This window comes from Bacteroides sp. CAG:189 (assembly GCF_000432295.1).
GTDB classification, from domain to species: domain Bacteria; phylum Bacteroidota; class Bacteroidia; order Bacteroidales; family Bacteroidaceae; genus Bacteroides; species Bacteroides salyersiae.
Genome location: NZ_HF990978.1, coordinates 1 through 56,009, shown reverse-complemented (window position 1 = coordinate 56,009; position 56,009 = coordinate 1). Strand labels below are relative to the sequence as shown.

Here is a 56,009-nt window from a genome sequence, read left to right as displayed (position 1 = left end):
TTTAGAGTGGTCATTTTAGTTTTGACACACCCTCACCAATCCACTACTTACAGCTTCTCCTTTATCGCCTCAATCAGTTCCTGATATTCTGTATCCGTCAGATATACTTTCCCCGGATTCATCTGGAATGTACCTCCATAGTCAGGGCCATCCACATATTTAGGAGCCAAATGAAAGTGCAGGTGGGAAAGCTTATCGGAGTAAGCGCCATAGTTTATTTTTTCCGGATGGAAAGCTTTATCCATCGCACGGGTAACACGGGCCACATCGGCCATAAATGCATTACGGTCTTCATCACTCAGTTCGTTCAAGTCATTCACATGATCTTTGTATGCTACAAGACAACGACCACGGTAGGTCTGTTCTTTAAAAAGAAACACACGTGATACACTAAGCTGTGCAATCTCGATCATCAGATTGTTCAGCGTTTCATTGTTCTGGCAATACAAGCATTCTTTAGGATCGCTTTTCATGATATAAATTCTTTTTTAGATTGATATGCCGGCAAAGATAAGCATCTTACCCACATATAATGTCGATTTTTTAATTCTTTTGACCGACTAATTGGTATACATCCTCCTTTTCACCGACTACCCATAGCACATCCCCCTCTTCAAACGGCGCATTAACATCCGGCGTCATCAACATCTCTTCCCCACGTTCCACACCGGCTATCAGGCAATGATATTTATCACGTATGCCTGATTCACGCAACGTTTTACCTAAAAAAGCGGAATCGGAATCGATCATAAACTGCTTTAAAGTCATCTCGCTCTTTTCAAAAACATCACTGTCTACGTAAGCCCCTTTTGACATCTCCTCGCTGAATAGGTTAAGTTGCTCATCGGTACCGATTACCTGTATTTTGTCCATCGGAAACAAACGGGTACTGCCTCCGGGTATATTGATCCGCCGTCGTCCCCTAAGGATAGAGACTACATGTATTCCATACTTCTTACCAAGATTTAATTCAAGCAACGTCTTGCCCGCCCAGAGAGATTCCCCCGGAAGTTCGAAATCGGCCAGATGCAAATCACGGGAAAGCAAACGTCCCGCATATTCCGGTTTCTTCTCACCCATATATTCAGCCCGCATATCACGAGAGCGAAGATTCTGAAAAAATTTCCGTTCAATCAATATGGATTGTTTCTTTAAACGACGCGAAAGTACCATCAATATTACAATCAAGATAGCAACACCAATCAATAAGCCGATAGAAGATTTAAATAACCGGGCAATCACAAACATCACAAATAACACGGCAATCAGCATACGAAGCACAATCGTTGAAACCAATGGTGCACGGTTGGCACGATGGGCATTCCATAATGTAATAAACTCCGACGAATGATTCTTTTTGACCATGATGGCACGGAGAAAAGGCGATATACAAAGAATGGTAAATACAGCTCCTAACAACGAGGCCCAGAAATGCGGCAGATTCTCACGGAAAACCGGAACGACAAACCGGAATGAAATAGCCACAATAGAGATGCTTACAATGGAATAAACCACCACGATACGAGCCATGGCGAAAAGAAGTTTCCGCCACAGGTTTTCATGGTTTACCGTCTGCGGACCGGAAGAATAACGGGCAAGAAAACTCTTCCAGGATTCGGGTAAATGACGATCAGCAAAATCAGATGCCGGCTCTGCCAGACGAATCATATACGGAGTAAGAAAGGTCGTGATAACCGAAACCGCCACTACGATAGGATAAAGAAAATCACTCGTCACATGAAGTGATACCCCCAAAGACGCAATAATAAAAGCAAATTCACCTATTTGTGTCAAACTGAACCCGCATTGCATCGCTGTCTTTAACGGTTGCCCTGCCAATATCACTCCAAATGTACCAAACAATGCCTGTCCAGCAATGACAGCAAGCGTTATCACCAGAATAGGTAATGCATATTCTCCAATCATCGCAGGATCCACCATCATACCTACGGAAACAAAAAAGATAGCACCAAACAAATCCTTGACCGGCTTGACCAATCGGTCGATAGATTCGGCTTCTATCGTTTCAGCAAGAATAGAACCCATGATAAAAGCACCGAAAGCTGCCGAAAATCCGGTATTGGCAGCTATCACCACCATCCCGAAACAAAGCGCAAGAGATACAATCAGTAATGTTTCTTCACTCATCAACTTGCGGCAACGCTTCAAAAATTCGGGAATGAGATAAATACCGACCACGAACCAAAGAATCAAAAAGAACAGCAGTTTTCCGATGCTTTCGAGCATCTCGGTTCCTTCAAAGTTATTACTCACCGCCATTGTAGAAAGCATCACCATAAGCACGATAGCAAGGATGTCTTCCAATATAAGAATACTCAACACCAATCCGGTAAATTGCTTTTTACGCAGTCCGAGATCATCAAATGCCTTATATATAATAGTCGTAGAAGACATGGCTATCATACCTCCCAGAAAAATGCAGTCCATCCGTTGCCATCCGAAACTCATCCCCACACCCATTCCCAAAAGAATCATACAAAATATGATGGTACAGGCGGCGATGACTGCCGTACCTCCGACTTTCACTATTTTCTTGAAACTAAACTCGAGTCCTAATGCGAACAAAAGAAAGATCACACCTATATCGGCCCAAGTTTTAATATTGGCAGAATCCATTACCGAGGGTGTATAAGGCATATGCGGACTGGCCAGAAATCCGGCAACAACATATCCCAACACCAAAGGCTGTTTTAATTTTTTAAATAACAGTGTCATTACGCCGGCACAAAGCAGAATCAACGCCAAGTCGGCTATCAATGTAGGTAAGTTTGACATCTCCGTTAATGTTTTATTGCATGCAAAATTACACGAAAATCAAAAGAGAAACCGGCTTAAGGACAAAAAAAATTATGCCTCAGGCTAAACTTTGTTAACCTGAGGCATACACTTAGTCTGAGTGATTCATAATCAGTAGTCAAGTAGTCAAGTAGTTCAGTAGTTAAGTAGTCAAGTAGAAATGTTTTGTCTAATATATTTCCCTTAACTACCTACTATCTACTACTTACTACTTGACTACTTAACTACTGAACTACTTGACTACTGAACTACTGAATTAACAGTTTTGATGATCGTTTTACTTCCTGAACGGAGGTCTTACCACCACCGCTTTCAATTTACGTCCCCGCATATCGATAAAAATTTCTGTTCCCAACTTGCTGTATTCCGGTTTTACATATCCCATACCGATACCGATTTTCCTCATAGGAGACATGGTTCCCGAAGTTACAATCCCTATCTTACCACCATCCTCATCTACCAATTCATATCCATGACGAGGAATGCCACGATCGATCATCTCAAAGCCAACCAATTTACGTACGGTTCCTTCGGCCTTTTGTTTCTCAAGCATCGCACGGTTAGTAAAATTCTTCCCATCCACAAATTTCGTAATCCACCCCAACCCCGCTTCAATAGGAGATGTGGTATCATCCAAATCATTGCCGTACAAGCAAAATCCCATTTCAAGCCGAAGCGTATCACGGGCACCCAGCCCGACAGGCTTGATCCCGAATTCCTCGCCAGCTTCAAAAACTGCGTTCCATATCTTATCAGCAGCGTCCGGATAGAAATACAACTCAAAACCTCCTGCACCTGTATAACCGGTATTTGAAATAATCACGTTTTTCTCCCCGGCAAACTCACCGACTTTGAACGTATAATAGGGAATATCCGAAAGATCGATATCCGTCAGTTTCTGCAAAGCAAGAATTGCTTTCGGCCCCTGAACTGCCAACTGCGCAGTACGATCCGAAGAATTTTCAAGTTCGGCTCCTTCGGTATTATGTGCAACGCACCAATTCCAATCTTTCTCAATATTAGAAGCATTGACCACTAACAGGTATTTCTGCGGATCATACTGATACACTAACAAATCATCCACAATCCCGCCTTCTTCGTTCGGGAAGCAGGTATATTGCACCTTACCGGGTGCAAGTGCAGCTACGTTGTTAGAAGTAATCTTCTGCAGAAAGGGCAACGCACCGGGACCTTTCACCCAGAACTCTCCCATATGGGATACATCGAATACACCTACGGCATTGCACACCGTGAGATGTTCGTCAATAATGCCGGAATACTCGATAGGCATATTATAGCCGGCAAATTCGTGCATCTTGGCACCCAATGCAATATGTTTGTCGGTAAACGGAGTGGTTTTCATGATTTATGATTTATGAATTATGATTTATGGTTGATGAATCAAGCTTTTTGAGCAACAAGTTCCGCTATCTTCACGATCACCTTCATCGCCTTTTCCATATTCTGAACAGGCACGAATTCATAGCGACCGTGGAAATTCAATCCGCCGGCAAAGATATTGGGACAAGGCAAGCCCTTGAATGATAGCTGAGCCCCATCCGTACCACCACGAATAGGTTTCACATTCGGTTTCACTCCCACCGCTTCCATCGCTGCAAAAGCAGTATCGATAATATGCATCACAGGTTCTATCTTTTCACGCATATTATAATATTGGTCACGAAGTTCGAGCACCGCAATGTCTTCTCCGAATTCCGCATTTATTTTTCTCACCAGATGAGCCATTTCACGTTTGCGGCTTTCAAACCTCGAACGATCATGATCGCGGATTATATAAGAAAGAGTTGTCTGTTCCACATCTCCCTGAATGCCGATCAGATGATAGAACCCTTCATACCCTTCGGTATGCTCGGGCGTTTCATGACGTGGCAACATACTGATAAACTGATTGGCTATACGAATGGAGTTTATCATTTTATGTCTGGCATAGCCCGGATGCACGTTACGCCCTTTGAATATGATTTTGGCCGCCGCCGCATTGAAATTCTCAAATTCCAGCTCCCCTACTTCACCGCCGTCCATCGTATAGGCCCATTCACAACCGAATTTCTCCACATCGAATTTATGTGCACCTTCACCGATTTCCTCATCAGGATTGAAACCGATACGAATTTTACCATGTTTAATTTCCGGGTGCTCTTTGAGATAAGCCATTGCAGAAACAATTTCTGCGATACCGGCCTTATCATCGGCTCCCAACAACGTTTTTCCATTGGTAACTATCAAATCTTCCCCTTTGTGGTCAAGCAATTCCGGAAATTGTGCCGGACTCAGTACTACCCGCTCTTCAGCATCAAGCACGATCTCCGAACCGTTATAATTTTCCACGATGCGCGGTGTCACATCCTTGCCACTCATATCAGGACTCGTATCCATATGGGCAATAAAACCGATAGTGGGAATTTCCTTATCCGTATTTGCCGGAAGAGTGGCGAAAAGATAACCGTGTTCGTCCAATGTAATCTCTTCCAGACCTAAAGACTCCAGTTCCGATTTCAAATACTTGGCAAAAACCATTTGTCCCGGAGTACTGGGAGTAATCCGCGTTTCTTCACTTGATTGAGTATCAAAGCTTACATACCTCAAAAAACGTTCTACTAAAGCCATATTATTTACAATTTAAAAATTCACTATTTACAATTGACAATACATTTGCCGTAAAGGTAGAAAAAGAGCCGTGAATTGACAAGCAAATCCCGGCTCTTTTTCTATAAAATGCATTTCCACCCTATCAATGGTTTCTTTTTGATAGTACAGAATATTTTTTATGATCATGTACATTCGTCATATTCCAACTGTCTGCTGAAATTTTCAGAAGATACCCAACCTTCTTAGTTCAGAGAAGACCATCTATATCTCACTCTATCCCTCGATTTTTAATAAATAATGTATTTTAATAAAAGTATCTTTATCTTATATGCTTTTTTTACCGAAATTATGTTATTTTTGCTCGCAATTAAACAACACCATGAACAAAAACAACCTGAAGCATAAATACATATCAGTTTCCATTATTTTGTTATTTGCCTTTATATGCGGACTAAATTACAAACAATGGCATGTCACTAATAACATGACAACGAAACATCTCTCTCTTATCTATTCTACTGCTAAAGATGAAATTGGACATGGTAATATCGAAGAATGTTTGCAAAAAGAGTTCAAAAACCAAGGGATTAAGGTAATATTCGATAAATTCTATCTTGGTTGCTCTCATTCTAACCGAACAGAAGAAACCGGATGTATTGAAAAATACCTCGAATTGCTTAAAAATAAATCCATAGACCTTATTTTGCCCATAGGAGATCAGGCGACCGATGCTTTATTATCTACCCATCACCGACTATTATCCTCTATTCCCGTGGTAGCTTGCAATGTGCATTTCCCCAATGAAAAATTGATAGCGGAATATGATTTGCAGAAAGTGTATATATTACGTGATACTCCCGACTTAAAGCGCAATATGGATTTCATTAAAACACTACACCCTCATACCGGCTTAGAGATCTTTTATAATATAGATATGACTGCTATGGGACGTGAGTCTTTTGATATGCTCACCCACGTAGTTGAACGAAAAAACGTAAAGTTTTTAGGATATCAGAAAGAATTTACACAAGAGTCCGATTACGAGAAGCTATGGAAAATGATCGCGTACTTCAATTTAATACCCGGCATCACAAATGACAGTTTAGCAATGAACAAGCTGACTGTCAGCCTTTGTCCGTTCCGTTATATAAAAGGAGCCTCTTTGCTGATCATGCTCGAACGCTCGAGACGCATACAGGAAGACCAAGTCTTTTTACTGGATAAATTCGATAGGATGGCTATTCCGATGGTGAATGCCTTGAACATTCCTTCTTTCAGTTGTATTCGTGAAGGATTTAATGAAAAAGCCAAAATTGTAGGCGGATATATGGCCACGAAAGAGATCTCGGCAAAAGCGGCTGTCGACTTAAGTGTCCGTCTTCTGAATAAAGAGAAAACAGGCATGCCTAAAATAAGGGATCTGAACAAAGAATATGTGCTGGATTGGACTTATTTTTCCGAATATGCAGGGCATATGCACAATGTCCCCCAAAATGTCCGCATCATTAATTATCCGTTTTATGCCCATTACCAAAAGGAGCTTTATTTATTGGGGACATTGTTTGTCCTAACTTTCATTTTGATTTCCATTATTTTACTGCGCATGCACCGGCGTTCACTAATAGAACACAAAAATCTTCAAATGCTGGAAGAGGTTCAAAAGCGACTGAGTCTCTCTATGGATGGAGGACAAATCACGCTTTGGAATATTCAGGACGACATTATTGAGTTCGACGGCAATTACGGTTACCCAATGGGACTTGAACAACGAAAATTCACCAAGGATGATTTCCGGACATATATACATCCGGATGATATTCCGTTGCTGAGTTCGTTTTATGAGACGTTGCACCAATCTCCCAATATGCAAATACAACGTATTCGTTTCTGTTTCGATAAGGAGAAAGAAGACTACCAATGGTTTGAACTCCGATGCAGCAGCCTGAAAGATGCACAAGGAAAAATTATGATGGCGGGTATCATGCAGAATATCCAGAAACAGACAGAACACGAAGAACAACTCATATTGGCAAAGCAGATAGCAGAAAAAGCAGAACTAAAGCAATCGTTTCTCAATAATATGAGCCATGAGATCCGTACTCCACTAAATGCCATCGTGGGTTTCACGAATTTACTGGTAGGCGAAGAAGCCGACAAATTAGATCCGGAAGAAAAAGCAACCATGCTCGAGCTGGTGAATCATAATAACGATTTACTATTGAAGTTAGTCAATGACGTATTGGAAATGTCTCGCATGGATTCCGGTATCACCTTTTTCGAAATGGAAGAATGTAACTTGACAGAGGTAATAAAAGAGATCTATATGACCCACCAAGGACTGATACAGACCTCTTTAAATTTTTATCTTGAACTCGATGAAAGTGTTTCGTTACCTGTCAACACGGATCGTCTCCGCTTCACCCAAGTTATCTCCAATCTCTTGAATAATGCCAATAAGTTCACCAGCAAAGGGGAAATAACATTAGGATGTAAATTAGATAAGACCCATCATGAGGTACGCGTTTATGTAAAAGATACCGGCAAAGGTATCGATGAAAAAGAACTCCTCATGATTTTCGACCGCTTCTATAAAATTAATGAGTTCGAGCAGGGCAGCGGTTTAGGACTTTCCATCTGTAAAGTGATTATCGAACGGTTGGGAGGACGCATAGAAGTACAGTCGGAAGTAGATAAAGGCAGTTGTTTCACGGTAATTCTATCTTTGGCAAATGCGATATAGTCTGCATAATGGAGATTTTAAAAGAAAAAAAACAAACAATGAAAAGCAAAATGAAATCCTGGCAGGAATGGTTGTTATTTAGCAGCGTAATGATTTTGGTCTTTATGCTTGGAATAGGCATCTCATCCTTACTGGAGTCCAGAAAAGAAATAGCAACCATCACTTACACTCAGAAAGTAAAGATAACCGGCGTAGAAGCACGTAGCCCTCTTTTCAGCAAAAGCTATCCCCGCGAATACCAGACGTGGGCAGATACGGTAACGACTCATTCCCTGAGCGATTTCCGAAGAGATTTTTCCGTAGATATTTTAGCACAACGTCCCGAGATGGTGGTATTATGGGCCGGTTACACCTTTTCAAAAGATTATTCCACTCCGCGCGGACATATGTATGCACTGAATGATGCCATCCATTCTCTCCGTACCGGTGCGCCCATGAAAGCGGCTGACGGTCCGCAACCCTCTTCGTGCTGGGCATGCAAAAGCCCGGATGTCCCCCGATTGATGCAAACGATCGGTGTAGATTCTTTCTACCGTCAAAAATGGGCGGCATTGGGTAGTGAGATAGTAAACCCTGTGGGGTGTGCAGATTGTCATGAACCGGAAAACATGAATCTGCATATCAGCCGTCCGGCACTTATTGAAGCGTTCAGTCGTCAAGGCAAGGATGTAAACAAAGCTTCTCCACAGGAAATGCGCTCATTGGTATGCGCCCAATGCCATGCGGAATATTATTTCCAAGGAGATGAAAAACGGCTGACCTTTCCTTGGGATAAAGGTCTCACGGTAGAAAATATAGAAAAATATTACGATGAAGCTGATTTTACCGACTACATTCATAAGTTGAGCCGTGCCCTTATATTGAAAGCCCAGCACCCCGATTATGAAATATTCCGCATGGGTATCCATGCTCAGCGTGGGGTATCATGCGCCGATTGCCATATGCCATATGACGAAGAAGGGGGTATAAAGTATAGTGACCATCATATCCAAAATCCACTGGCAGTGGTGGAACGTACTTGCCAAACTTGCCACCGCGACAATAAGGAAACACTTCGTCATAACGTATATGAACGACAGCAGAAAGCTGATGAACTGCGCAATCTATTGGAAAAGGAATTGACTACAGCGCATATCGAAGCCAAGTTTGCCTGGGACAAAGGAGCTACCGAAAACGAAATGCAAGAAGCATTGACATATATTCGCCAGGCACAATGGAGATGGGATTTCGGGGTTTCTTCTCATGGCGCTTCTTTCCATGCTCCACAAGAGACCATGCGGATCTTAGGGCATGGGCTGGACAAAGCATACAAGGCACGCATGGCTATCGCCAAAGTTCTGATACGGCATGGATATTCCGATGATGTGCCGTTACCGGATATTTCCACCAAACAAAAAGCCCAGCAATATATCGGTTTGGACATTTCTACCGAAAAGGCAGCCAAAGAAAAATTCTTGAAAGAGGTGATCCCGATGTGGATACAGGAGGCGAAAGAGAATAAACGCATTGCAGGTATATAACCCGCTTTTACAATTCGATCTTATATCTTATATTAAGAAGTGCATGCTTCTACAACCCTCTGTAGAAAACATGCACTTTTCAATCTATATTTTAATTTCCAAATTCCTAAAAATGGCTGCTACCATCAAAACAATGGGTACAAACCTGACATTTGGGTAAACCGATAGCCTCTATCAAAGTTTCCAGTGTATTGAACTTCAATGAAGAAAGCCCGAAACGCTCGGCAATGACACTCACCATCTTCTCGTATTCCGGCGAACCGGTAGTGGCATATTTCTCAAGATTCTTGTTCTCGTCTCCTTCAAGTTCTTTAATAATGCGCCGGGTAATTAACTCAAGTGCATTTTTAGAAGCAGTAAAACCGACAAAAGGACAAGCATAAATCAACGGAGGGCAAGCAATGCGCATGTGTACTTCTTTCGCTCCATAATCGTAAAGTACTTTCACATTATCACGCAATTGAGTTCCACGTACAATGGAGTCGTCACAAAACAACAGACGTTTACCATTGAGCATGGCACGATTCGGTATCAGCTTCATCTTTGCCACAAGCGAACGCATCTCCTGATTACTCGGAGTAAAGCTACGCGGCCAGGTAGGTGTATATTTGGAAATAGCCCGATGATACGGCACTCCTTTCCCCTCTGCATATCCCAATGCCATACCGACACCCGAATCGGGAATACCACATGCACAATCCACCTCGAACTCATCTTTCTGTCCCATCTTCAAACCACTGGTGAAACGGACTTCTTCCACATTACGTCCTTCATAACAAGAGGTAGGAAAACCATAGTATACCCACAGGAAAGAACAGATCTGCATTCCTTCGTCCGGCTTACGCAACTGTGTGATTCCATCGGCACGCAAATGCACTATTTCACCCGGTCCCAAATACCTTTCTATCTCATAATCCAGATTCGGAAAACTACTTGACTCACTGGTAGCAGCATACGCTCCCTCTTTTTTGCCTATCACCACCGGCGTACGCCCCCACCGGTCGCGTGCAGCAATGATACCGTCTTCTGTAAGCAGAAGCATGGAGCAAGAACCTTTGATATGCTTATACACATTCTCGATACCTTCTACAAAGGTTTTTCCTTGAATGATAAGTAAAGCGATCAGCTCTGTTTGATTGGTACTGCTGGAACTCAGTTCAGCGAAATGCATATTTTTGGAGAGTAGTTCGTCTTCTAATTCTTGAAGGTTGACGATTTTTGCGACTGTAACGATGGCGAAGCGCCCGAGATGAGAATTGATAACGATAGGTTGTGCGTCTGTGTCGCTGATGATACCGATCCCGGCATTGCCTTTGAATTTATCCAGATCGGATTCAAACTTGGTACGGAAATATGAACTTTCCAGATTGTGAATGGAACGGATAAACCCTTGCTCTTTACTATAGGTCGCAAGACCGCCCCGTTTTGTCCCCAAATGTGAATTATAATCTGTGCCGTAGAACAAATCGGTCACACAAGCCCTTTGTGAGACTGTTCCGAAAAAACCTCCCATATAAGATTCTTTTTAATTAGTGTTAGTTTTGAAAAAGATTGTGCAAAAGTACAAAAAAGAATCTGACCGGAAAAGAAATTATGAATAATGTGCCTATTGAATAATTTGCCAATATTAATAATTTGCCAATGTGTCAATGTGCCAATATGCCAATTAAAAGAATGTACTCATTAATAATGTGTCAATGTGCCAATGCATTAATGCCAATGTGCCAATCAACCGGCAAAATGAGAGCGCAGCTAATTGGCACATTGGCATATTGACACATTGGCAAATTATTTAAATTTCTTCATTTTCTTATCTGCCGGAGTAGCTTCGATAATGCTCATTGCAAAACCACCGCTACGGGCAAGTTTAGTAGAAATCTTTGTTTTGTTGGTTACCAATCCTTTTTTTATCTGGTAGGAAGTAGGATTGGATTCATAATCGGCATCTTTTCCATCGGCATAAAGAGTGGCTACATATTGTTTCCCCGGATCCAAAAAGTCTAACGTGAAAGTTGCTGTACGGGCATTTTCATCGGTAATGCCCCCCACAAACCAATTATTAGTGCCTTTCGCCTTACGGGCTACGGTAATGTAATCTCCCGGTTCGGCTTCCAGATATTTGCTATCGTCCCAGTCCACTGCCACGTCTTTGATAAACTGGAAGGCATCCATGTGACGTTCATAGCTTTCGGGAAGATCGGCTGCCATCTGGAGCGGACTGTACAACGTCAGATAAAGAGCCAACTGTTTAGCCAGCGTAGTATGTACAAAGCTATGCTCTCCCGTCAGAAAAGAGAGTTGCGTATCGAAGATACCCGGAGTGTAGTCCATCGGGCCGCCAATCTGTCGGGTAAAAGGAAGCAGTGTGGTATGGAAAGGTTTGCTGCCGCCAAATGCTTCGTATTCGGTACCACGGGCAGATTCATTACCGATAAGATTCGGATAAGTACGGCACAGTCCGGTAGGCCGAACGGCTTCATGGGCATTTACACAAATCTTATAATCGGCGGCTTTGGTCACTGCATAGAGATAGTGATTGTTCATCCACTGTCCGTAATGATGTTCACCACGTGGGATGATATTACCCACATAACCACTCTTCACTGCATTATATCCATTGTCCACCATGAACTGATAAGCCTTGTCCATATGGCGTTCGTAATTACGTACGGAAGCAGAAGTTTCGTGGTGCATCATCAACTTCACACCTTTGCTGGCAGCATAGGCATTCAGCATCTTCACATCAAAATCGGGATACGGAGTCACAAAATCGAATACATAATCTTTTGATTGGCCGAACCAGTCTTCCCAACCTTCGTTCCAGCCTTCTACCAATACCTGGTCGAATCCGTGCTCGGCTGCAAAGTCAATATAGCGTTTCACATTTTCGTTGTTGGCACCGTGCTTGCCGTTAGGTTTCGTTTTTGAATAATCCGTTTCGCCTAATTTTACGGAAGGTACATCATCCGTGTAAGCCCAACTGCTTTTTCCGGTAATCATTTCCCACCATACACCTACGTATTTCACCGGTTTAATCCAAGAAACATCTTCATATGCACAGGGTTCATTCAGATTAAGGGTCAATTTGGAAGCAAGGATGTCGCGGGCATCATCACTTACAATCACCGTACGCCACGGAGATTTGCAAGGAGCCTGCATATATCCTTTATCTCCCACAGCATCAGGAGTCAGCCATGATTCGAATACGAGATTCTTGTCGTCCAGATTCAAGTGCATACAAGAGTAATCTACCAAAGCGGCTTCATGCAGGTTGATGTAAAGACCATCGGCCGTTTTCATCTGCAAAGAGGTCTGTACGCCTGTCGGTGAAAAGGAGGTCTGTGAAGCATTGCCGGTAATAGCGCCTTTCATCAATCCGCGAATCTCCGAAAGCTTGGATTCTGTATAGTCATATTCTTGCGTGTCATAGTCACCGGGAATCCAGAAAGCTGTATGATCACCCGTCATGGCAAACTGCGAATGTTCTTCCTTGATCACGAAATAATTCAGATTCTTCTGCAATGGAAATTCGTAACGGAATCCCAAACCATCATCGTACAAACGGAAACGGATAACGATGTTGCGTTCCTGCGCTTTCTGATCCAGCGTCACAGCTAACTCATTGTAGTGATTGCGAATGGATTTCACCTCTCCCCAAACCGGTTCCCAAGTTTCATCGAAAGTGCCGGTTTTCACGTCGGCCAGTGTAAATCCGCTCATCAGTCCGGGATCATTCTTTAACTCCAATCCAAGCTTGGACGGTTTGATTACCTCCTTATTCTTATAAGAAAGTTCGTACACCGGTTCGCCTTGCGCGTTTACCGTAAAACTAAGTTTCAAAAGCCCGTTAGGAGAAGTAATACTTTCGGCCATAGTTGCTGTACTTATTAATAATAAGGAAAGCAGCAAGAAAGCCATTTTAGTGGTTAGTGTTTTCATGTGATTCATGATATGAATTTAATAAATTAATAATCGTATGGCAAAGATAAGCAGGAAACATTCAGGTTCGTTCCGCATATAAACGGAATATAAAAGAAATATCTGAAAACGTTTGCATAAACTTCTTACTATTAATAAGATAATAGAGAATAAAAAAGAGTGAAATATAAATCGAATAACAGGAAAATTTAATGATAACAGGAAAATAGCGGCGAATTTACATTAAATAAACAAGCATATAAATGTTTATATTTCGGATACAAGAAACAGGAAGGAAAGAAATAAAAGCACAATTTACACATCAAAAATAAGAGACATTTCCATCATCAGACAATCATTTGAATATCAATACATTAAACAAACCATTATTTCCCACTACGAGAATCGACCCGTTCCCCGTAGAGAAACACATCGAGTCTCGTAGAGGAACGAACCTTTTCTCGGTGAGGAACCGACCGGATATTTATATAATATGACAAACACTTTAAGGACAGAAATAAAAGCATGTATACACTGTAACAAAATAAGAAATAAGGAAAGAGACATACACTTTACTTCAATTCTGTTTTAATAAAGGAATTCGACTAACATAATTTTCAGACATCCAAAGGAATGATTGAAGTCGTTTGATTGACAAGCCACAAAAACCTCTTTTTTTTGCGAAATACAATCATTCCAGCACACCGATTTTCATAATTTCCTCTTCGAAGTTTTCCCGGTTGATAGCCTTGTTTTTTACTTTGTTCCGATAGGTATAAATCGTATTGATGGAATAATGAAGAAAGTTAGCAATTTTAGAACTGTCGTCAATGCCCAAACGAATAATTGCAAAAATTCTCAGTTCGGTATTCAACAGTTCACCCGGCTTCATTATAAAACGTTCTTCCGGTTGCAACAATCGATTGAACTCTGTTACAAAATCAGGATACAGGTGCAGGAAAGCATTGTCGAAGTTGGCATAAAATTCCTTTTGTTCCATTCCGGCAAACTGTGAAGATTTTGTTAGTTTAAGCAATTCCTCTGTTTGTCCGGCAGTGATTTTACGATTTACCGTACGACGAAAATTATCCAGTTTTTCAATATAAAGGGAGCAAAGATTAAGGAAATGTCCGATATATTCTTCCTTTATGTGATTGGCCTGCCGCAAATGACGCCGGGCAACAGAAAGTTTCTTCACCTGCTTGTATATCAGAACGACCGATATAATCAGGAAAACGGAAAGCAGGCTGACTATGATCAGAAAAAGAACCAATTGCCGACGCTGGCGCTCTATCTGCAACTTATAGGCAGCATCTATCACAGGAAGCATACCCGAAATCTCGATGGTACGTAAACGCGCGTTACAGAAAATGGCATCTTCGAGCGAACGCTTGATATAATGATAAGCACGGGTTATATCCCCTTGCCCGTAAAGAACAAAAGCCAGACTGGGCAAGGCGGCATTCTCCTTAACCGATGCCTTTATATCCGAAATGGTGGAGAGTATCAGATACTTCTCATACTCTTCCGGACGACCCTCGTCCCGATACAACTGTGCCAACGAAAAAGCCGCACGGGCAAAAACATTCGATTCCTCCGGCTGACTATGTACCAATTCCTGAAATATTTTTTTAGCCTGCATGTACTGACGGGTAGCGACAAAGCGTTCGGCTTCATAAAGACGGTACTCGGGTAAAGCAGGCGAAAGAACGGTCAATAGCGAATCCCTGTATTTATTTTGGAGTGCTGCATACTTTGCAACATAGGCGCTATCGTGAGAATAACTGGCCAGAAAAGAATTCAACTGCCGCCCGCAATTATAAAAAGCCGGTAACAAGCTATCAGGAAGCGTGGTACGATTGATGCCGTGCAACCTGTCCCAAGCCTCTTTATACATTCCGGAAACAGACAAGACAGATACCTGGCAAAGCCGGATCTCATCCGCCCAAGAGACATTATGCAAAGAATCGGCTATCAACAAACTACGGTCGAAATACGCCATGGCCGAATCCGATACAAAAAGTTCATACTCCGTCCCTAACCTCTTATTGAGACGGAATTTTTGTTGCAAAGTCAACGACGGCCGGGCCAGTAGCCGTTTCAAACTATCGATACGGCCTTCTTTCTGTTTCATATATATCTGTTGCTGGCCCAACACCTTGTCCAACCGGACGAGAATGGTATCCGTTCCCTTACCGGCACACACGGAAAGAACGCCCCAAAAGAGTGATATCATTACAACAACCAATCGTCTCATAGCCTGTTTTTTCGCATAAGCGTTCAAAAGTACAAAATTTATCCCAAAATATCCCCTCCTTTGCCATATGAAATGCAGGAAACCCTTCAACATCCTACAAATAAATTTGTTTTCGCTTTCGGTTTGTTGTACTTTTGCCTGAACTTGTATGCATAAAAAATGAAAGAAGCAATTTACATATTCATTGGAGGCGGTGCCGGAAGCGTACTCCGCTATCTGGCGCAAATAGGACTCAACGAACGGATGTCCGGCATCGGATTCCCGTTTTCATGGGGGACGTTTGCCGTAAACATCATCGGGAGTTTCTTCATCGGCCTGTTCTATTCCGTATCCGAACGCTGGAACCTGCCTATGGAAATGAGACTCTTTCTCACAACAGGCCTATGCGGGGGCTTTACCACATTTTCCACTTTCTCCAATGACGGGCTAAGCCTGCTGAAAGGAGAGTTTTACGGCACCTTCCTGCTCTATTTTTTCCTAAGTGTTGTTTTGGGATTAATAGCCGTACTGGCCGGTGGATTCACCGGGAAATTATTAGGATAACTTAAAAAAAGAGATAGAGAGAATGAGAACGACTAAAACTGCCAAAGCGTCCATTATACGCATCGCACCTCCCATTGTGGAAGAACCATCCGAAAGTCTCGAACCATTGAAAGAACTCTTCGAAAAAGAAGAAACCGCATACCGGCTTTCCTTCACCAAAAGTATGGAAACGGGAATCTACGCTTCCTACCGGAGTATCAAAGAGTGTGCTTTCAGTAACATCACTTTTATTGATTCCGCTTTCAAATCGGCCCAAATATCCGATGTTGTTTTCCGGCAATGCGATTTCTCCAACATCTCTTTCGCCGGAAGTTCCTTCTACCGGGTAGAGTTCATCGACTGCAAATTGATGGGAACCAATTTCGGAGAGTCTACATTCAATCATGTACGGATGATAAATTGCAACAGCCGGTACATCAACCTCGCCATGAGCAAAACGAACCAGATGCAATTTAGCCGGTGCGACTTACAGAACGGCAGCCTTAACGACTGCCGCTTACAAGCGACCGCATTCGAACACTGTTCGCTGATACAAGCAGACTTCTCGCATACGCGTCTGCGGAACATAGACTTGCGTACTTCGCGTATCAATGGCCTGCAAATCAATATTTCCGACCTGCAAGGCGCAATCGTCAGTTCCATACAGGCAATGGAGTTACTTCCATTGTTGGGAGTAGTCATCAATGACGACTTCCAACAGTAAATAATTTCCCCAAACATTAGTGAACAAACAGGCGTACCTGTTGCCCAATTTCAAAATTTATCAGTTTATAACTTTCATTATAACACCGGGAAACGAACCAATTCCCTCCTTTCATTGTTATTTAAATACTAACTAATAGGGAACAAAACAGGGCAGAATTACCTATTCATAGTGATTCCCCACTTCCCGGATAGTGAGTACATTTGCAAGTATCTAAAATATAAGAGAAACAATGAAAATAGAAAAAATTATCGGACGTGAAATCCTCGACTCCAGAGGTAACCCCACAGTGGAAGTAGACGTAGTATTGGAATCAGGTATCATGGGACGTGCATCCGTTCCATCAGGTGCGTCAACCGGTGAACACGAAGCACTGGAATTGCGTGACGGTGACAAAAAACGTTACGGTGGAAAAGGTGTACTGAAAGCCGTAGAAAACGTAAACAATATTATCGCCCCGCATCTTATCGGCATGTCTTCTCTCGACCAGATGGGTATCGACCATGCCATGCTGGCACTGGACGGAACAAAAACCAAATCGAATCTGGGCGCTAATGCCATCCTCGGCGTATCACTTGCCGTAGCCAAAGCGGCAGCCAGCTATCTCAATATTCCTCTTTACAGATATATCGGTGGAACCAATACTTATGTATTGCCTGTTCCGATGATGAATATTATCAATGGCGGTTCACACAGTGACGCCCCGATCGCTTTTCAGGAATTTATGATCCGCCCTGTAGGTGCAAATTCATTCAAAGAAGGATTGCGCATGGGTGCAGAAGTATTCCACGCATTGAAGAAAGTATTAAAAGATCGCGGACTTAGTACTGCCGTAGGTGATGAAGGCGGTTTCGCTCCCAACCTCGAAGGTACCGAAGATGCACTGAATTCGATCATTGCCGCCATCAAAGCTGCCGGATACGAACCGGGTAAAGATGTAATGATTGCCATGGACTGTGCTTCTTCCGAATTCTACCACGACGGCATCTACGATTATACCAAGTTCGAAGGGGACAAAGGTAAAAAACGTACAGCCGACGAACAGATAGACTATTTGGAGAAACTGATCAACGAATACCCGATCGATTCTATCGAAGACGGTATGAGCGAAAATGACTGGGAAGGTTGGAGAAAACTGACCGAACGTATCGGTAGCCGCTGCCAGTTAGTAGGTGACGACTTGTTCGTAACCAATGTAGACTTCTTGGCTATGGGTATCGAAAAAGGTTGTGCCAACTCTATCCTGATCAAAGTAAACCAAATCGGTTCATTGACAGAAACATTGAATGCCATCGAAATGGCTCATCGTCATGGTTACACTACCGTAACTTCCCACCGTTCCGGTGAAACGGAAGATGCAACGATTGCAGACATTGCCGTAGCAACCAACAGTGGACAGATCAAAACCGGTTCATTGAGCCGTTCAGACCGTATGGCCAAATACAACCAACTTCTCCGTATTGAAGAAGAACTGGGCGACCGTGCCGTATACGGATACAAACGTTTGAAATAATTAAAACTGTTTGATAGATAATAAAGAGAGGTTTAGCTTTAGGAATATATTCCGGCTAAACCTCTCTTTTTATATTAAGAAGATAAAAATCTTCGTTTGATTACGAAAACGATACTTTATCAATCATCTTCCGGCCTACTCCATCACAATCTTATAAGTTTTCTGTTTTCCCGGAACCCCCGTTTCTATCCGGATCAGAACAACTTTCTCATTCAACGGACTCAAATCGAAATAGTTTCTACCTCCGGCAATCCCGTTTATTTTCTGCAATAGGGTTCCTCCCAATGTATAAAATGCCGCTTTCAAGCAATCCTCAGTTTCAACAACCACACGCTTGGCCTGTTTGTCGTAATAGCAACGGACAGAAGCATCATCTACTTTCTCTAAAGAAGTAATCTGATCCCAGTCTCCTTGCTGAAATCCGGAACTCATAGACTCATTGCAAACCACAATCGTCTCTCCCATCGAACTTTGTGCCCGTTCTTCCTGACTAGGTTGGCTCAATCATCGTAGTAAACAAAAAAAAGCACCCCGGCAGATACCGAGATGCTTTCTTTAATTTTGAGCCTCTTGTCGGATTCGAACCAACGACCCCGAGATTACAAATCACGTGCTCTGGCCAACTGAGCTAAAGAGGCGATTACTCAAAAAATGCAACCGTCACGTTCTAACGCGAGCGAAACGGCTGCAAATTTAGTTATTTATTTCTTTTCCGCAAAACATTTGCGAACTTTTTATTTACTACGTTGTTTTTCCTTGTATTTCACCAGTTGTTTTTCAAGCGCTTCTATGCAAACATCTACAGATTCCTCAAACGTATTACAGATTTTACTTGCATAAAACTCCCCATTCGGAACAAGCACTTTCACCCCTGCTTCCTTATTTTCAGCAGTCTCCGGCTTAGTTACCTTTAATGACACCTCTACTTTCTTTATATCTTCGTAATATTTCTCCAACTTAGACACTTTCTTCTGAATGAAAGCCTGCAATTGCTCTGTTGCATCAAAGTGAATCGATTGAATTCTAATTTCCATACTTACCTCCTTTTTTAAGCTCGTGGATGAGCCTGTTTATACACTTTTTTAAGTTCTTCAAACGTAGTGTGCGTATAAATCTCAGTAGTCGCCAAACTACTATGACCCAGAAGTTCTTTTACAGCCCCCAATTCCGCCTCATTATTCAGCATCGTTGTAGCAAAAGTATGCCTCAACACATGAGGACTTCGCTTCTTAAGCGTCACTACCTTCGAAAGGTTCCGTTTCACTAAATTATAGACCAGATTTTTATAAAGTCGCTCACCATTCTTTCTAACAAAAAAAGCGCCTCCGCTCTCTAAAACCTGCTCATTTCTTACATTGACATATTCCAACATGCCCTCTTTCAGTTCATCACCAAAAGGAATCAACCGCTGTTTGTTTCTTTTTCCCGTCACTTTCAAAAGAGAAGCAGAGAAATCAACATCTTTATCATCCAATCCAATTAATTCAGAAAGCCTTATACCGGTGGCATAAAACATTTCTATAATCAGATGATCCCGGCAACCCTCAAACCCTTCACCAAAATCCGTATCATCCAACAATCTATTCATTTCATTCTCTTTCAAAAAAGAAGGAAGTGGCTTTTTATTCTTCGGTCCTGTTATTTTTCGTAACGGATCCACAAGAACCACTTTTTTTTTCAAAAGGAATTTATAAAACGACCGGAGCGAACTCAGCTTACGATTCACAGAAGTCGAAGCATACCCCTTATCCATCAACGAAACAATCCATTCACGAATAAGTTCAGGCGTCACTTCTGCCGGATTGAAGTCTCCAATCTCTTCTTGTGCAAATTCCCGTGCAAATTCCCGTAATTGAGAAATATCCTCTCCGTAAGCTAAAACTGTTTTTTCAGAATAGTTCCGCTCATACCGAAGATAATCAAGAAAAGAATCTGTCAACATAACATCGCTACGTCTATAATTTTGCAACGAATGTATGAAAAGAATTCAATAATTCAAAGGAAATTACGAATTATTAATCTTCTACTTGCTGAAGTTTCTGAACATAAACTGCACGTTCTTTCTTAAGTCTTTTAGTTACAGACGGTTTATCAAACTGCTGTCTGCTTCTAAGTTCTTTTACGATACCAGTCTTTTCAAATTTTCTCTTCAAAGGAAATTACGAATTATTAATCTTCTACTTGCTGAAGTTGTTGTACGTAAACTGCACGTTCTTTCTTAAGTCTTTTAACTACAGACGGTTTATCAAACTGCTGTCTGCTTCTTAATTCCTTAACGATACCAGTTTTCTCAAATTTTCTTTTAAACTTCTTCAGCGCTTTTTCAATGTTTTCGCCTTCTTTTACAGGTACTACAATCATTTTGTTACTATTAAATATGTTATGGTTTAAAATTTCCGCAGTCAAATTGCGCCGCAAAATTACACATACTTTCTTTATTCACAAAACTTTCAGCAATTATTTCTCAAAATCAGTGTATAAGAACACTCTCACAAGCTATTTTCGCAGAAAAGTAGTATCTTTGAAAAAACTTATAATACCTTTTATATATATGCAACAAACGATTAAAGAACGAATACGTGCACTACGGATGATGCTTAAATCCGAAGCAATTAGTGCTTTCATCATCCCCAGTACCGACCCTCATTTAAGTGAATACGTAGCCTCCTACTGGAAAACCCGAGAATGGATTTCCGGATTTACAGGTTCTGCCGGAACCATTGTCATACTAAAAGATAAAGCCGGTTTGTGGACAGATTCCCGTTATTTTTTGCAAGCAGCCCAGCAACTGGAAGGAACAGACATCACTTTATACAAAGAGATGTTGCCGGAGACGCCGACAATCATCGAATTTATATGCCAAAATCTGCTCCCTGGGGAAACTGTAGGTATCGACGGCAAGATGTTTTCTGCCAACCAAGTAGAACAAATGAAACAAAAACTGGAAACGGCCAATGTCCATCTGAAAGATTATGGAGATTTACCAGGAAAAATATGGAATAACCGGCCGGATATGCCCGATGCACCAGCCTTCATATACGATCTCAAATATGCAGGAAAAAGTTGTGAAGAAAAAATAGCTTCCATACGTACAGAAATACAAAAGCAAGGAACCGACGGACTTTTTATTTCCGCCTTGGACGAAATAGCTTGGACTCTTAATCTGCGAGGAAGCGACGTACATTGCAATCCAGTTATAATCAGCTATTTGCTGATCACTCAAAATAATATAACTTTCTTTGTCTCTCCGCAAAAGATCACTGAAGAGATAAAAAACTATTTAGAAGAGCAACAAGTAAGTATACAACCTTACAGTGAAACAGAGGATTATTTAAGAAAACTAAATATCAAAAGCATATCACTCAATCCGAATCAAACAAACTATGCAATCTATTCTGCAATAAATCCCGCCTGCAGAATTAATCATTGTAATTCTCCCATAACTTTATTGAAAGCAATCCGCAATGAACAAGAAATAGCCGGCATCCATGCAGCTATGCGACGAGACGGCATAGCCTTGGTACGATTTCTTAAGTGGCTGGAAGAAGCAGTCGTTTCAGAGAAAGAAACCGAACTCAGCATAGACCAAAAACTACATGAATATCGGGCTGCTCAAACGCTATATATGGGAGAAAGCTTCGATACAATTGCCGGATACAGGGAACATGCCGCTATTGTACACTACTCCGCAACACCAGATACCAACGCTATTTTATATCCGAAAGGTTTTCTACTCATAGACTCGGGAGCACAATATTTAGACGGTACCACAGATATTACACGTACCATTGCTTTAGGAGAACTAACAGAGGAAGAGAAAACAGACTATACCTTAATACTAAAAGGTCACATAGCCTTAGCCATGGCTAAGTTTCCGGCAGGAACCCGCGGGAGCCAGCTCGATGTATTGGCAAGAATGCCGATATGGCAATATAAAATGAACTTTCTACATGGCACCGGTCACGGTGTAGGACATTTTTTAAGCGTACACGAAGGGCCTCAGAGTATCCGCATGAACGAAAATCCGGTCGTTCTTCAACCCGGCATGGTAACATCCAATGAACCCGGTGTATACAAAGCCGGGAAACATGGCATTCGGACTGAGAACCTGACTTTGGTACGTCGTGCAGGAGAAGGGATGTTCGGTGATTATCTGGAATTCGAGACAATCACACTCTGTCCTATATGTAAAAAAGGAATTATCAAAAAGATGCTCACAGAAGAAGAAGTGACATGGTTAAACACTTATCATCAAAATGTATATGACCAATTAGCACCGGACTTAAACGAAGAAGAAAAAATGTGGTTGAAAGAAGCCACTGCAGCAATCTAATAAAAATCAAAAGAATATGGCTTTAATAAAATCAGTAAGAGGATTCACTCCCGAAATCGGAGAGAATTGCTTCCTCGCCGACAATGCGGTTATTATCGGTGATGTAAAAACAGGACGTGATTGTAGTATCTGGTTCAGTACCGTATTACGTGGAGATGTTAACTCAATCCGTATCGGTAATGGGGTCAATATACAGGATGGCAGCGTACTCCATACACTATATGAGAAATCCACCATCGAGATAGGGGACCATGTATCCGTCGGACATAATGTTACCATTCACGGAGCCTGTATAAAAGATTATGCGCTAATAGGCATGGGCTCCACTCTACTCGATCACGCAGTCATCGGAGAAGGTGCCATCGTAGCAGCAGGTTCGTTAGTTTTAAGCAATACCGTTATCGAACCGGGAAGTATTTGGGGAGGTGTGCCGGCCAAATTCATTAAAAAAGTAGATCCGGAACAAGCCAAAGAGCTAAACCAAAAAATAGCCCATAATTATCTAATGTATTCTTCCTGGTATAAAGAAGAAAAATAAGCCCCCAAAGTGCCTAAATGCTTATAAAAGAAATCACCCACGCCGCAAACAAATTTGCAGCGTGGGTAATTTCGTTGAAAGAGAATTTTAGACATCTCTTTTTATAAACAGTTCTTAAAAGTTTATCATATGCAATATTCTCTCTGTTGCCCCGGCATTACTGGTGACATAATATCCGGCATTAGCTCCGGTTTCGCTCAAGAAAGCTTTATCAGAGAATAACCTGTCGAGCAATGCTTCCAACTCTTCATAGTTTTTAATTGAATATGCACCCTTTGCTTCAAGAAGTTGAACAGCCTCCATAAATTTCTGGTATTTAGGTCCGAATATTACCGGAATACCATAAACGGCAGCCTCCAATGTATTGTGAATACCAACTCCAAAACCACCGCCAATGTAAGCAATTTCACCGTAACGATAAATAGACGACAACAAACCATAACAATCGATTATGAGACAATCGGCTTTCAACACATTTTTTTCGTCAGCGCGTGTATATCGCACATAAGGTCTCTTCAATTTTCCTATAATCTCTACCAAATGATTTTCATCGATCACATGCGGAGCAATAATAAGTTTCATTTCCGGATGGGTATTGAAATACTCCAAAAATAAATCTTCATCCGGCCCCCATGAGCTTCCAGCAACAAACGTTGGTGAATGAGCCTTAAATTTCTCCACCAAAGGCAAATATTTGGCTTCTTCCCTAATCTGCAACACCCGATCGAAACGAGTATCACCAACCACCGTCACACGTGTAATTCCGATTTTTGACAGATACCGTTTAGAAGTCTCGTTCTGTACAAACAGATGATCAAAGTCTTTCAAAACATCACGATATGCGCCTCCATACCATTTAAAAAATATCTGCTCCCGGCGAAATATAGAAGAAACGCTATACACAGGAATACGGCGTCTATGCATTTCATCCAGATAATTTTTCCAGAATTCATACTTGATAAAGAAAGCCATACAAGGATTGATGATATCCAAGAACTTCTTCACATTGCGCGGCTTATCAAACGGCAGATAACAGACAATATCCGCCCCCCGGTAATTTTTGCGCACTTCATATCCCGATGGAGAAAAGAATGTCAACAATATCTTATAATCCGGATATTTCTCCCTTATCTTCTCAATCAACGGTCTGCCCTGCTCAAATTCACCTAAAGAAGCAGCATGAAACCATATATAGCGAACATCTTTCTCCACCTGTTGACGAAGAAGTTCGTATACCACCCAATGCCCTTTCATCATCTTCCGGGGCTTCCGGCTAAAGGGGGCGGCCAAATGTATCACAATGTCATAAAGGACTATTGCCAGATTGTAGAGCATATCGTTTTTATTACTTCAAAATCTCTACGGCACGCTTTATACGAGCCAATGTTTCTTCTTTACCCAACACCCATGAAATATCAAACATGTGCGGCCCTTTCCCTTCTCCTACCAATGTCAAACGAAATGCATTCATGATATTACCTGTATGGTAACCTTTTTCTGCAATCCAATCCATCACTATCTTCTCTTGACCTTCAATACTGAAATCTTCGATACCTGCCAATACCTCCGCCAATTCAGTCATACACTTGGCAGAATCCTCTTTCCAGCGTTTCTTCACCGTCTTCTCATCATATTCTACAGGAGCAACAAAGAAAAAGCTGCAAACATCCCACAATTCGCGAACAAAGCTGACCCGGTCTTTCATCATTCCCATCACAGTCACGACTTTTTCGAAAGGCACCTCTATCCCATGTTCTTTCAAGACAGGCACAAAAAGCTCGGCAATTTCTTCATTCGATTTCTGTTGAATATATTGATGATTGAACCAAATTCCTTTTTTATAGTCGAACTTGGCTCCCGACTTACTACAACGATGCAAATCGAAGAGCCCGATCAATTCATCCATTGACATCACTTCCTGATCATTTCCCGGATTCCATCCCAGCAAAGCAAGGAAATTGATAACAGCTTCAGGAAGATAACCCGATTCACGATAGCCTGACGACACCTCACCCGTTTTAGGATCATGCCACTCCAACGGGAATACCGGGAATCCCAAACGATCACCGTCACGCTTGCTCAACTTACCGTTTCCTTCCGGCTTCAACAGTAAAGGCAGATGTGCAAAAGCAGGCATCGTATCCTCCCAACCAAAAGCCCGGTAGAGCAACACATGCAAAGGTGCCGAAGGCAACCATTCTTCCCCACGAATCACATGGGAAACCTCCATCAAATGGTCATCCACTATATTTGCAAGATGGTAAGTAGGTAATTCATCAGCCGATTTGTAAAGCACCTTATCATCTAAAATAGAAGAATTTATAATCACCTCACCGCGAATCAGATCATCGACATGCACATCTTCATTGGGCTCTATTTTAAAACGAACCACATATTGTTTGCCTTCAGCAATTAACGCATCCACTTCTTCTTTCGAAAGGGTCAGCGAATTACGCATCATACCACGCGTGGAAGCATCATATTGAAAATTTGCAATCTCAGCACGTTTAGCATCCAACTCTTCGGGAGTATCAAAAGCAATATAAGCCTTGCCGTTATCCAATAATACTTTCACATACTTCTTGTATATTTCACGGCGTTCAGACTGGCGATACGGGCCATACTCTCCTCCAAAGCTCACCCCCTCATCAAAATGAATTCCCAGCCATTTAAAAGACTCGAGGATATATTCTTCAGCTCCCGGAACGAAACGGTTCGAATCAGTATCTTCAATACGGAAAATCATATCGCCTCCGTGCTGACGAGCAAAGAGATAATTATACAAAGCTGTACGCACACCACCGATGTGCAATGCCCCTGTCGGGCTCGGAGCAAAGCGAACTCTTACTTTTCTTTCTGCCATAATTTGGGTTAGTATAGGTAAATCGCCGCAAAATTAAACTTTTTTTTCCACACGATTGTTTTTTTTTGTACTTTTCGCAAAAAATTCAAAGGATATGAATCATCTCAAGAAAAAAAAGAGCTTCTCTTACAGAGATTTATTGTACAAAGCACTGATATTTGTGGCTACAGTAACAGTTATTGTATACTTTCTGCCTCGAGACGGTAAATTCAACTATCAGTTTGACATTAACAAGCCTTGGAAATACGGACAGTTGATCGCCACCTTCAATTTTCCGATCTACAAAGACAATGAAGTGGTAAAACGCGAACAAGACAGTCTGCTAAGTACTTTCCAACCTTACTACCAATTAGATAAAAATATAGAAACAAATGCCCTCAACAAGCTGAAAGAAGATTACCATAACCATCTTAAAGGCATCCTTCCCTCAACGGATTATATTCGCTATATCGAACGGACGCTAAAAGATATTTATACTTCCGGCATCCTATCAACAGAAGATGCCCAAAGCCTGAATAAGGACAGTACGGAATACATCAGAAAAATAGACAATAAACTGGCAAAGTCGCAAGCCATATCCGGCACTTATACCGTAAAGAAAGCATATGAACATCTACTGTCTGCCGATACAGCCCATTATAACCGGAATATTCTGCGACAATGTGCTCTCAATGAATACATTTTCCCCAATCTGATTTATGATCAAGAACGTTCCGAAAGTACAAAAAAAGAAATTCTGGACAATTATTCCTGGTCGAATGGAGTGGTAGTCAGCGGACAAAAAATCATAGACCGCGGAGAGATTGTAGACCAAGGAACATACAACATATTGGAATCCCTTCGGAAAGAATCCATCAAACGGAGTGAATCACTCGGCCAAAAGCGTCTGATCTTAGGAGGTCAGATCCTTTTTGTCAGTATCTTCATACTCTGCTTCATGCTCTATTTGGAGTTATTCCGCAAAGACTATTACCAGCGCAAAGGTAGCTTGTCTCTCCTCTTTATTCTCATTGTTTTCTACAATGTAATCACTGCATTAATGGTGACGCATAACATATCCAATGTATATATCTTGCCTTATGCAATGCTTCCCATCATCATACGGGTATTCCTCGATTCCCGTACAGCTTTTCTTACACATGTCATTACCATACTGATCTGTTCGATAACACTGCGGTTCCCGCACGAATTCATCTTAGTTCAGTTGGCCGCCGGCCTGGTTGCCATCTTCAGTTTACGGGAATTATCACAAAGATCACAGCTTTTCCGTACTGCGCTTTTGGTCATATTAACTTATGCCACCATTTATTTTGCTATCGAACTGATCACAGAAAACGATCTATCGAAGCTGAATGTCCGCATGTATACCTATTTTATCACTAACGGAATCCTATTATTGTTTGCATATCCTCTTCTATTTTTACTGGAAAAGACATTCGGATTCACATCTAATGTAACATTGGTAGAGCTATCGAACATCAACACCGATCTGCTCCGCCAAATGTCCGAAACTGTACCTGGAACTTTCCAACACTCGATGCAAGTAGCCAATCTTGCCGCAGAAGCGGCTATCCGCATAGGTGCCAAAAGCCAACTCGTGCGTACCGGTGCCTTATATCATGACATAGGAAAAATGGAAAACCCTGCGTTTTTTACAGAAAACCAGTCCGGAGGAGTAAACCCACATAAAAACTTGAGCTATGAACAGAGCGCACAGGTAGTAATCAGCCATGTGACGGACGGTCTTAAACTAGCAGAAAAACATAATCTTCCTAAAGCCATAAAAGATTTTATCAGTACCCATCATGGACGTGGAAAAACAAAATTCTTCTATATCTCCTGGAAAAATGAACATCCCGGCGAAGAGCCTGACGATGAGAAATTCACTTACCCGGGTCCCAACCCTTTCTCTAAAGAAACCGCTATACTGATGATGGCAGATGCAGTAGAAGCCGCTTCACGCAGTTTACCCGAATACACGGAAGAGAGCATCAGCAATCTGGTAGAGAAAATCATCGATTCACAGATGGAAGAAGGTTACTTTAAAGAATGTCCTATCACTTTTAAGGATATCGCAACCGTTAAAGCTGTTTTTAAAGAGAAACTAAAAATGATTTATCACACTCGTATCAGTTATCCGGAATTAAAAAATGAAAACAACCCTCCCCGAACAAAAACAAGCTGAGAAGTTACTGCAACGCAACAAAATACAGCTTCACGATATTAAGAGTTTCAGTTTTATGGAACGTTATCATCAGGCACCTCGTAAAGACAGTCGTGTTTCAAAAGATAAATATGGTGCAGGAATACTTACCCTGCATCTAATACAAAGTGCTGACAAGTCGATCTACTTGACCCCATTTCGACATCCGACGTCTGTCATCCGTTATCTGGTGTCAAACGGAATACCATTTGACAATTATAGACCGGGAAAGAGAGCGGCAGAAATGATTGTGCCGGAAAAGAAATATTGCCGATCCTCTCTCTACATGCTCTACTTTGTCTCATTGTTCATTGCATTTGCCGTACTGGGATGTAGAATGATTATTTCCGGCGTATTATGGGGAATTATTCCGGGAAGCTTTTTTCTCGTTTTAAGTGCTTTCCTACTATATGCACTATTAGCCCGTTTCGGTTACATAACTTTAACCAACGACATGATTACCATACACAGTATCGGCCGGAAAGTATCATTCCCATACAGTAACCTGCAAAAGGTGAATTTTGATTATGCGCGCGAACAAACGTTCACTTATACTATGGAAGTATTAGACAATGACTACAATTATCATTTATATTATATAGGAAGAGTTCCCCGTAAAAAACTGGGAGAGATCACAAAATATCTACAGCAAGTCGGTATCGACGCCACCTGCTACATAGAGCAAGACAAACGTTTCTACCGAGACTTGTACAGTAGACATTAATACCTAACAACCAAGCTTCTCCAACAAACCGGAACAGGCATCTTCAAGTATATCGAGAACGTATTCAAACCCCTCAGCCCCTCCATAGTACGGATCGGGAACATGATCGGCCGGAATACGCCTACAGTATTCCGTCATACGGTGTATCTTCTTCTGCTCCTCAACCCCCGGAGCACGCTCTTGTAAATCGTCTATATTACGGTCGTCCATCCCGATAATAAGGTCAAAGTTATAAAAGTCTTCCGTACGTACCGGTCTGGAACGATGCACAAGCTTATAACCACGGCGGGCAGCATGAGCACGCATTCTACTATCGGGCAGTTCTCCTTCATGATAAGCCAAAATACCAGCCGAATCAATTACAAACTCTTTTTCCAGTCCGGCTTCTTTCAATAAGTGAAGCATCACCCCTTCGGCCGTAGAGGAACGACATATATTTCCCAGACAAACAAACAGTATCTTCTTCATATATAAATAATGTGACAATTAATAATGTGCCAATATGCCAATTAAATAATATGCCAATGTGCCGTTCGGCATGATAGTGCAGCCAATTGGCACATTGGCACATTAGCATATTGGCATATTATTAATTGGCACATCATTAAAACGAATTCAAAATTTCATTTGCACGATTTACGGTCACGGCAGCAGGAATCTCCGGAAAATCCTCCAGACGGAAAGTAGACAGCATCTTTTCTATCTTCTTCCAACCGTTCTTATTTCCCTTATCCAAGAACTCCTTACGCAATATGGTTATTTTTTCATGTGCCTGAATACCCTCTATCAATTTTTCAAAACGAATGGAACTACGAGCCCCCGGATACACCAGATAAGTATCACCACCGGCCCATGTCTTGAACCGTGAATCGAGCAAGGGCTCAAGAGGCCAGCTATTGTATGCCCAACGTAAATACCCGTCCAGATGTTTCTGAGCCGAATAGAAACTCATCCATACCGCCTCTGCCGGATCCGAAAAAGTGAACGTATTCGGATACGCTTCTGCACAAGATGTATAATAGGTCGTCAGTTTATTCTCCGAAGCGCGACGCATACGCACATCCACCGGAAACTCCTGTCCGATACAGATACAATAATCATAAAGAGCCGGTTCTATTTCCGCATGATAGTTCCCGGCCAGAGAAACTTTAAATTCCGGATCAGCCTTTCGAATAACCGCCAAAGTTTTCTGCATAACCTCCATTGGCCGCTCGTCCATTGCTATCGTACAAATACCAAACCAACCCTTTTCACGTAAATGCCGTGAAAAAGAAGATAACATAGCTATCCACATTTCCTCATATTCTTTCTCTCCCGGAGCCGTCTTCACAGACTTCATACTATTGGTAGCCTGATCGAAATACTGAAATGAAAGTTCCCACGGTACCATTGAATAACAGTTTATCTGCCGGTCAATGCCAACACTCATCATGAACTCCACCCAACGGTCGAACACAGTATAGTCAAAGCCCCAAGTACCGTCTGCCTTTTTCATCCAGGTTACCATCGTTTCAAAAAAGTCCTCCGTCTGCCCGTTCCAAGGTTTATGCATAATACTTGCCGTAATTATTTTCTGACCGGCATCTGCCAACATTTTCATCAACGGACGCATGGCATCCAAATGAGCCTGACTCCAGAGCGGAACCTGATAGTAGCGGGCCACAGCAAACGGATTCTGCCAAAGATCCAAATGATAAGTCCATTCTGAAGGTACAGGCAACACGCGGTCAGAAACATGAATTTCCAATTTTAACTTGCCTAACAAACGGTCGCCGTCTTTAACACACACCTCTCCTTTATAAATACCGGGAGCAGCCGACTGCGGTATTTGGCACTTCACCCAAACCGGTTGTGTAGTCATAGCCTCAAGCAATCCGCTTTGCAGCATATGATCTATCGGATCGGCCACTAACAAAGAATCATACAGTGAATGGTCAGGACGATGTCCGCAAGCCCCTTTTCCATCTTTGTTCAACTCATCCGTCATCACATAACGTACAAAACCGATATTCCAGGCATCAGAGGGAAGTAGCCCTCCTTTATTGTTTTTTAAATCAGAAAGCGTACATTTCAAATTCTCCACTTCACTACCGGTCCATACAACGGCTTGAGCATTTACCTTTTCACCCCGCCAAGCATGTAGACGAAGTGTATTTTGCTGTTTCAACTGCGGCACTTTATGTTTTGCATAACGCACATCCGTACTACCCCAAGAGACATGCGGAGTCTTAACCATAGCCCATTCCCGGGGCACGGGCTGCATCGGATCGGGTAATTCCGTATAAGTCAAAACCGGAAAAGGCGTCTGCCCCGTAGGTACTCCACACTGAGTGACTCCCTGCTGTGCAGAAAGCACTCCAAAACTCAATAGACAAGAAAATAATGATAAGGTTATTCGCTTCATAGCTTCTATTTTAAGGATAAATATATATTCAAATTACATGGGATCTACATCATAATACACAATCAACGATTTGAAACGCTCATCTTCAATCATTTCCCGTTGTACTTGCAACAACAACTCCCTGGCACGCCCCATCGATGCATTATATTCTATCTTCACGATTATCTTTTTTATAAAAAGAGTCTGTATCCGGCCTACCGGCGGCTTATCCGGTCCTAACACACGCGCCCCGAATACAGTACGCAACTTTCCCGCCATCACATCAGCCATCTGTTCCAACAGGATCTCATTCCGATTTTTCAGATAAACATACACCAGACGATAATAAGGCGGATAGTGAAACATCTGCCTTTCGGCAAGTTGGCCGGCAACCATCTGTTCATAATCGTTCGCCATCACCTGAGCAATGATAGGATGGTCGATACTTTTGGTCTGTAAAATGACACGCCCCTGTTTGTTTTTCCTTCCGGCACGCCCGGCAACCTGTGCCATCAACTGAAAAGCCCGTTCATATGAACGAAAATCAGGATAATTCAGCATCGTATCCGCATTAAGAATACCTACCACACTTACATGATCAAAATCCAACCCTTTCGATACCATTTGCGTACCGATAAGTATATCCGTTTTCCCCTGTTCAAAATCAGCAATAATCTTTTCATAAGCCGAGCGGGTACGGGTGGTATCCAAGTCCATACGTGCTACGGAAGCTTCAGGAAAAGCTATTTTTATATCATCTTCGATTTTCTCGGTTCCAAAACCACGGTTCACCAACTCTACCCCATCACAAGCAGGACACGAACGAGGCAACTGATAGGTATATCCGCAATAATGGCATGTCAGTTGATTGATTCCTTTATGATAAGTCAGACTAACATCGCAATTTTTACACTTCGGTACCCACCCACAAGTACGGCACTCGATCATCGGAGCAAATCCACGCCGGTTCTGAAACAAGATTACCTGTTCTTTCTGATCCAATGCTTCACGTATATATTGAATAAGCAGGGGAGAAAATTGACCGATCATCCGCTTCTTACGATGCAATTCCTTTATATCGACAGGAAGAATCTCCGGCAATCGGATTTCCTGATACCGCTCTTTCAATTCAACCAGCCCGTATTTTCCGTTAGTAGCATTGTACCAGGTTTCCACAGACGGCGTAGCAGTTCCCAACAAAACCTTCGCCCCATACATAGCTGCCAACACAATAGCAGCATTACGGGCATGATAGCGCGGTGCCGGATCCTGTTGTTTATACGTATTTTCATGTTCTTCGTCCACAATCACCAGACCAAGATTACGAAACGGCAAAAAAACAGAAGAACGTACTCCCAATATTATATCGTATCCTTTATCTCCCAATTGTTTCTGCCATATCTCCACCCGTTCAGCATCCGGAAACTTAGAATGGTAGATTCCCAATCGAGTGCCGAACACCCGTCTTAACCGTTCTGTTATCTGTGTAGTCAATGCAATTTCCGGCAATAGATACAACACCTGTTTGCCCTGCCTGATCACTTCATCAATCAGGTGAATGTAGACTTCCGTTTTTCCACTGGAAGTAACCCCGTGAAGCAAACAGACACTTTTCTCAAGAAACACTTCCGTTATTTCACCGTAAGCGCGCTGCTGATGTTCATTTAGCGGATTAAGTGAAAAAGTTTCACCACCACAACCATTCAGACGTCCGATTTCATGATAATATATTTCAAATATCTTTTTCTCTACCAATCCGTTCAATATGGAAGGAGAAACACCGGCACGCTGCAAAAGCTCCTTTTTGGAAACCTCTTTTACAGTACCCTTACCCATTACCCCCGAAAGCTCGACATACTTCATTAACAATGCTAATTGTTTAGGCGCACGGGATAAAATATCAAATAAGATGTGCAACCGCCTCTCATCGGCTTCTCCGGTCAACCGAACGCGAGCTTCCGTTTTCGGCTTATAAGTTCTTCTGAGTTCTTCTTTTACAAAAATAGCTTCTTTATCAAGCAGAGATTTTACTACGGTAAGAATGTTTTTAATTCCGCTTTCCTTTTCAAGTTTAGTAACGCATTGTTCCGGATCTACAGATAGCAAGTCGAGAATCAATTGTTCCCTTTCCGAGAGCCGCACTTCCGACTCGAAATCCGGATTATACTCCACTATGGTTTCACTCTCCAGTTTTAACCCGGAAGGTAACGCAGCCTTGTAAACATCTCCTTGCGTACAAAGATAATAATCGGCCAGCCATTCCCAAAACTTAAACTGAACCGGCAATAATACAGGAGTAGCATCCAGTACAGCAGAAATTTCCTTCACTTCATACTCCGCAGGTGCGTAATAATGTACATTACAAACAATAGCCGTATAGAATTTCTTTCGCCCGAACGGTACCACAACACGGCACCCCGGTTCTATATCCTCAGCACTGTCATCCGATAAAGAATAAGTGAAACTCCTTGGAAGCGGTAACGGTAATATGACATCGACGTATTTCTTCATTGCGGATACAAAGATACAAAAAAAGAGGCTCCCGCTTAGCAGGAGCCTCTATGTTTAGTTGTTAAAGAAAATATCTTTAAAAAATGTAAGCGGCAGAAACTTGCCAAGTCTTGGTTTTAGCACCGCCCAGAGCATGCCCTACAGCTTCCAATGAAAAGCTGTCCCCCAATGGGATATTATAATTCGCACCTATTTGGAGATGTCCCAACAACTTCACACCAGCTCCCACGTTTATACCAACTTGTGCACGTTTTTTCTTAGCCTCAGCTATATTTGCCACACTTTTATCCTTAGAGATATCAAAATAGAAATCAGGACCGGCGGCTATATAAATACCAAACAGGCTTCCCAAACCTATATTATATTTCAAATTTACAGGAATATCAAAACCGTACTGTTTAGAAGCATCACTATCAGCCTTCACACCTTTCTGAGAAAACAATAACGAGCCGTCTACACCGAGCCCCACCACTGGAATCGTAAATTCTGCCATCGGCCCGATAAAGAAACCAGCCATATTATCTGATTTCAGCAAATCACTATCGAAAGTAACCTTCGAAACATTCAAACCACCTTTAACACCCCATTTAAGTTGTGCCTGAGCGGGCATAGCCATAGCGATACATACAGCTACCAATAATACATTAATAATTCTTTTCATAAATCAAATTGTATTTAAAATCCGATACAAAGATATGTATTTAAAAATTAAAAACACAAATTAGAACTATTTTGTTCATCGTCTTTGTCTTCGAACCGATGCTTTCGGTGCTGCAGACTCGCGCTTAGATCCTTGACGAGCGCTGGAAGAAGATTTTTCGCGTCCTTTCTTTTTCGAATTCGTTTTCACCGCTTCTTGTGGTTCGGCCGCTCCCTGCTCAACGTTTGCCCCCTCTTCTCCTTTAGTAGCCGTTTTGGCAGCTTTCTTTGTAGTTACCTTTTCTTTGGCCGTTTGTTTGGCTACTGTCGAAAGAGTATCGGAACCATACAAATGCTTCTCAAAACTAACCAATTCAGCCTCAATACGCTTTTGCTCTGCCGTCATTGCACTATCCGTTTTACAATACTCAGCCAATGGACGATTCTGTAGATTGGTAGTTTTATAAATCTCACCGGCATATTGACGGGTTACAAAGAAATCATCCATACTACGGTTAGCTACATTATTAAAATTACTGGCCATTACCATGGCTCCATTCAGATAAGGTGCAAGATCCTTATAATCAATCCAGAACATAGGCAATTTGACCCGTTCCGAGCTAAAATCCTCCGAACGGTGATACACCGGGCAAATAGCTGTTATTACCGAACCATATGTTGAAGTTCTCTGATCGAAATACCACACTTCTTTAATGAAATAACTCAATATATCGGCAGAGGGCACATCACTATTATCAATCATCAGCACACTGTCTTTCCGATTCTTCAGCTTTTTCTGTTCGTAATAAATGCTGAAACGATCCAGCACGTCACGGAATTTTATTTCATTATCTGCAGTCAACCGTTCAGTTCCATCCAGCATATACTCATAAGCCGGAATCTTCTTCTGTGCCAGCAATTTAAAGATCAGTGTAAAAAGATTCATCCTATCTCCGATAGGTTCGACAGGATAGTACAGGGCACCGTTCTCCTCCTTCGTCATATCCAATGTACGATAAATCTCACGCGTCCATACCACGTCCTGTGGAAGCGCTTTCGAATGAGGATATCTCGTCTGAGCACGAACAGAAAGTTCGTTAGCACTCTTATCCTCTTCCTGAGCAGCGCGTGCTTTCGGTTGCGCCCATGTGGGAAGCGTACCCAACAATAATGCAACTCCAACAGCTATAATAATCTTACGTTTCATCATTCGTAACTCGTAATTTTAATTCTTTACTAATTTACTATTACTTCCAACGTCGTAGGCAATGACCGTTCTACACCGTCCGGTCCTTTAGCACGTACCCGGGAGATATAAAACCGTTTTCCGCGGGATAAACGCCGGAACATATCTTTCTGACGGGATGAGAAATTAGAGCCGGACGAAACTTCCGGAACCGCATTACCCATATTATCAAAAAAAGTAGTTTCAAAGCCAAGTACCTGGAAGTTTATATTCAACAGTCCGTCATCGATAGCAGCAACAATACCTTCCGTATTCATCAACACAGCTTTCGACAATCCGCTTCCACCTCTATAACGCTTCAAATTACCGTTAGCATCCTTATATTCAATGAACGGAGAAGGGTCGGGCAATTGGCGCACCCGGTAAGAATGATCACCCATCACCTGTGTACGTCCGTCTACTGTTGCAGTGACCCGTATCACGGCCTCTTTACCGATGGTTGCAGGCCGTGCCACATATCCATTGGCTACCCGCTGCAGGGTACCATTCCCATTCACAATGCTTGCCTGCACCTGCCCGCTCGGTACTCCCGGAACAGATATACTGATCGGGTTGTCATATCCGGCATACAATACATTCATCAATGTTGCCGACACCGTAGCAGAAGGTTCTACCACCGTATATTTCTGTGAAAAATCACGCCGCAACACATCTCCGTTTCCATGATTCAACTCCAGATATCCGGCAAGCGTAAATTCCCCTGTATTGTTGCATACCGTTTCATAAAAGCCATGAGCCTCTTCCGGTAATTGCTTGTCACCGATAAATATAGAAGGACGCTGAGTCGTATCTACGGCTGCCAAAATAATCTGTGCACTCAACTTTCCTCCCCGCACAACATTCTGCGAACTTGGAATCACATAGGCATTGATCTGGTTCACACGTACATCATGTACATCGATATCTTTTGTCAGCGTATGGAGGACTTCCCCCTCGGCATAGCGCACATCACTCTGCAATTTGGTCAGCAATGTAACGGCAGCTGCAACCGGAGTACCTTCAAAAAGACGGGGAATATTCAACGTAAGATTATCACTAATAATTTTTTTCTGCACCGGATCTTCTATCAGTGCCAAAATTTCATTTTTATATTGACTTATGCCTAATGCCAACTCTTTACCTTTCCCGGTACGCGGAGAAAACATCACATAGGAAGCTGCTTCCAAATCTTCCTGATTCGATTCGTTGATCTTTGCCTTTAAATCTCCTACAAAAACATAGAGCGAGTCGGATATCCGCTTTACATGCATTGCTTTCTCATACCACGGCCCCACTTTCTCCGGATTCTTCTCCATATATTCCGCCAGCGAATTATAAAGAGAACGGTTCTGTTCGGCAGAGTTGGAGGTAGAACGCGTCAGGCTTTCGTCCACAAGAGTAAAACCACGCAACACATCCGATGATACGTTGAGTGCCAGCAATGCCATAAGAACGATATACATAAGGTTTATCATCTTCTGGCGCGGTGTCTGTGATCCAAAACTCATAATCGTTCTTTTTTATTTAGAAGTCATAGCCTGCAACATACGAGCATATACTTCATTAAGTTCTTCAATCTGACGAGCCATTCTGCGGGTTTGTTCATGTACCTGATCGATGGTTCCTATCTGTGTGCTGACACTACGCAACTGCATTTCGTAGATAGCATTGATACCGGCAAGGTTCTTGCTGAGCATATTCATCTGTTCTGTGTCTTGTGAAACACTTTGTGCCTGCTCTGTACAACGGGAAAGCATCTCGGTCATTGCTTTCAACTGCTCCAAATAAGCTGTGGTAGCTTCCTCCATTTCCGGTGTGATAGGCGGGGCCGACGGAGCAGTAGGAGCAGGCTGAACAGTTTGAACAGGCTGAATTGGCTGAACCGGCTGGCCGGCAGGCATCGGAGATATATTCTGAGAACCGGTCTGTATCGGAGTACCCGCCTGCATAGCACTTCCTCCTTGCACCACTACAATCGAAGGGCCTCCCCCTGCAATCCTATTTCCGGCAGGTACATCATCCGCAGACGACATTCCGGAAAATTCCGTATTATCGGCAACAGCATCACCGGACACAATATTTCCGGCTTGTATGTTTCCTCCCAATGATACAGAAGCCCCTGCATTGGTGCCATCCCTTTTCACTCCCGAAAGATCGAAAGCCGAAAGGAAAAATATCAAAACCTCCGTACCCATCCCGGCAAATAGCATAAAGTTAGCTCCCGGCAAATGAGTCAACTTAAAAAGTGTACCCATAATTACAACCGATGCTCCCCAATTATAAGCATAATTCATAATCGTCTGTCCTTTAGGAGTAGACATAAAATCTTGTATTTTCTGCCGCAGGCTTCTCTTGTTTTCTCTATTTGTCATAATTACCTTCCTTTCTTATTATAACCAACTTGTGTACGCACGCACCGGAAACCGATATAGGAACGTTGTTCATTCTGATATTCCGAAGCACGGGCATCCGAACGGATAAGGGCATTCACGTCTTTCCATGAACCGCCGCGAATCACTTTCTTCTTCATACGGTAAGGATCTTCAACAGCAGCATTGTATTGCAATTCCGGATTAAAATCGTTCATCGACATCACTCCTGATTCAGTATAAACAGTCGATGTCCATTCGGAAACATTACCAGCCATATCATACAACCCGTTCACATTAGGAGAATAGGCACCTACACGAGTAGTTATCAGGTTACCGTCTTTGGTATAGTCACCCTTGCCCGGTTTATAGTTGGCTTTATAACATCCTTTTTCATCCTTGGTCTCTTCATCCGACCACGGATACTTATTACCGTCACGTCCACGCGCGGCAAACTCCCACTCCACTTCTGTCGGGAGCCGATAACGCTGTATGAATCGCGCCTGTCCTTTCAAACCAGCCATTAAATAGTTCGTACGCCACACACAGAAAGCATTCGCCTGTTCCCAGCTAACTCCTACGATCGGATTCTCATTGTAACTCGGATGATTGAAATACAACCGCATGTACGATTCATTATTCGCATTCGGAAAATCATTCACCCAACATGTCGTATCTGGATAAACGTTGATTATATAACTGTTCAGGAAATCCCATTCGCTGGAGAGAGGCCGCGTAATCGTACGATTCACAATACGACCGTCATCATCAATATAAGCCGTATCTTTGGAGATCATGATCACCTCGTCCGGATTAACTTCGATATCTGTATTCTTATTCCGTTCATTCGGATTCAAACGATTCCGACGCTTGGCAGCTTCCACATAATCAAAAACCTCATAATAATAGTTCATCTGAGAAGCGTCCAGCATCGTCGTACCATCGATCGGATGCTTTTTGTATACACTCTGAATCGCCATCAACTCATCTTCCGTAGGCTTTTTCCAAGGAATGGGTTTCGACCAGTTCAGATATGGCTTGATAGGATTACCCTCCCGGTCTTCTTCGATTTTATAAGCTTCATTACCTCCGTACGCAGGATCTGCCAGACGTTCACGGATAATAGAGTCGCGCACCCAGTACACAAATTGCTTGTATTCAGATACCGTTACTTCTGTCTCATCCATCCAAAAAGACTCAACCGAGATTTCCTTTGTCGGCACAGGTGCTCCCCAAAGTGAGTCCTGTTCTTCCGGTCCTATCTTAAGAGAACCGCGTTTTATCAGCACCATACCATAAGGAGCCGGCTCGTTCCATGCCGTGACACTGACGCCTACCACTTCTCCGCCGGTACCGCCACCTCCTGCCATGCGTCCCATACACGAAGAAAGCAAAGCGACCAGTAACGCCACTGCTATACAGTTTTTACTTTTCATCCTTTTCTCCACAATTATAAGATTCGTACACTCTTATGTTTATTCTTACTTTTCTTAAATAAATTGATATCCATCGCATAACTTACTATCAAATCGTGACTGCCATTCCCGATTCCGATTTTTGACGTATAAGCTTCGTAAGCATATCCCACCGTCACTCCACGAATCGTAGCTCCGATACTTACTGTAAAGGAAACTCCCGGTGAATAAGTAAGCCCTCCGACAAAAACTCTTTCATTAAAAGTATACAATACACGTCCTGTCAGATCGGCTCTTACCTTATTTAAATCACTCTGTAATAATAGCGACGGTTGTATGGAAACTAACGGATTACGAGTCTGAATATTGTATCCGCCAGTGAAATAAAGCATTGGATCAATCTTTAGACTACTCGTTGCACCGGCCTCTGTAGTCCCCATTTCTATGGTCGGCGAAGTAAGGTGATGTCCGGAGAAGCCGACATAAAATTTCGGATGTGAATAAAATCCTCCGACCCCCAAGTCAAGCCCCATACCATTTTTCTGTTCCGTCGGAAAAGCAGGGTCCTCCTGCTTATCTTCTCCTAAATAGATATTTTCCGGATCAAACGAGACACTGACAAAACCCAATTGTAATCCCACGCCCAGCCTTCCTTTTCCAATCTGGTGTTTATAAGAATATTGCAGCCAAACACGCTGGTTGCGAAAAAGACCGATCGCATCACTAAAAAATCCCGCTCCTGCTCCATGTTTTTTATTAAACAGCGAAAAAGGCATATCTGCTCCAAAATACATCGTACGGGGTGAATGAGTGAAACCCATCATCTGCATGGAATAAGTTCCGGCGATATTTAGTTTATCTGTTTGTCCCGCCCAAGCAGGATTATAGAAGCCCTTCAAGTCCCAATATTGATTGAAGTGCACATCAAACTGCGCTTTGACCTTTGATGAGGTAAATAAAGCCAAAGTGGTGAGAATACATATAAAAAAAAACCGGTTCATCAGTATAAAGAACTACAAAACCGAAAAAAAATTGTGTGAAAGAAATAAATCAAGTATTTTTCTGTTAATCAGACTTTCCAAAAATAAAAGAACGCCCCTTAACTAATGTCGTCGTTTCCATATTTCCACATCTTTTTTATTACTATACTTTTAGAAGACAACCTGATTTGAAAAAGCATTGGATAAAAAATAAAAAATAATTTATTCAAAACAAATGCCCCGAGAATAATCGTATCTTTGCCTTTGCTCATGAAGAGTTTAAACAATTAATAAACAAGGTATTATCATATAGCCATAAAATCTAATGTAAAAAACACCCGGATGTTGTCGGTAAGAACATCCGGGTGTTTTGCATAACAACATGGGGATGTTTTCACCAGAAACATCCCCATGTTGTTATTGTTTCATGCTAATATCCTCAATCTTAAAAACCTATCATCAAATTACCGAAAAATATATAGTTTATATATGGAAAAGTAAGTATCACTCATATCTTCTTTTTTAGAGATTGATTTGTTTCTCTATTTAGGTAAGAACGAATAATATTTGAAATTCTATTATATCCATAAATCTACTCTCATAAATAATGTATGACAGTTGTTCTTCAACAAACCGACAATCATCATGTACTATCCCCCTGAAAGTAGATTCCCACATTTATCCTGATCCAATCAAAATCAGCCATTATTTATTAGACTTAATATCCAACTTTACCGGTTTGATCATATTTTCCGGTTTCAAAATAGTATCGAGATCTTTCTTTGAAAGAATGCCGTGCTCCAATACTAATTCATAAACACCTCTGCCTGTTTCAAGAGCCTCTTTGGCTATCTTTGTGGAGTTCTTATAACCAATTACAGGATTAAGCGCAGTAACCACACCAATACTGTCGTGCACATAACGACGACAGACTTCTTCATTCGCCGTAATGCCATCGATACATAAAGTACGCAAGGTATCAAATCCGTTCATCAACAGATCCGCCGACTCAAAACAGCACTGCGCCATCACAGGCTCCATAGCATTGAGTTCCATTTGTGCTGCTTCACCACTCATGGCTACACAAAGGTCGTTTCCAATCACTTTATAGGAGACTTGATTCATCACCTCGGGAATCACCGGATTGACCTTGCCCGGCATAATAGACGATCCGGGTTGCATGGCAGGAAGATTAATCTCCCCTAAGCCACAACGCGGACCGGAAGCCAACAGACGCAAGTCATTACAAATCTTATTCATTTTCACAGCGACACGCCGCATAGCCGATGAATACCCCACCATGGCGGAAGTATCCGAAGTGGCACCCACCAAATCTTCGGCCAGCTTGATATCCCAACCGGTAATTTTGCGCAGAGCTTCAATACATTTCTCTGCATATTCCGGTTCGGCAGTAATTCCGGTCCCGATAGCGGTAGCCCCCATGTTGACTGTCAGAAAATCCTGTGCTGCAAAATCCAAATTCTTAATCTCATCACGAAGAATGCTTGCAAAGCCGTTAAATGTCTGCCCCAAAGTCATCGGTACGGCGTCTTCCAATTGGGTACGCCCCATCTTGATAATATGTGCAAACAGAGTAGCTTTCTTCTGAAAAGCCTCGATCAATTCACTGAAATGTTTCACTAATTTGAGATGGGTATAGTACATGCCAAGATGTATAGCCGTGGGATAGGCATCATTGGTAGATTGTGAACGGTTCACGTGATCGTTGGGTGAGCAGTATTGATATTCTCCCCGCTGATGTCCCATCAACTCGAGCGCACGGTTTGCTATCACTTCATTGGCATTCATATTGGTAGTCGTTCCGGCACCGCCCTGAATCATATCCACCGGAAACTGCCCATGATGTTCGCCTTCAAGAATTTCTTTACAGGCCTTAAGAATAGCATCCACCTGTTCCTTTGTCAATAAGCCGAGTTCATAGTTAGCAACTGCCGCCCCCATCTTGGTGATAGCAAGCGCATTTATAAACAAGGGATACTCGTTTAAATGGAATTTACTGATACGGAAATTTTCAATTCCCCTTAATGTCTGAACACCGTACAATGCATCTGCCGGTACTTCACGACTACCGATCAAGTCACTTTCCGTACGGGTTTCTCTTGATAAATTCTGTTCCATAATTTCTATTTTTAATAGGATATTTTTTATTTGTTCTAATATAATAACCACCCCCGGCTGTTATTGTTTTAATAAATATGCAAAAACCATTCAACGTTTTTTTTGTTGTTTAAACTACAGTAACAGATTTCAGTTACCTTTGTCAGAATTCTTAAAAGAAATGATATGATTTTACAATTAGCATTCGTATTAACTGCAATTATTGTCGGTGCCCGTTTGGGCGGCATCGGACTCGGAGTAATGGGAGGCGTCGGGCTTGCCATACTTACTTTCGGCTTTGGATTACAACCCACAGCCCCTCCGATAGATGTCATGCTGATGATCGCTGCCGTAATCTCGGCAGCTTCGTGTATGCAGGCCGCAGGCGGTCTCGACTACATGGTAAAACTTGCTGAAAAGTTATTGCGTAAAAATCCTTCTCACGTTACTATTCTAAGTCCGATCGTAACCTATTTGTTTACGTTTGTAGCCGGAACAGGGCATGTTGCCTACTCCGTTCTTCCGGTAATAGCAGAGGTAGCTACCGAAACCAAAATCCGCCCGGAAAGGCCCCTCGGCATTGCCGTTATCGCTTCACAACAGGCCATTACGGCAAGTCCCATATCGGCAGCAACCGTAGCCCTGTTAGGCTTATTGGCCGGATTCGATATTACTTTATTCGATATTTTAAAAATAACGATTCCTGCAACTATTATCGGTGTATTGGCAGGAGCTTTCTTCTCGATGCGTGTAGGAAAAGAGTTAGTAGATGATCCCGAATATCAGAAACGTATAGCAGAAGGACTCATCAAAGAGCACAAAGTAACCATTAAAGATGTGCAGAACAAGCGTCACGCGTTGGTTTCCGTACTTATCTTCATACTGGCCACTATATTTATTGTATTTTTCGGATCGTTTGAAGGGATGCGCCCTTCTTTTCTGATAGACGGAGAAATCGTTACGTTAGGAATGTCGTCCATCATTGAAATTGTGATGTTATCGGCAGCCGCACTGATCCTTTTGTTCACCAAAACGGACGGTTTGAAAGCAACACAAGGCTCTGTCTTCCCGGCCGGAATGCAGGCAGTAATAGCGATTTTCGGTATTGCCTGGATGGGTGATACATTCCTGCAAGGAAATATGGGTGAACTGACCCAATCTATTGAGGGGTTCGTGCGTGAAATGCCTTGGCTATTCGGTATCGCGCTGTTTATCATGTCCATCTTGCTTTATAGCCAAGCTGCCACTGTACGGGCATTGATGCCCTTAGGAATTGCTTTAGGCATTTCTCCTTATATGCTTATTGCCATGTTTCCGGCTGTCAACGGATATTTTTTCATACCCAACTACCCCACAGTGGTAGCAGCTATTAATTTTGACCGTACCGGTACAACAAAAATAGGCAAATATGTGTTGAATCATTCCTTTATGATGCCCGGTATCGTATCGACAGTGGTGGCCATCGTACTGGGACTTCTGTTCATACAAATTTATTAAACTGTAATATATTAAACCTAAACAACCATTCAGTCATGAAAGAATTAAAAAAATTAAGCCTGATAGTAGTCGTGTTATTACTATCCGCAACCGCAGCTCTCGCCGCCGGAAAACCTAACATCCACATCCTCGCAACCGGTGGAACCATTGCCGGAACAGGTACCTCGGCCACTTCTACAAACTATACAGCCGGCCAAGTAGCTATCAGTACCCTTCTGGATGCCGTTCCGGGATTAAACGATATTGCCAATGTGACCGGTGAACAGATTGTAAAAATCGGTTCACAGGACATGAATGATGCTGTTTGGCTCACGCTTGCCAAAAAGATAAACGAATTATTGAAACGTTCGGATATAGACGGTATCGTGATTACCCACGGAACAGATACCATGGAAGAAACTGCTTATTTCCTAAATCTGACAGTAAGAAGCAATAAGCCGGTGGTGTTGGTGGGAGCCATGCGCCCTTCTACCGCTTTAAGTGCAGACGGTCCGCTCAATATTTACAATGCCGTAGTCACCGCAGGTGCCAAAGAATCCATAGGTAAGGGCGTATTGGTAGCCATGAACGGCCTCATCTTAGGAGCAGAAAGCGTTCAGAAAATGAACACGATCGACGTGCAGACTTTTCAAGCTCCCAACTCCGGAGCTTTGGGGTACATCTTCAACGGAAAAGCCTATTATAATCAGGCTCCATTAAAGAGACATACCCTACAATCCGTTTTTGACGTGACCTACCTGGAATCACTCCCCAAAGTAGGTATCGTCTATAGTTACTCAAACATAGAAGCCGACATGGTAACTCCCCTGTTGGAAAATGGATATAAAGGTATTATCCATGCAGGAGTAGGTAATGGAAATATTCATAAAAACATTTTCCCTGTACTGATTGATGCCCGTAAAAAAGGAATACTCGTTGTCCGTTCTTCCAGAGTACCCACCGGTCCTACAACGCTGGATGCAGAAGTGGACGATGCCCAATATCAGTTTGTTGCATCTCAGGAGCTAAATCCGCAGAAAGCACGCGTATTACTCATGCTTGCATTGACCAAAACCAATGACTGGAAAAAGATACAGGAATATTTCAATGAATACTAAAATTAGTGATTGGTAGTGAGTGATTAGTAAATTCACTTATCACTAATCACTAATTCATTAACCTAACTGTTTATGAAAAAATTAATGTTTATGCTACTCATTTTGGGTAGTATTCAGGGGGTATATGCCCAAAGGACAGAGAAAAGTAAGAAATTCATGGTTGATAAAACGCTATTTGAGGAATTGACCGATGTAAAAAAGAAATCGGATAAATTCAACCTTTACCTCAATATGCAAGGAGGATTTGATGCAAACTTCAGAGACGGATTCGAAGAAGGGGCTTTCAAAATGAGGCAGCTACGTATCGAAATGAAAGGAAACATCAACAACTGGCTCTCTTACCGCTATCGCCAACGCTTGAACCGTTCCAACGACGGAGGCGGAATGATTGATAATGTTCCTACTTCCATCGATTATGCCGGAATCGGAATAAAGCTGAACAATCGCTTCAACCTTTTTGCCGGTAAGCAATGTACCGCCTACGGTGGAATTGAATTCGATCTGAATCCGATCGATATCTACGAATACAGTGATATGATCGAGAACATGAGTAATTTCATGACCGGATTGAATATCGGCTATAATCTGACCTCCACCCAGCAGCTTAATCTACAGATATTGAACAGCCGGAACGGCTCATTTGACAGTACCTATGGAATTACCGAGAATGAAGAGGGGAAACTGCCCGACTTGAAATCAGGTAAACTCCCACTGGTATATACATTGAACTGGAACGGAACTTTCAACGATATATTCAAGACCCGTTGGTCTGCTTCTATTCTAAACGAAGCAAAAAGCAAAAACATGTATTACTATGCATTAGGTAACGAGTTAAATCTGGACAAGTTCAATATGTTTCTCGATTTTATGTATGCCCAAGAAGGGATAGACAGAAACGGAACAATCACCGGAATTGTCGGGCGCCCCGGCGGACACAATGCTTTTGATACTGGTTATCTGTCGGTAGTCACCAAGCTGAACTACCGTTTCCTACCCAAATGGAATGTATTCGTAAAAGGGATGTACGAGACCGCTTCTGTAACTAAAAGCACAGAAGATATCGCTAAAGGCAATTACCGTACTTCCTGGGGCTATCTTGCCGGAGTAGAATATTATCCGATGGAAACAAATCTGCATTTTTTCCTTACCTATGTAGGACGTTCGTACAACTTCACCTCCCGTGCCAAAATACTGGGACAAGAAAACTACTCCACCAACCGCATATCCGTAGGGTTCATCTGGCAAATGCCTGTATTTTAAGCATAAATAAAAAATACCCGGAAGTTTATCACTACCGGGCATTTTTTTATTTGTGTCATTTTTTCAGAATCAATACTCCTCCTCGTTGAAAAAGAAGTCTTCCTTACTCGGATAATCCGGCCATATATCTTCTATACTTTCATAGATTTCGCCCTCATCTTCCATTTCCTGCAAGTTCTCTATTACCTCAAGAGGAGCTCCCGAACGCATGGCATAATCAATCAACTCATCCTTAGTTGCCGGCCAAGGAGCATCTTCCAACTTTGATGCTAATTCCAATGTCCAATACATAAGCTATAAGTATTTAAATTGTGAATATTAATCTTAGGTTTCTATTTTTCGGCAAAAGTATAACAAAAAATTTCACTTGCAACTATTATTCCAAAATATTTCTTCTTTTCCCTCGTTAAAATTGATTTTACGTGATAAAATGAATAAATAATCTGATAATCTGTTTACATAAGCTAACAATTCAGGAGAAATTGTACTACTTTCGGACAGAGTAAGTATCCGCCGTTCGGCACGCCGGCACACCGTACGGCAGATATGACAGACGGCAGCACCGGCCGCGCCACCGGGAAGCACAAAATTACTCAAAGGGGGAAGGATTTCGTCGGCAGCATCTATCTCATGTTCAATCTGCTCCACATCGGCAGGGGTAATGATGCTGACTTCATTCAACCGTACTTTGTCTTGATCGGTAGCCAGGTGAGAGCCTATAGCAAACAATTTATTTTGCACATGCAAAAGAAATTCCCTATCATGCTCTTCATTGAGATAAGTGATCAATAATCCAAGATTAGCATTCAGTTCGTCTACCGTACCATAGGCCTCCAGACGAATATGTGTTTTCGACACGCGTGTTCCTCCAATCAATCCGGTAGTACCACGGTCTCCGGTCTTTGTATATACAAGGCTCTTCTTCATAATCATCGTTCTTTAGGAATTCATTTTATATGGTTAACACACAAATATAATCAGAAGTTGACTATATAGTGCTGTTTTATCTTTGTTTTATCAAAGAAAAGAATCCCCACGTCATAAAGATCAAAAGTAATACCTACCCGATCATCCGCTTTCAATCGCTCCCAAAGGTTCTTCATTGCTTTGGAATAATGAATGCCACGAATCACGAAAACACTCTGCTGAACGACCCGTGCAAGACAAATACGAAAAACATCTTCCACCAGAACCGGACTCTGATGACAATGTATATAAAGAAAATCTACGGGTACGTCCGCTTCCAGAAAAAGTTCGGAAAGCTCGGAAGCAAACGTATAATCGGCAGTTGCCTTTCCGGATTGCAAATACAAAGAAGAAGAGGATGGAGTACCAAAATCGATAATCGTACCGGGTTGTATCCTGTTTACCAACCGGAACAACAGACGCTTTACTTTAAGAGACTCGTTTCGCCATCCTTTACCATGATTCCTCTTCTGTTTTTTTTCTTCCTGCGCCAATTCCTTATAAGCGTAATAAGGAGTTTTCTCGTAGAAAAGACAAGTGATCAATTCAAAGGCAAAAGGGGAATGTACACCATATCCACAGCGATGGCGCACACGGGAAAGCCAGATAAAAGGCCGTTTTAAAGCAAGTATGATGTTCATAGCGGGGTATACTGTAATATTTTGCAGCAAAGATATATTTTTTAGTTCATAGAGAATAATCAAACACCGGAATAAAAAATGAGCCGGCTCGTTTACAACCGGGCCGGCTTATTCATTCAATCAATTAAAAGATCTTACTGCAATCTAAAGGTAACAGGCACTGTGTATTTCACTCTAACCGATCTGGCTCCCTGAATACCCGGTTTCCATTTCGGCATTGCTTTAATCACACGAAGCGCCTCTTTATCCAGATAAGGATCTACACTGCGCACTACCACAGGATCGGTAATCGTTCCGTCTTTGTCAACCACAAATTGAATAATCACCCTCCCTTGGATCCCCTGTTCCTGGGGGACAACAGGATACTTAATATTCTTGTTAAGGTACTGTAACAAAGCCCCATTTCCACCCGGAAATTCCGGCATCTTTTCGGCCGTAACAAGAATTTCATCTTCGACTGGCTCGTTTTCTGTTTCTACAACAACCGGTCTGTATTTTATTTCAACCGGATCTTCAAAATCATCAAATCCCAAAACCACTGCATCTGCTTCCAGATCATCATCATCGACTATATTGAGCAATTCTGCCACTTTTACAACCGGTGGGGGCGGTGGTTCCAGCTTCTCTTCGGGATACGTGATAGGGAGAAGTGTCTCAACGAAAACGGGTTCATCGGCGAGCGAGCCGGTAGCAACTTTGATGTCATGCTGTGTCCATTCGAACGTAACGAACATGAAAGCAAGCACTACTACAAAACCCATAAGCAACCAAGTACCGCGTTGGTTCTCAATCGCTGCTCTTTTGGATTTCTTTACTTCCATAAAAAATGAATTTAAGTAATTAATAATAGAAAATATATATAGTATATACTATCTCTTGCTCAGATTACTTAACGCGCTTTTTTATTTACTGTGAATATAGCATTTTTACCGATAGACTGTTCATTCTCAAATGATTATTTAAGAAATAAGTGCGTTATTTTCTTAAAATTAAGCTAAAAGTAGTATCTTTGCCTACAGATGTACCAAACTTTGATTTTATGAAGACAAAAGATTCTGTCTGGAAAACCCTCAGCAGTGAATATATTTTCCGCCGTCCGTGGCTCACCGTACGCCGTGACAACATGGAATTGCCCAACGGCAACCGCATACCGGAATATTATATCCTCGAATATCCCGACTGGGTAAACATGATCGCAATTACCCGCGACAATCGCTTTATCTTTGTACGCCAGTACCGACCGGGAATTGCCCGGACCTGCTATGAATTGTGCGCCGGAGTATGCGAAACAGAAGACGCTTCACCGCTGGTCTCCGCACAACGCGAACTGCTGGAAGAGACCGGATATGGAAATGGAAACTGGCAGGAATACATGGTACTGTCGCCCAATCCCAGTACACATACCAACGTTACCTATTGTTTTTTAGCAACTGACGTGGAACCCATAGCCCCACAGCATCTGGAAGACACGGAAGACCTGACGGTACACCTGCTCACACTGGAAGAGGTGAAACAACTACTATTGAACAACGAAATAATGCAATCACTGCACGCCGCCCCGCTCTGGAGGTACATGGCAGAAAAGCGGCTCATCTAAACATTCTCAACTAACATCGGATATGAAAAAAACAACGACGATTCTACTCCTGCTTTTCCTGCTGTCATGCCGGGTGATGGGACAAATCGACTATCTGGAACCTATAAAGGATTACACCAAATATAAAGACGAATTAAGCGGATATTATTGCAACGTATTCTCGCTATTGAACACCGGACTGACCAAACAGCCTTACGCACAATATACCGCCTTGCCCTCTTTCTCACCGGAATACACTGTATCGACAGAAGTACAAGGTGGCAAATATTACCTTGTTTCGAACACACTGTCGCAAAATAGCTGGCAAGCAGAAAGGAACCAAATTAAAGTAAACAGGAAATCCGTGGCAATAAGCAAAGCACTCTATCAGGCATTCGGTGAGCTTCTGCAACTAACCACCGGGCAGATACAAGATATGGACGGTTCAACCACCGGACTGGACGGAACCACTTATTATTTTAGCGCCACAAATGATAAGGGAAAAGTAATGACAGGAAAAAAATGGTCACCGGATAGTGCTACGCTGATGGGCCGTCTGGTGCAGATCTGCGAATCGGCCTATGCTTTATCCACAGGAAAAGAGGTTCCGGAAAGTATGATTATAAAAGACACTCAAACATTGCTAAAAGATTTGCGCGACCGAAACAAAGCATTTCCCGATGAATACAAACAGCCGAAATATTCGGGTATCTTTCCTGCCGGGCTGTGGCAAAGTATCGAATCCGGGAAAGAACTGGAAGCGATACCGCAATTTCCGGAAGGTACTCCGGAAACTTATGCGACAAAGCACATGACCTACCCGCCTTCTCTACTGGAAAAATCAATCAAAGGATATGCCCTCTGCCAGTTTACAGTAAGCAGGGAAGGTAATGTGACAAATGCACATATCTTGCAATACTCGCATCCGAAATTCGCAGAAGAGGCACTGAGAATAGTCAAGGGCATGCCCAAATATCTGCCGGCAATGTCAGAAAGCCGACCGGTGGCATGCAACTATGTGCTCTATATACCTTTCAGACCATCGGTAGCACAAAAACAGTAACAGCTAAAACGTCACAATTTATCATCAAGAAGCAATGTTACAAATTTGTTTCTCGTAGAGAAACGAACCGTTCCTCTATGAGGAACAGTCCGAAACTCTACGAGAAATAGATCGAAACTCCATGTCGAAAAAGTAAAGATTATAATCCATTATTTATCAACTAATTATACATTTCAATTAATATTCAACATTTGTAATTATATATAACCAACATTTTTCCTCAACTTCATACTGTTACAAAAAGACCGATCGTTTTATAATGTTAAATTTATCCGGTTTATGCAGTCTTTACTATTTTTATGTATCATATTTATAATATTGTCGTGATACATACATGGATAGAACTGATTTTGTAGATTTGTGCAAAAAAGGAGATGAGCAGGCTCTAAACTCGCTCTACAATACTTATTCGGGGAAGATGATGAAGATATGCCTTCGTTATGTGCCCGACAGGCAAATTGCACAAGACCTGCTTCATGATGGTTTCATTGTTATTTTTAGTTCTATCGGCTCTTTGCGTAATCCTGAAAGGCTGGAAAGCTGGATGGGAGTCATAATGAAGAACACAGTACTCCGGTATCTCAATCAAAGTAATTCTACTTACACCGTTCCTTTATCCGAAATGTGCGAAGAAGACGAACCGGCAGACAATCCTTTAGTGACGGAGTTCATATCGTACGACCGAATGATGGAACTGGTGGAACGCTTGCCGGAAGGATACTCAAAAGTTTTCAAACTGGCAGTGCTCGAAGGATTATCCCACAAAGAAATAGGCGATCTACTGAATATAGCCCCTCATTCATCATCTTCTCAACTGCATCGCGCAAAAGCCCTGCTAAAAAAGATGATCGTCAATTACCGCTTGATTCTCATCCTGTTGTTACTGTTCTTCATTCCATTGTTCAACTTTCATGATCATTGGAAAAAACAAAACTGTCTGTCGAAATTGGTAATACGCCAAACAAAAGCAGAGAAAAAGCAGGAGACCAAACAGACAGATTCCTCGGAACAGCCTGTTCGCCACAAAGATAAATACCGGCAACTACCCGATATGGCCATTACTCCTCCGCCGGTATATACTGAGCCACTTCCATCTACCCTGCCTATAAGTGAACTTACGGCAAGCATACCTTTACCATCGTCCGATTCGAAATTACCAGACGCAACGATCTCCGGTACATATCCGATAGAAAAGATTGTACCCCACCAGCGTACCCGGAAAACCGGGAAATGGAAACTTATGTTAGCAGGATCGGTAGGCCCGCAATTAGCACAGAATCTATACAAATTGATCGCGATCCCTCATGATGATGAAGTAGGTGCAGACTTCCCCCAACAAGTAGGCACTTGGGAAGAATATTATGCTTATCTGAACACCCGTTACCAAGAGGGAACTTTAGGAGATTCGCTTACCCTGATGAAAATTGCCGAAAACAATCAGGGAAGGATTGTAGAATACCAACATCATGATTCTCCGATTACAATCGGACTTGCCATAAATAAAAAGCTAAACAGTCGTTGGAGTCTCGAAACGGGATTGCAATATACCTTTCTGAAATCGGACTTCAGTACGGGAGAAGAATACCGCATCCAGGAAATACAAAAGCTCCATTATATAGGCATTCCACTACGCGCCTCCTACCGTTGGGGACATTTCAAAAAACTTTCATTCTACTCTACGGCCGGTATACAGGTAGATATTCCTCTGAAAGGAACGCTCCACACCTTTTCGCACATGATGGACAGCGCATCAGTCAACATTGACAACCGTTCACTGAGCGTACCTCTCCAATGGTCGATCAATGCAAGTGTGGGTGCGCAATATCATTTCACTCCTCACACCAGCTTTTACGTAGAGCCTACTCTCAATTATTACATTCCCGACGGAAGCGGACTACGCACCATCCGAAAAGAACATCCGGTGACCTTCACCATCCCTGTCGGGATACGTTTTAGCTGGTAAAGAGTTGAATAAAAAAGAAAGAAATTCTCCGTAAAATCATTTGGGCATGCAGTCATTTACCGGAAAGATTATCTTACTTATAGATAATAAAAAAGAATGAATGCGTATACCATGAAAAATAAAAAGCAAGCGAAGAATAGCATTAAAAAACTCTCGATACTGATACCTGCTTATAACGAATCTAAAACAATCGTCGGTATTTTAGAAAAGATCATACGTGTGGATTTACCCGAAACCATTAAAAAAGAAATCATCATCATCGATGATTGCTCTACCGATCACACAGACGAGAAAGTGGCACAGGTAATGAAATCGCATTCCGAGATGTACATCAAATATATCAGGCTCAAAGAAAACAGAGGAAAAGGATATGCCATACGAACCGGAATTACCAATGCCACAGGCGAGATTATCATCGTACAAGATGCCGATTTAGAATACGATCCCAATGATTATTCAATCTTATTGCAACCTATTTTATCGGGAAAGTACAAGATCGTGTACGGCTCCAGACTCTTAAACAGAAATAATAAATATTCGTATCACAGTTTCTATTGGGGCGGCAGACTGATTTCCTTGATTACAAGTCTGCTTTTCTCCTGCAAAATTACCGATGAACCTACTTGCTACAAAATGTTCGATGCATCTGTGTTGAAATCTATCCCGCTTACCTATGACCGGTTCGGATTCTGTCCCGAAATTACCGCAAAGGCACGCAGATGCGGCTATGCTATAAAAGAAGTTCCGATAAATTATTATCCACGTTCCAAGCAAGAGGGGAAAAAGATTAAATGGTGTGATGGGGTTGAAGCAATCTGCATTCTATTCAAATTCCGATTCCACAACAAGTGGCAACCGATGCAATACAGAAACATGTGTAAAGCAAACACCGCTTACCAATCACGGCCTGTGACAAACAGAAGAAGACTCCTAAAAAATGTATCCTTTTTAATCCTTGCCGCACTTTTAGTATTTTATGCATTCTCCAAACAACCCGGATATCACTGGGTGTATTTTAACTTACTCAGGGGCAATATGGAAACAATCAAAAAGTATCCCAAACTAACTTTTGAACAGAAAATGCAGATGAAACTCGGCACCAGCTATGAATATCTCTTATACCTTAAACAGGCAACACCGGAAAATGCCGTTATTCTTTATCCCGACTCAAAAGATTTCCATGAGAAAGGCAGCCCATTCACCCAAAACATCGATAACAAAATCTACGCCACCCGTTTCCTGTATCCCCGTAAATTAATATTGGAAAGTGAACGGAAAACCGGCAAATATAAGGATGAAATAACCCATGTTGCCATCGTAAACGGAAAAGGAACGGAAAAGTTGCCTTATCCGGTCGATACAGAATTTCAGCACGGCGTATTACCTCTAAAACCTCAAACCAAATAATAACATATGCTTATCTTAGGAATAATTATCCTATTCATAATAGGATTTCTCACGATCCATCTTATTTCGATCCGGTTTTCTACAAGTGAAAAAGCAGGCCTTGCCTTTCCCGTCGGACTGGGACTGGAAACCATGATGATGGCTCTGATTGATCTGTCGGGGATTCCACTAACCGCCACAAGTATATTGACAGCCGGTCTCTTTCTGATTATCATCTTATCGGTTCCGCTATATCTGCGGAAAGAAGAGCTTATGGCATACTACAAGCAACCCCTTTCTTTCAAATTATCTGATTATAATCTTATCTGGCTCTTCTTCATTGCGCTTATTGTGTATCTGGAATATATGAATTTTTCCAAATGCATCTATTTCCCGACCTACGATAGGGACAGCCTTGCCGGATTCGACACCATAGGCTATGTAATAGCACAGGAACATACATTGAAAGGATTAAGTTTATTCCAGGCAGATTATATGCCACAAATTCACAATGCAGGAAGCTATATCGTATATGCACCGATGGTCCAATTAAGCTATGCATTCGTATATCTATTGGGAGCGGAAACCTCAAAACTTATTCCGGCATTGATATACCTGTCCTTTCTGATAGCATTCTATGGCTGCATGAAACGCGTCATAAACAAGACAGGTTCCGCCATTGCCGTATTTTTCATGATGATTACCCCGGAGATGTTTGCCTTTTCATCACTGTCGGCCACGAATGTCATTCATGCCGTCAGTGCATCATTGGGAATTATTTATATAGCTATCTGGTTTAAATACAGAGAAAAAAAAGACTTATATCTCGGTGCCTTATCACTGGGGCTGAATATCTGGACCCGCACGGATGGAATCGTGTTTATTCTGGCTGCATTATTCGTTATTACGATAGATGCAATAATAAAGAAAACATGGAAAAGTCCGATACCTGTACTTTTTTCTTTCATTCCGGCTTTATTATGGATACTTTTTGAGAAACTGGCCAATTTATATGCAGAAAGCATCGCAATACTTCACCCTTATTGGGATGCGGACAAAGCCGGTATCATCTGGCAATACATGAAACTACATTTTATGAATACGACTTATTACGGTTGGACCTTTACTTTCCTATCACTATCACTCATACTGAACAGTTGGTATTTAATAAAAAAGAGAGATAATCTCCCGATACTGATGATGATCCTAATTTCGTCTGCTTTATATATGATTGCTCTCTACCAAATCGACTACAAGTGGGACAGTATCCAAAATGTTCTGGCATATTCGGCTAAACGATTCCTGTTTTGTTTTGTACCTATGGCCTGGTTTTACGCCATGTCGAACAATTGGATCAGGCAAATTTTGAAAAAACTGGAATAACCAAAACAAAGCAATATTCCGGAGATATATGAAGAAAAACATTAACGTAAAGATAACGTTACGATAACATACTATGATACAAGGCTATCCTATCTTTGCAACATCGAAAGAAACAAAAATCGAATATAAACCATAAAAACAAGAGCCATATGAAAGCTTTAGTAGTATCAGTAGTAATCGTAATGACAACCGTATTCAATGCATTCAGTAACGGAAATCTCACCCAGTTTGCTTATAACACCACTACAGACGGAG

45 protein-coding genes and 1 tRNA gene are annotated in these 56,009 nt (G+C 42.1%); 17 read left to right on the top strand and 29 right to left on the bottom strand.

Features of this window, described 5'->3' with window-relative positions:
• Positions 1 to 47: 47 nt before the first annotated feature.
• The 4 genes from QVP90_RS00905 to pepT all read right to left on the bottom strand — a co-directional run bounded on the left by QVP90_RS00905 (position 48) and on the right by pepT (position 5,445).
• Entirely contained in the window at positions 48 to 473 is a 426-nt protein-coding gene (locus QVP90_RS00905) for an HIT family protein (RefSeq protein ID WP_005924392.1), read from the bottom strand.
• Positions 474 to 543: 70 nt separating this feature from the next.
• Positions 544 to 2,796, bottom strand: a complete 2,253-nt coding sequence (locus tag QVP90_RS00900) for a cation:proton antiporter (RefSeq protein WP_021935439.1) — start codon at positions 2,794 to 2,796, stop codon at positions 544 to 546.
• Positions 2,797 to 3,094: 298 nt separating this feature from the next.
• On the bottom strand, positions 3,095 to 4,180 hold the full coding sequence (gene gcvT / locus QVP90_RS00895; RefSeq protein WP_005924398.1) for a glycine cleavage system aminomethyltransferase GcvT: 1,086 nt from the start codon (positions 4,178 to 4,180) through the stop codon (positions 3,095 to 3,097).
• Positions 4,181 to 4,218: 38 nt separating this feature from the next.
• Positions 4,219 to 5,445 carry a peptidase T gene (gene pepT, locus QVP90_RS00890; RefSeq protein WP_021935438.1) on the bottom strand — a complete coding sequence of 409 codons (1,227 nt, stop codon included), beginning with the start codon at positions 5,443 to 5,445 and terminating at the stop codon, positions 4,219 to 4,221.
• A gap of 361 nt (positions 5,446 to 5,806) precedes the next feature.
• Here pepT and QVP90_RS00885 point away from each other — a divergent pair, with 361 nt between their 5' ends.
• The gene (locus QVP90_RS00885) at positions 5,807 to 8,167 is read left to right on the top strand and encodes a sensor histidine kinase (RefSeq protein WP_192917441.1); all 2,361 of its coding nucleotides are present in this window, start codon (positions 5,807 to 5,809) and stop codon (positions 8,165 to 8,167) included.
• Positions 8,168 to 8,205: 38 nt separating this feature from the next.
• Entirely contained in the window at positions 8,206 to 9,687 is a 1,482-nt protein-coding gene (gene nrfA, locus QVP90_RS00880) for an ammonia-forming cytochrome c nitrite reductase (protein ID WP_007478305.1), read from the top strand.
• 106 nt (positions 9,688 to 9,793) lie between these two features.
• Here nrfA and QVP90_RS00875 read toward each other — a convergent pair whose 3' ends face one another.
• The 3 genes from QVP90_RS00875 to QVP90_RS00865 all read right to left on the bottom strand — a co-directional run bounded on the left by QVP90_RS00875 (position 9,794) and on the right by QVP90_RS00865 (position 15,862).
• On the bottom strand, positions 9,794 to 11,200 hold the full coding sequence (locus QVP90_RS00875) for an amidophosphoribosyltransferase (protein ID WP_021935436.1): 1,407 nt from the start codon (positions 11,198 to 11,200) through the stop codon (positions 9,794 to 9,796).
• Between the two features lie 275 nt (positions 11,201 to 11,475).
• Positions 11,476 to 13,635 (bottom strand): glycoside hydrolase family 97 protein, encoded by a 2,160-nt coding sequence (locus QVP90_RS00870; RefSeq protein WP_007478307.1) that lies wholly within the window; start codon positions 13,633 to 13,635, stop codon positions 11,476 to 11,478.
• A gap of 661 nt (positions 13,636 to 14,296) precedes the next feature.
• Positions 14,297 to 15,862, bottom strand: a complete 1,566-nt coding sequence (locus tag QVP90_RS00865) for a DUF6377 domain-containing protein (protein WP_264381032.1) — start codon at positions 15,860 to 15,862, stop codon at positions 14,297 to 14,299.
• A 159-nt stretch (positions 15,863 to 16,021) separates the two neighbouring features.
• Here QVP90_RS00865 and crcB point away from each other — a divergent pair, with 159 nt between their 5' ends.
• The 3 genes from crcB (at position 16,022) to eno (ending at position 18,621) form a co-directional block, all read left to right on the top strand.
• On the top strand, positions 16,022 to 16,405 hold the full coding sequence (gene crcB, locus QVP90_RS00860) for a fluoride efflux transporter CrcB (protein ID WP_021935433.1): 384 nt from the start codon (positions 16,022 to 16,024) through the stop codon (positions 16,403 to 16,405).
• Positions 16,406 to 16,427: 22 nt separating this feature from the next.
• Positions 16,428 to 17,108 (top strand): pentapeptide repeat-containing protein, encoded by a 681-nt coding sequence (locus QVP90_RS00855; protein WP_007478313.1) that lies wholly within the window; start codon positions 16,428 to 16,430, stop codon positions 17,106 to 17,108.
• 232 nt (positions 17,109 to 17,340) lie between these two features.
• Positions 17,341 to 18,621: a phosphopyruvate hydratase gene (gene eno / locus QVP90_RS00850; RefSeq protein WP_021935432.1), complete on the top strand. Its 1,281-nt coding sequence runs from the start codon at positions 17,341 to 17,343 to the stop codon at positions 18,619 to 18,621.
• Positions 18,622 to 18,756: 135 nt separating this feature from the next.
• Here the strand turns inward: eno and QVP90_RS00845 are convergent, their stop codons facing one another.
• The 6 genes from QVP90_RS00845 to rpsU (QVP90_RS00820) all read right to left on the bottom strand — a co-directional run bounded on the left by QVP90_RS00845 (position 18,757) and on the right by rpsU (QVP90_RS00820) (position 20,982).
• A complete protein-coding gene (locus QVP90_RS00845; protein ID WP_264381033.1) occupies positions 18,757 to 19,125 on the bottom strand; it encodes a hypothetical protein in 369 nt (122 codons plus the stop codon).
• A 60-nt stretch (positions 19,126 to 19,185) separates the two neighbouring features.
• Positions 19,186 to 19,259 (bottom strand) — tRNA-Thr (locus QVP90_RS00840).
• Positions 19,260 to 19,355: 96 nt separating this feature from the next.
• A complete protein-coding gene (gene hpf, locus QVP90_RS00835; protein ID WP_005928976.1) occupies positions 19,356 to 19,655 on the bottom strand; it encodes a ribosome hibernation-promoting factor, HPF/YfiA family in 300 nt (99 codons plus the stop codon).
• Positions 19,656 to 19,669: 14 nt separating this feature from the next.
• A complete protein-coding gene (xerC, locus tag QVP90_RS00830) occupies positions 19,670 to 20,563 on the bottom strand; it encodes a tyrosine recombinase XerC (protein ID WP_021935430.1) in 894 nt (297 codons plus the stop codon).
• A gap of 73 nt (positions 20,564 to 20,636) precedes the next feature.
• Positions 20,637 to 20,774: a 30S ribosomal protein S21 gene (gene rpsU / locus QVP90_RS00825; RefSeq protein WP_288203624.1), complete on the bottom strand. Its 138-nt coding sequence runs from the start codon at positions 20,772 to 20,774 to the stop codon at positions 20,637 to 20,639.
• Positions 20,775 to 20,790: 16 nt separating this feature from the next.
• Positions 20,791 to 20,982 carry a 30S ribosomal protein S21 gene (gene rpsU / locus QVP90_RS00820; protein ID WP_007212050.1) on the bottom strand — a complete coding sequence of 64 codons (192 nt, stop codon included), beginning with the start codon at positions 20,980 to 20,982 and terminating at the stop codon, positions 20,791 to 20,793.
• 190 nt (positions 20,983 to 21,172) lie between these two features.
• Here rpsU (QVP90_RS00820) and QVP90_RS00815 point away from each other — a divergent pair, with 190 nt between their 5' ends.
• Together QVP90_RS00815 and QVP90_RS00810 are read left to right on the top strand one after the other, a co-directional pair.
• Positions 21,173 to 22,954 carry an aminopeptidase P family protein gene (locus tag QVP90_RS00815; protein WP_021935428.1) on the top strand — a complete coding sequence of 594 codons (1,782 nt, stop codon included), beginning with the start codon at positions 21,173 to 21,175 and terminating at the stop codon, positions 22,952 to 22,954.
• Between the two features lie 16 nt (positions 22,955 to 22,970).
• Positions 22,971 to 23,492, top strand: a complete 522-nt coding sequence (locus QVP90_RS00810) for a gamma carbonic anhydrase family protein (protein ID WP_005928970.1) — start codon at positions 22,971 to 22,973, stop codon at positions 23,490 to 23,492.
• Positions 23,493 to 23,606: 114 nt separating this feature from the next.
• Here the strand turns inward: QVP90_RS00810 and QVP90_RS00805 are convergent, their stop codons facing one another.
• Together QVP90_RS00805 and gltX are read right to left on the bottom strand one after the other, a co-directional pair.
• Positions 23,607 to 24,827 (bottom strand): 3-deoxy-D-manno-octulosonic acid transferase, encoded by a 1,221-nt coding sequence (locus QVP90_RS00805; protein WP_021935427.1) that lies wholly within the window; start codon positions 24,825 to 24,827, stop codon positions 23,607 to 23,609.
• Positions 24,828 to 24,837: 10 nt separating this feature from the next.
• The gene (gene gltX / locus QVP90_RS00800) at positions 24,838 to 26,355 is read right to left on the bottom strand and encodes a glutamate--tRNA ligase (protein ID WP_005928962.1); all 1,518 of its coding nucleotides are present in this window, start codon (positions 26,353 to 26,355) and stop codon (positions 24,838 to 24,840) included.
• A 94-nt stretch (positions 26,356 to 26,449) separates the two neighbouring features.
• Between gltX and QVP90_RS00795 the strand changes: the two genes are divergently transcribed.
• Positions 26,450 to 28,540, top strand: a complete 2,091-nt coding sequence (locus tag QVP90_RS00795) for an HD family phosphohydrolase (protein WP_021935426.1) — start codon at positions 26,450 to 26,452, stop codon at positions 28,538 to 28,540.
• The gene (locus QVP90_RS00790; protein ID WP_005928956.1) at positions 28,506 to 29,282 is read left to right on the top strand and encodes a hypothetical protein; all 777 of its coding nucleotides are present in this window, start codon (positions 28,506 to 28,508) and stop codon (positions 29,280 to 29,282) included. The genes QVP90_RS00795 and QVP90_RS00790 overlap by 35 nt, the downstream gene beginning before the upstream one ends.
• A gap of 3 nt (positions 29,283 to 29,285) precedes the next feature.
• Here the strand turns inward: QVP90_RS00790 and QVP90_RS00785 are convergent, their stop codons facing one another.
• From QVP90_RS00785 to QVP90_RS00740, 10 genes are all read right to left on the bottom strand, one after another.
• The gene (locus QVP90_RS00785; RefSeq protein WP_005928953.1) at positions 29,286 to 29,750 is read right to left on the bottom strand and encodes a low molecular weight protein-tyrosine-phosphatase; all 465 of its coding nucleotides are present in this window, start codon (positions 29,748 to 29,750) and stop codon (positions 29,286 to 29,288) included.
• Positions 29,751 to 29,886: 136 nt separating this feature from the next.
• Positions 29,887 to 31,686 (bottom strand): DUF4091 domain-containing protein, encoded by a 1,800-nt coding sequence (locus QVP90_RS00780; protein WP_021935425.1) that lies wholly within the window; start codon positions 31,684 to 31,686, stop codon positions 29,887 to 29,889.
• Between the two features lie 33 nt (positions 31,687 to 31,719).
• Positions 31,720 to 34,176 (bottom strand): replication restart helicase PriA, encoded by a 2,457-nt coding sequence (gene priA, locus QVP90_RS00775; RefSeq protein ID WP_007480064.1) that lies wholly within the window; start codon positions 34,174 to 34,176, stop codon positions 31,720 to 31,722.
• A 76-nt stretch (positions 34,177 to 34,252) separates the two neighbouring features.
• The gene (locus QVP90_RS00770) at positions 34,253 to 34,837 is read right to left on the bottom strand and encodes a porin family protein (RefSeq protein ID WP_005928944.1); all 585 of its coding nucleotides are present in this window, start codon (positions 34,835 to 34,837) and stop codon (positions 34,253 to 34,255) included.
• Positions 34,838 to 34,912: 75 nt separating this feature from the next.
• Entirely contained in the window at positions 34,913 to 36,025 is a 1,113-nt protein-coding gene (gene gldN, locus QVP90_RS00765) for a type IX secretion system protein PorN/GldN (RefSeq protein WP_005928942.1), read from the bottom strand.
• A 26-nt stretch (positions 36,026 to 36,051) separates the two neighbouring features.
• A complete protein-coding gene (gene gldM, locus QVP90_RS00760) occupies positions 36,052 to 37,548 on the bottom strand; it encodes a type IX secretion system protein PorM/GldM (RefSeq protein ID WP_005928940.1) in 1,497 nt (498 codons plus the stop codon).
• Positions 37,549 to 37,560: 12 nt separating this feature from the next.
• A complete protein-coding gene (gene gldL / locus QVP90_RS00755) occupies positions 37,561 to 38,412 on the bottom strand; it encodes a T9SS inner membrane protein PorL/GldL (RefSeq protein WP_021935424.1) in 852 nt (283 codons plus the stop codon).
• A 2-nt stretch (positions 38,413 to 38,414) separates the two neighbouring features.
• Complete coding sequence (locus tag QVP90_RS00750; RefSeq protein ID WP_005928935.1) at positions 38,415 to 39,845, bottom strand: formylglycine-generating enzyme family protein; 1,431 nt, start codon at positions 39,843 to 39,845, stop codon at positions 38,415 to 38,417.
• A 14-nt stretch (positions 39,846 to 39,859) separates the two neighbouring features.
• Entirely contained in the window at positions 39,860 to 40,825 is a 966-nt protein-coding gene (locus QVP90_RS00745) for a PorP/SprF family type IX secretion system membrane protein (RefSeq protein WP_005928933.1), read from the bottom strand.
• Positions 40,826 to 41,509: 684 nt separating this feature from the next.
• Positions 41,510 to 42,943 (bottom strand): aspartate ammonia-lyase, encoded by a 1,434-nt coding sequence (locus QVP90_RS00740; protein ID WP_021935422.1) that lies wholly within the window; start codon positions 42,941 to 42,943, stop codon positions 41,510 to 41,512.
• Positions 42,944 to 43,108: 165 nt separating this feature from the next.
• Here QVP90_RS00740 and QVP90_RS00735 point away from each other — a divergent pair, with 165 nt between their 5' ends.
• The 3 genes from QVP90_RS00735 to QVP90_RS00725 all read left to right on the top strand — a co-directional run bounded on the left by QVP90_RS00735 (position 43,109) and on the right by QVP90_RS00725 (position 46,776).
• Positions 43,109 to 44,419 carry an anaerobic C4-dicarboxylate transporter family protein gene (locus tag QVP90_RS00735; RefSeq protein ID WP_005928919.1) on the top strand — a complete coding sequence of 437 codons (1,311 nt, stop codon included), beginning with the start codon at positions 43,109 to 43,111 and terminating at the stop codon, positions 44,417 to 44,419.
• 35 nt (positions 44,420 to 44,454) lie between these two features.
• Complete coding sequence (ansB, locus tag QVP90_RS00730; protein WP_021935421.1) at positions 44,455 to 45,516, top strand: L-asparaginase 2; 1,062 nt, start codon at positions 44,455 to 44,457, stop codon at positions 45,514 to 45,516.
• Between the two features lie 72 nt (positions 45,517 to 45,588).
• Positions 45,589 to 46,776, top strand: coding sequence for a porin (locus QVP90_RS00725; RefSeq protein WP_021935420.1), 1,188 nt, complete (start codon positions 45,589 to 45,591; stop codon positions 46,774 to 46,776).
• Positions 46,777 to 46,845: 69 nt separating this feature from the next.
• Here the strand turns inward: QVP90_RS00725 and QVP90_RS00720 are convergent, their stop codons facing one another.
• From QVP90_RS00720 to QVP90_RS00705, 4 genes are all read right to left on the bottom strand, one after another.
• Entirely contained in the window at positions 46,846 to 47,067 is a 222-nt protein-coding gene (locus QVP90_RS00720; protein WP_002558131.1) for a DUF2795 domain-containing protein, read from the bottom strand.
• Positions 47,068 to 47,139: 72 nt separating this feature from the next.
• Entirely contained in the window at positions 47,140 to 47,703 is a 564-nt protein-coding gene (locus QVP90_RS00715) for a cob(I)yrinic acid a,c-diamide adenosyltransferase (RefSeq protein WP_005928910.1), read from the bottom strand.
• 50 nt (positions 47,704 to 47,753) lie between these two features.
• Positions 47,754 to 48,383 (bottom strand): hypothetical protein, encoded by a 630-nt coding sequence (locus tag QVP90_RS00710; protein ID WP_005928907.1) that lies wholly within the window; start codon positions 48,381 to 48,383, stop codon positions 47,754 to 47,756.
• A gap of 134 nt (positions 48,384 to 48,517) precedes the next feature.
• Complete coding sequence (locus QVP90_RS00705; protein WP_005928904.1) at positions 48,518 to 49,204, bottom strand: energy transducer TonB; 687 nt, start codon at positions 49,202 to 49,204, stop codon at positions 48,518 to 48,520.
• Positions 49,205 to 49,422: 218 nt separating this feature from the next.
• On the opposite strand from QVP90_RS00705, the gene QVP90_RS00700 reads away from it, so the two are divergent.
• From QVP90_RS00700 to QVP90_RS00680, 5 genes are all read left to right on the top strand, one after another.
• Positions 49,423 to 49,980 carry an NUDIX hydrolase gene (locus tag QVP90_RS00700; protein WP_211460113.1) on the top strand — a complete coding sequence of 186 codons (558 nt, stop codon included), beginning with the start codon at positions 49,423 to 49,425 and terminating at the stop codon, positions 49,978 to 49,980.
• Between the two features lie 22 nt (positions 49,981 to 50,002).
• Positions 50,003 to 51,022, top strand: coding sequence for an energy transducer TonB (locus QVP90_RS00695; protein ID WP_021935417.1), 1,020 nt, complete (start codon positions 50,003 to 50,005; stop codon positions 51,020 to 51,022).
• A 334-nt stretch (positions 51,023 to 51,356) separates the two neighbouring features.
• Positions 51,357 to 52,985, top strand: a complete 1,629-nt coding sequence (locus tag QVP90_RS00690) for a sigma-70 family RNA polymerase sigma factor (protein ID WP_021935416.1) — start codon at positions 51,357 to 51,359, stop codon at positions 52,983 to 52,985.
• A 111-nt stretch (positions 52,986 to 53,096) separates the two neighbouring features.
• Positions 53,097 to 54,392: a glycosyltransferase family 2 protein gene (locus QVP90_RS00685; protein ID WP_264380999.1), complete on the top strand. Its 1,296-nt coding sequence runs from the start codon at positions 53,097 to 53,099 to the stop codon at positions 54,390 to 54,392.
• 6 nt (positions 54,393 to 54,398) lie between these two features.
• Positions 54,399 to 55,754, top strand: coding sequence for a glycosyltransferase family 39 protein (locus tag QVP90_RS00680; protein ID WP_021935414.1), 1,356 nt, complete (start codon positions 54,399 to 54,401; stop codon positions 55,752 to 55,754).
• Positions 55,755 to 56,009 lie beyond the last annotated feature (255 nt).

What these genes read in the sequence shown, in the direction of transcription:
- QVP90_RS00905 (WP_005924392.1), bottom strand. Translation starts at nt 473, where the DNA reads ATGAAAAGCGATCCTAAAGAATGCTTGTATTGCCAGAACAATGAAACG.
- QVP90_RS00900 (WP_021935439.1), bottom strand. Translation starts at nt 2,796, where the DNA reads ATGTCAAACTTACCTACATTGATAGCCGACTTGGCGTTGATTCTGCTT.
- gcvT (WP_005924398.1), bottom strand. Translation starts at nt 4,180, where the DNA reads ATGAAAACCACTCCGTTTACCGACAAACATATTGCATTGGGTGCCAAG.
- pepT (WP_021935438.1), bottom strand. Translation starts at nt 5,445, where the DNA reads ATGGCTTTAGTAGAACGTTTTTTGAGGTATGTAAGCTTTGATACTCAA.
- QVP90_RS00885 (WP_192917441.1), top strand. Translation starts at nt 5,807, where the DNA reads ATGAACAAAAACAACCTGAAGCATAAATACATATCAGTTTCCATTATT.
- nrfA (WP_007478305.1), top strand. Translation starts at nt 8,206, where the DNA reads ATGAAAAGCAAAATGAAATCCTGGCAGGAATGGTTGTTATTTAGCAGC.
- QVP90_RS00875 (WP_021935436.1), bottom strand. Translation starts at nt 11,200, where the DNA reads ATGGGAGGTTTTTTCGGAACAGTCTCACAAAGGGCTTGTGTGACCGAT.
- QVP90_RS00870 (WP_007478307.1), bottom strand. Translation starts at nt 13,635, where the DNA reads ATGAATCACATGAAAACACTAACCACTAAAATGGCTTTCTTGCTGCTT.
- QVP90_RS00865 (WP_264381032.1), bottom strand. Translation starts at nt 15,862, where the DNA reads ATGAGACGATTGGTTGTTGTAATGATATCACTCTTTTGGGGCGTTCTT.
- crcB (WP_021935433.1), top strand. Translation starts at nt 16,022, where the DNA reads ATGAAAGAAGCAATTTACATATTCATTGGAGGCGGTGCCGGAAGCGTA.
- QVP90_RS00855 (WP_007478313.1), top strand. Translation starts at nt 16,428, where the DNA reads ATGAGAACGACTAAAACTGCCAAAGCGTCCATTATACGCATCGCACCT.
- eno (WP_021935432.1), top strand. Translation starts at nt 17,341, where the DNA reads ATGAAAATAGAAAAAATTATCGGACGTGAAATCCTCGACTCCAGAGGT.
- hpf (WP_005928976.1), bottom strand. Translation starts at nt 19,655, where the DNA reads ATGGAAATTAGAATTCAATCGATTCACTTTGATGCAACAGAGCAATTG.
- xerC (WP_021935430.1), bottom strand. Translation starts at nt 20,563, where the DNA reads ATGTTGACAGATTCTTTTCTTGATTATCTTCGGTATGAGCGGAACTAT.
- rpsU (WP_007212050.1), bottom strand. Translation starts at nt 20,982, where the DNA reads ATGATTGTAGTACCTGTAAAAGAAGGCGAAAACATTGAAAAAGCGCTG.
- QVP90_RS00815 (WP_021935428.1), top strand. Translation starts at nt 21,173, where the DNA reads ATGCAACAAACGATTAAAGAACGAATACGTGCACTACGGATGATGCTT.
- QVP90_RS00810 (WP_005928970.1), top strand. Translation starts at nt 22,971, where the DNA reads ATGGCTTTAATAAAATCAGTAAGAGGATTCACTCCCGAAATCGGAGAG.
- QVP90_RS00805 (WP_021935427.1), bottom strand. Translation starts at nt 24,827, where the DNA reads ATGCTCTACAATCTGGCAATAGTCCTTTATGACATTGTGATACATTTG.
- gltX (WP_005928962.1), bottom strand. Translation starts at nt 26,355, where the DNA reads ATGGCAGAAAGAAAAGTAAGAGTTCGCTTTGCTCCGAGCCCGACAGGG.
- QVP90_RS00795 (WP_021935426.1), top strand. Translation starts at nt 26,450, where the DNA reads ATGAATCATCTCAAGAAAAAAAAGAGCTTCTCTTACAGAGATTTATTG.
- QVP90_RS00790 (WP_005928956.1), top strand. Translation starts at nt 28,506, where the DNA reads ATGAAAACAACCCTCCCCGAACAAAAACAAGCTGAGAAGTTACTGCAA.
- QVP90_RS00785 (WP_005928953.1), bottom strand. Translation starts at nt 29,750, where the DNA reads ATGAAGAAGATACTGTTTGTTTGTCTGGGAAATATATGTCGTTCCTCT.
- QVP90_RS00780 (WP_021935425.1), bottom strand. Translation starts at nt 31,686, where the DNA reads ATGAAGCGAATAACCTTATCATTATTTTCTTGTCTATTGAGTTTTGGA.
- priA (WP_007480064.1), bottom strand. Translation starts at nt 34,176, where the DNA reads ATGAAGAAATACGTCGATGTCATATTACCGTTACCGCTTCCAAGGAGT.
- QVP90_RS00770 (WP_005928944.1), bottom strand. Translation starts at nt 34,837, where the DNA reads ATGAAAAGAATTATTAATGTATTATTGGTAGCTGTATGTATCGCTATG.
- gldN (WP_005928942.1), bottom strand. Translation starts at nt 36,025, where the DNA reads ATGATGAAACGTAAGATTATTATAGCTGTTGGAGTTGCATTATTGTTG.
- gldM (WP_005928940.1), bottom strand. Translation starts at nt 37,548, where the DNA reads ATGAGTTTTGGATCACAGACACCGCGCCAGAAGATGATAAACCTTATG.
- gldL (WP_021935424.1), bottom strand. Translation starts at nt 38,412, where the DNA reads ATGACAAATAGAGAAAACAAGAGAAGCCTGCGGCAGAAAATACAAGAT.
- QVP90_RS00750 (WP_005928935.1), bottom strand. Translation starts at nt 39,845, where the DNA reads ATGAAAAGTAAAAACTGTATAGCAGTGGCGTTACTGGTCGCTTTGCTT.
- QVP90_RS00745 (WP_005928933.1), bottom strand. Translation starts at nt 40,825, where the DNA reads ATGAACCGGTTTTTTTTTATATGTATTCTCACCACTTTGGCTTTATTT.
- QVP90_RS00740 (WP_021935422.1), bottom strand. Translation starts at nt 42,943, where the DNA reads ATGGAACAGAATTTATCAAGAGAAACCCGTACGGAAAGTGACTTGATC.
- QVP90_RS00735 (WP_005928919.1), top strand. Translation starts at nt 43,109, where the DNA reads ATGATTTTACAATTAGCATTCGTATTAACTGCAATTATTGTCGGTGCC.
- ansB (WP_021935421.1), top strand. Translation starts at nt 44,455, where the DNA reads ATGAAAGAATTAAAAAAATTAAGCCTGATAGTAGTCGTGTTATTACTA.
- QVP90_RS00725 (WP_021935420.1), top strand. Translation starts at nt 45,589, where the DNA reads ATGAAAAAATTAATGTTTATGCTACTCATTTTGGGTAGTATTCAGGGG.
- QVP90_RS00720 (WP_002558131.1), bottom strand. Translation starts at nt 47,067, where the DNA reads ATGTATTGGACATTGGAATTAGCATCAAAGTTGGAAGATGCTCCTTGG.
- QVP90_RS00715 (WP_005928910.1), bottom strand. Translation starts at nt 47,703, where the DNA reads ATGAAGAAGAGCCTTGTATATACAAAGACCGGAGACCGTGGTACTACC.
- QVP90_RS00710 (WP_005928907.1), bottom strand. Translation starts at nt 48,383, where the DNA reads ATGAACATCATACTTGCTTTAAAACGGCCTTTTATCTGGCTTTCCCGT.
- QVP90_RS00705 (WP_005928904.1), bottom strand. Translation starts at nt 49,204, where the DNA reads ATGGAAGTAAAGAAATCCAAAAGAGCAGCGATTGAGAACCAACGCGGT.
- QVP90_RS00700 (WP_211460113.1), top strand. Translation starts at nt 49,423, where the DNA reads ATGAAGACAAAAGATTCTGTCTGGAAAACCCTCAGCAGTGAATATATT.
- QVP90_RS00695 (WP_021935417.1), top strand. Translation starts at nt 50,003, where the DNA reads ATGAAAAAAACAACGACGATTCTACTCCTGCTTTTCCTGCTGTCATGC.
- QVP90_RS00690 (WP_021935416.1), top strand. Translation starts at nt 51,357, where the DNA reads ATGGATAGAACTGATTTTGTAGATTTGTGCAAAAAAGGAGATGAGCAG.
- QVP90_RS00685 (WP_264380999.1), top strand. Translation starts at nt 53,097, where the DNA reads ATGAAAAATAAAAAGCAAGCGAAGAATAGCATTAAAAAACTCTCGATA.
- QVP90_RS00680 (WP_021935414.1), top strand. Translation starts at nt 54,399, where the DNA reads ATGCTTATCTTAGGAATAATTATCCTATTCATAATAGGATTTCTCACG.